The 57671-nt window shown below is 71.0% G+C and carries 48 protein-coding genes and 2 pseudogenes (2 of these 50 only partly in view); 20 read left to right on the top strand and 30 right to left on the bottom strand.

Translation table 11 applies throughout. From position 1 onward, the window contains the following. On the bottom strand, positions 1 to 149 hold the 5' portion of the coding sequence (locus VT50_RS08325; RefSeq protein WP_046088865.1) for a response regulator transcription factor. The gene continues 550 nt to the left of window position 1, outside the view; only the first 149 of its 699 coding nucleotides appear in the window; its start codon is at positions 147 to 149; the stop codon falls past the left edge of the window. Between the two features lie 199 nt (positions 150 to 348). Between VT50_RS08325 and VT50_RS08320 the strand changes: the two genes are divergently transcribed. The 5 genes from VT50_RS08320 (at position 349) to VT50_RS08300 (ending at position 4999) form a co-directional block, all read left to right on the top strand. Continuing rightward, complete coding sequence (locus VT50_RS08320; RefSeq protein WP_420822174.1) at positions 349 to 1770, top strand: aldehyde dehydrogenase family protein; 1422 nt, start codon at positions 349 to 351, stop codon at positions 1768 to 1770. 73 nt (positions 1771 to 1843) lie between these two features. Continuing rightward, entirely contained in the window at positions 1844 to 2944 is a 1101-nt protein-coding gene (locus VT50_RS08315) for a phenylacetate--CoA ligase family protein (protein WP_046088864.1), read from the top strand. A 171-nt stretch (positions 2945 to 3115) separates the two neighbouring features. Then, entirely contained in the window at positions 3116 to 3529 is a 414-nt protein-coding gene (locus VT50_RS08310) for a hypothetical protein (RefSeq protein ID WP_046088863.1), read from the top strand. 88 nt (positions 3530 to 3617) lie between these two features. Beyond that, positions 3618 to 4283, top strand: a complete 666-nt coding sequence (locus VT50_RS08305) for a DUF3105 domain-containing protein (protein WP_046088862.1) — start codon at positions 3618 to 3620, stop codon at positions 4281 to 4283. After that, on the top strand, positions 4280 to 4999 hold the full coding sequence (locus VT50_RS08300; RefSeq protein ID WP_046088861.1) for a DUF305 domain-containing protein: 720 nt from the start codon (positions 4280 to 4282) through the stop codon (positions 4997 to 4999). Before VT50_RS08305 ends, VT50_RS08300 begins: the two co-directional genes overlap by 4 nt. Before the next feature lie 110 nt (positions 5000 to 5109). On the opposite strand, the gene VT50_RS08295 is transcribed toward VT50_RS08300, so the two are convergent. The 9 genes from VT50_RS08295 to VT50_RS08255 form a co-directional block, all read right to left on the bottom strand. Continuing rightward, positions 5110 to 5658, bottom strand: coding sequence for a TetR-like C-terminal domain-containing protein (locus VT50_RS08295; RefSeq protein WP_240529085.1), 549 nt, complete (start codon positions 5656 to 5658; stop codon positions 5110 to 5112). A 352-nt stretch (positions 5659 to 6010) separates the two neighbouring features. Next, positions 6011 to 6592, bottom strand: coding sequence for a methyltransferase domain-containing protein (locus VT50_RS08290; protein ID WP_206269369.1), 582 nt, complete (start codon positions 6590 to 6592; stop codon positions 6011 to 6013). A gap of 82 nt (positions 6593 to 6674) precedes the next feature. Further along, on the bottom strand, positions 6675 to 8108 hold the full coding sequence (locus tag VT50_RS08285) for a hypothetical protein (protein WP_046088859.1): 1434 nt from the start codon (positions 8106 to 8108) through the stop codon (positions 6675 to 6677). A gap of 145 nt (positions 8109 to 8253) precedes the next feature. Continuing rightward, positions 8254 to 9552: a cytochrome P450 gene (locus tag VT50_RS08280; RefSeq protein WP_107424753.1), complete on the bottom strand. Its 1299-nt coding sequence runs from the start codon at positions 9550 to 9552 to the stop codon at positions 8254 to 8256. Beyond that, positions 9549 to 10193 carry a GTP-binding protein gene (locus tag VT50_RS08275; protein WP_420822173.1) on the bottom strand — a complete coding sequence of 215 codons (645 nt, stop codon included), beginning with the start codon at positions 10191 to 10193 and terminating at the stop codon, positions 9549 to 9551. The genes VT50_RS08280 and VT50_RS08275 overlap by 4 nt, the downstream gene beginning before the upstream one ends. Beyond that, complete coding sequence (locus tag VT50_RS08270) at positions 10174 to 10533, bottom strand: DUF742 domain-containing protein (protein WP_046088857.1); 360 nt, start codon at positions 10531 to 10533, stop codon at positions 10174 to 10176. The genes VT50_RS08275 and VT50_RS08270 overlap by 20 nt, the downstream gene beginning before the upstream one ends. Beyond that, positions 10530 to 10958 carry a roadblock/LC7 domain-containing protein gene (locus tag VT50_RS08265; RefSeq protein ID WP_046088856.1) on the bottom strand — a complete coding sequence of 143 codons (429 nt, stop codon included), beginning with the start codon at positions 10956 to 10958 and terminating at the stop codon, positions 10530 to 10532. Before VT50_RS08265 ends, VT50_RS08270 begins: the two co-directional genes overlap by 4 nt. Positions 10959 to 10972: 14 nt before the next feature. Further along, positions 10973 to 12559 carry an ATP-binding protein gene (locus tag VT50_RS08260; protein WP_046088855.1) on the bottom strand — a complete coding sequence of 529 codons (1587 nt, stop codon included), beginning with the start codon at positions 12557 to 12559 and terminating at the stop codon, positions 10973 to 10975. Positions 12560 to 12886: 327 nt separating this feature from the next. After that, on the bottom strand, positions 12887 to 15643 hold the full coding sequence (locus VT50_RS08255) for a SpoIIE family protein phosphatase (protein WP_075200478.1): 2757 nt from the start codon (positions 15641 to 15643) through the stop codon (positions 12887 to 12889). 232 nt (positions 15644 to 15875) lie between these two features. Here VT50_RS08255 and VT50_RS08250 point away from each other — a divergent pair. Both VT50_RS08250 and VT50_RS08245 read left to right on the top strand, forming a co-directional pair. After that, a pseudogene (locus tag VT50_RS08250) lies at positions 15876 to 16292 on the top strand (DUF7144 family membrane protein); the annotation flags it as partial. A gap of 325 nt (positions 16293 to 16617) precedes the next feature. Beyond that, complete coding sequence (locus VT50_RS08245; RefSeq protein ID WP_046088853.1) at positions 16618 to 18156, top strand: ATP-dependent DNA ligase; 1539 nt, start codon at positions 16618 to 16620, stop codon at positions 18154 to 18156. 87 nt (positions 18157 to 18243) lie between these two features. Here VT50_RS08245 and VT50_RS08240 read toward each other — a convergent pair whose 3' ends face one another. Beyond that, positions 18244 to 19485, bottom strand: a complete 1242-nt coding sequence (locus tag VT50_RS08240) for an alginate lyase family protein (protein ID WP_046088852.1) — start codon at positions 19483 to 19485, stop codon at positions 18244 to 18246. Between the two features lie 175 nt (positions 19486 to 19660). Here VT50_RS08240 and VT50_RS08235 point away from each other — a divergent pair, with 175 nt between their 5' ends. Continuing rightward, the gene (locus tag VT50_RS08235) at positions 19661 to 20746 is read left to right on the top strand and encodes an endonuclease/exonuclease/phosphatase family protein (protein WP_240529084.1); all 1086 of its coding nucleotides are present in this window, start codon (positions 19661 to 19663) and stop codon (positions 20744 to 20746) included. Between the two features lie 75 nt (positions 20747 to 20821). On the opposite strand, the gene VT50_RS08230 is transcribed toward VT50_RS08235, so the two are convergent. After that, positions 20822 to 21916 (bottom strand): LysR family transcriptional regulator, encoded by a 1095-nt coding sequence (locus VT50_RS08230; protein ID WP_240529083.1) that lies wholly within the window; start codon positions 21914 to 21916, stop codon positions 20822 to 20824. A gap of 112 nt (positions 21917 to 22028) precedes the next feature. On the opposite strand from VT50_RS08230, the gene ligD reads away from it, so the two are divergent. Continuing rightward, complete coding sequence (gene ligD / locus VT50_RS08225; protein WP_046088851.1) at positions 22029 to 22985, top strand: non-homologous end-joining DNA ligase; 957 nt, start codon at positions 22029 to 22031, stop codon at positions 22983 to 22985. A gap of 19 nt (positions 22986 to 23004) precedes the next feature. Here ligD and VT50_RS08220 read toward each other — a convergent pair whose 3' ends face one another. Beyond that, positions 23005 to 25098 (bottom strand): PhoX family protein, encoded by a 2094-nt coding sequence (locus tag VT50_RS08220; RefSeq protein WP_046088850.1) that lies wholly within the window; start codon positions 25096 to 25098, stop codon positions 23005 to 23007. A 271-nt stretch (positions 25099 to 25369) separates the two neighbouring features. Here VT50_RS08220 and VT50_RS08215 point away from each other — a divergent pair, with 271 nt between their 5' ends. The 3 genes from VT50_RS08215 to VT50_RS08205 all read left to right on the top strand — a co-directional run bounded on the left by VT50_RS08215 (position 25370) and on the right by VT50_RS08205 (position 29572). Next, complete coding sequence (locus VT50_RS08215) at positions 25370 to 27112, top strand: VWA domain-containing protein (protein WP_046088849.1); 1743 nt, start codon at positions 25370 to 25372, stop codon at positions 27110 to 27112. 157 nt (positions 27113 to 27269) lie between these two features. After that, positions 27270 to 29018, top strand: a complete 1749-nt coding sequence (gene metG, locus VT50_RS08210; protein WP_046088848.1) for a methionine--tRNA ligase — start codon at positions 27270 to 27272, stop codon at positions 29016 to 29018. 158 nt (positions 29019 to 29176) lie between these two features. Continuing rightward, positions 29177 to 29572: a hypothetical protein gene (locus VT50_RS08205; protein WP_046088847.1), complete on the top strand. Its 396-nt coding sequence runs from the start codon at positions 29177 to 29179 to the stop codon at positions 29570 to 29572. Between the two features lie 241 nt (positions 29573 to 29813). Here VT50_RS08205 and VT50_RS08200 read toward each other — a convergent pair whose 3' ends face one another. From VT50_RS08200 to VT50_RS08180, 5 genes are all read right to left on the bottom strand, one after another. After that, positions 29814 to 30125, bottom strand: coding sequence for a MazG-like family protein (locus VT50_RS08200; RefSeq protein WP_046088846.1), 312 nt, complete (start codon positions 30123 to 30125; stop codon positions 29814 to 29816). Between the two features lie 15 nt (positions 30126 to 30140). After that, entirely contained in the window at positions 30141 to 30962 is an 822-nt protein-coding gene (locus tag VT50_RS08195) for an exonuclease/endonuclease/phosphatase family protein (protein ID WP_240529082.1), read from the bottom strand. Between the two features lie 10 nt (positions 30963 to 30972). Next, entirely contained in the window at positions 30973 to 31572 is a 600-nt protein-coding gene (gene tmk, locus VT50_RS08190; RefSeq protein ID WP_046088845.1) for a dTMP kinase, read from the bottom strand. Continuing rightward, positions 31569 to 32678 (bottom strand): radical SAM/SPASM domain-containing protein, encoded by a 1110-nt coding sequence (locus VT50_RS08185; protein ID WP_046088844.1) that lies wholly within the window; start codon positions 32676 to 32678, stop codon positions 31569 to 31571. Before VT50_RS08185 ends, tmk begins: the two co-directional genes overlap by 4 nt. 253 nt (positions 32679 to 32931) lie before the next feature. Continuing rightward, positions 32932 to 33336, bottom strand: coding sequence for an ATP-binding protein (locus VT50_RS08180; RefSeq protein ID WP_046088843.1), 405 nt, complete (start codon positions 33334 to 33336; stop codon positions 32932 to 32934). 173 nt (positions 33337 to 33509) lie between these two features. Between VT50_RS08180 and VT50_RS08175 the strand changes: the two genes are divergently transcribed. Continuing rightward, entirely contained in the window at positions 33510 to 34763 is a 1254-nt protein-coding gene (locus VT50_RS08175) for an NsdA family TPR-like regulatory protein (protein ID WP_240529081.1), read from the top strand. Further along, the gene (locus tag VT50_RS08170) at positions 34754 to 35260 is read left to right on the top strand and encodes a GNAT family N-acetyltransferase (protein ID WP_046088841.1); all 507 of its coding nucleotides are present in this window, start codon (positions 34754 to 34756) and stop codon (positions 35258 to 35260) included. The genes VT50_RS08175 and VT50_RS08170 overlap by 10 nt, the downstream gene beginning before the upstream one ends. A 183-nt stretch (positions 35261 to 35443) precedes the next feature. On the opposite strand, the pseudogene VT50_RS08165 reads toward VT50_RS08170, so the two are convergent. The 4 genes and pseudogenes from VT50_RS08165 to VT50_RS08150 all read right to left on the bottom strand — a co-directional run. Continuing rightward, positions 35444 to 35842: pseudogene (locus tag VT50_RS08165) on the bottom strand (peptidase associated/transthyretin-like domain-containing protein); the annotation flags it as partial. 98 nt (positions 35843 to 35940) lie between these two features. Continuing rightward, positions 35941 to 37740 carry an aspartate--tRNA ligase gene (gene aspS, locus VT50_RS08160; RefSeq protein ID WP_046088840.1) on the bottom strand — a complete coding sequence of 600 codons (1800 nt, stop codon included), beginning with the start codon at positions 37738 to 37740 and terminating at the stop codon, positions 35941 to 35943. Between the two features lie 198 nt (positions 37741 to 37938). Continuing rightward, a complete protein-coding gene (locus VT50_RS08155; RefSeq protein ID WP_046088839.1) occupies positions 37939 to 38910 on the bottom strand; it encodes a pirin family protein in 972 nt (323 codons plus the stop codon). 120 nt (positions 38911 to 39030) lie between these two features. Next, positions 39031 to 39525: an SseB family protein gene (locus VT50_RS08150; RefSeq protein WP_046088838.1), complete on the bottom strand. Its 495-nt coding sequence runs from the start codon at positions 39523 to 39525 to the stop codon at positions 39031 to 39033. A gap of 138 nt (positions 39526 to 39663) precedes the next feature. Here VT50_RS08150 and VT50_RS08145 point away from each other — a divergent pair, with 138 nt between their 5' ends. Then, positions 39664 to 41490 (top strand): acyl-CoA dehydrogenase, encoded by a 1827-nt coding sequence (locus VT50_RS08145; RefSeq protein WP_046088837.1) that lies wholly within the window; start codon positions 39664 to 39666, stop codon positions 41488 to 41490. Positions 41491 to 41652: 162 nt separating this feature from the next. Here VT50_RS08145 and VT50_RS08140 read toward each other — a convergent pair whose 3' ends face one another. Together VT50_RS08140 and VT50_RS08135 are read right to left on the bottom strand one after the other, a co-directional pair. Next, entirely contained in the window at positions 41653 to 42021 is a 369-nt protein-coding gene (locus VT50_RS08140; RefSeq protein WP_046088836.1) for a hypothetical protein, read from the bottom strand. Between the two features lie 17 nt (positions 42022 to 42038). Continuing rightward, positions 42039 to 42794, bottom strand: coding sequence for a TNT domain-containing protein (locus VT50_RS08135; RefSeq protein WP_046088835.1), 756 nt, complete (start codon positions 42792 to 42794; stop codon positions 42039 to 42041). 182 nt (positions 42795 to 42976) lie between these two features. Between VT50_RS08135 and VT50_RS08130 the strand changes: the two genes are divergently transcribed. The 4 genes from VT50_RS08130 to VT50_RS08115 all read left to right on the top strand — a co-directional run bounded on the left by VT50_RS08130 (position 42977) and on the right by VT50_RS08115 (position 49200). Further along, complete coding sequence (locus tag VT50_RS08130) at positions 42977 to 44269, top strand: M18 family aminopeptidase (RefSeq protein WP_046088834.1); 1293 nt, start codon at positions 42977 to 42979, stop codon at positions 44267 to 44269. A gap of 1 nt (position 44270) precedes the next feature. Then, on the top strand, positions 44271 to 46346 hold the full coding sequence (locus tag VT50_RS08125) for an AfsR/SARP family transcriptional regulator (protein WP_046088833.1): 2076 nt from the start codon (positions 44271 to 44273) through the stop codon (positions 46344 to 46346). Positions 46347 to 47467: 1121 nt separating this feature from the next. After that, on the top strand, positions 47468 to 48172 hold the full coding sequence (locus VT50_RS08120) for a DUF4232 domain-containing protein (protein WP_046088832.1): 705 nt from the start codon (positions 47468 to 47470) through the stop codon (positions 48170 to 48172). Positions 48173 to 48492: 320 nt separating this feature from the next. Continuing rightward, complete coding sequence (locus tag VT50_RS08115) at positions 48493 to 49200, top strand: DUF4232 domain-containing protein (protein ID WP_046088831.1); 708 nt, start codon at positions 48493 to 48495, stop codon at positions 49198 to 49200. Positions 49201 to 49294: 94 nt separating this feature from the next. Here the strand turns inward: VT50_RS08115 and VT50_RS08110 are convergent, their stop codons facing one another. Beyond that, positions 49295 to 51118, bottom strand: a complete 1824-nt coding sequence (locus tag VT50_RS08110) for an NHL domain-containing thioredoxin family protein (protein WP_046088830.1) — start codon at positions 51116 to 51118, stop codon at positions 49295 to 49297. Positions 51119 to 51362: 244 nt separating this feature from the next. Here VT50_RS08110 and VT50_RS08105 point away from each other — a divergent pair, with 244 nt between their 5' ends. Next, on the top strand, positions 51363 to 52187 hold the full coding sequence (locus VT50_RS08105) for a maleylpyruvate isomerase family mycothiol-dependent enzyme (RefSeq protein WP_046088829.1): 825 nt from the start codon (positions 51363 to 51365) through the stop codon (positions 52185 to 52187). Positions 52188 to 52274: 87 nt separating this feature from the next. On the opposite strand, the gene VT50_RS08100 is transcribed toward VT50_RS08105, so the two are convergent. The 5 genes from VT50_RS08100 to pdhA form a co-directional block, all read right to left on the bottom strand. Continuing rightward, complete coding sequence (locus tag VT50_RS08100) at positions 52275 to 53570, bottom strand: MFS transporter (protein ID WP_046088828.1); 1296 nt, start codon at positions 53568 to 53570, stop codon at positions 52275 to 52277. Then, complete coding sequence (locus VT50_RS08095) at positions 53567 to 54226, bottom strand: GntR family transcriptional regulator (RefSeq protein WP_046088876.1); 660 nt, start codon at positions 54224 to 54226, stop codon at positions 53567 to 53569. Before VT50_RS08095 ends, VT50_RS08100 begins: the two co-directional genes overlap by 4 nt. 82 nt (positions 54227 to 54308) lie before the next feature. Beyond that, entirely contained in the window at positions 54309 to 55742 is a 1434-nt protein-coding gene (locus tag VT50_RS08090; RefSeq protein WP_107424752.1) for a dihydrolipoamide acetyltransferase family protein, read from the bottom strand. A gap of 22 nt (positions 55743 to 55764) precedes the next feature. Further along, positions 55765 to 56745 carry an alpha-ketoacid dehydrogenase subunit beta gene (locus VT50_RS08085; RefSeq protein WP_046088826.1) on the bottom strand — a complete coding sequence of 327 codons (981 nt, stop codon included), beginning with the start codon at positions 56743 to 56745 and terminating at the stop codon, positions 55765 to 55767. A 1-nt stretch (position 56746) separates the two neighbouring features. After that, a protein-coding gene (pdhA, locus tag VT50_RS08080; RefSeq protein ID WP_046088825.1) for a pyruvate dehydrogenase (acetyl-transferring) E1 component subunit alpha crosses the window boundary here: on the bottom strand, positions 56747 to 57671 show its 3' portion. It continues 242 nt past the right edge of the window; the window shows 925 of its 1167 coding nt (coding positions 243-1167); its start codon lies beyond the right edge, outside the window; the stop codon is at positions 56747 to 56749.

Here is a 57671-nt window from a genome sequence, read left to right as displayed (position 1 = left end):
GCCCCGTCGCGCATCGCGGCCAGCGCGGCGTGGCCGCCGTCCGCGAGGGTCACCGCGAACCCGTTGAGCCGCAGCCCGCGCTCCAGGGACCGCCGGATGGCCGCGTCGTCATCCGTCACCAGGACGCGACCGCTGTCCGTGGCTGCCATGTCCGCATCACCTCCGGCCCGGCATGGTACGTGCCCCGGCGTCCGTGCGCGGACCGCATCAAGGGACGCGCGCACGGGGGCATGGCCTTTGGGCCAATTGACTCCGTCCCGTCGGCGCCGTGGGATTGGTCTGGTTCACCCTTTTTCCCGCCGCGCCCGCCGAGGAGCCGGTGTGTCCCGCACCCGCGAAGGAGTCAGCGTGTCCCAGCCCGCCAACGCCCCGGACAGCCTGGCCGTCCCGGATGCCCCGGATGCCCCGGACGCGCTGGACGCGCTGGGGCCCAAGGGGCCCTACCGCTCCCGCCACCGCCTCACCGTCCACGATGTCACCGGCGCGCCGATGGCCGAACTCTCCCTGGTCCCCCGGCTGTTCGTTACCCGGGCGCTGGCCGCGCTGCGCGCCGCCGACACCCCGCCGCTGGAGGAGCGGCTGGCCGCGCTGAAGCGGGCGGGGGAGCTGTTCGCCACCGGCACCGTGGCCGGGATGTCCGCCGAGGCGTACGAGGGCGCGGTGTGCCGGATGTCGGGCACCCCGCTCGCCAATGTGCGGATCGCCGTGGAGGCGATACGGCTCAGCGCCACCGAGGCGTACCGCAGCGTCCAGGCGGCCCGCCCGGTGGGGGCGGTGGGCGATTGGCGCGATCCGTACGCCCGGAGCGGCACCGCGGTGTGGATCCGGCGCGGCGATGTCTTCGCGGTGCACGCCGCGGGCAACCACCCCGCCGTGCACGCCCTGTGGCTGGAGGCGCTGGCGCTGGGCTACCGGGTGGCGGTACGCCCCTCCCGCCGTGAACCACTCACCCCGTACCGGCTGGTCAGCGCCCTGCGCGAGGCGGGTTTCGGGACGGATCAGGTGGTGCTGCTGCCCACCGACCACGACGCGGCCGGGGAGATCCTGCACGGTGCGGACCTCTCCATGGTCTACGGCGGGCAGGAGGTCATCGACCGCTACGCCGCCGATCCGGCCGTACTGCCCAACGGGCCCGGCCGCTCCAAGATCCTGATCACCGCCGACCGGGAGTGGCGCGACCACCTCGATGTGATGGTCGACTCCATCGCCCGCCACGGCGGCACCGCGTGTGTCAACGCCACCGCCGTCCTCGTCGAGGGCGATCCGGCGCCGGTCGCCGAGGCGCTGGCGGAACGGCTCGCCGCCCTCCCCAGCCTGCCGCCGCAGGACGAGAAGGCGGTGCTGCCGGTCCATCCGCTCGAGGTCGCGCGCGGCTTCGAACGCCTGCTGCTCGGCAAGGCCGCGGGCGCCCGGGCGTGGCTGGGCGGCGACGGCGTGGTGGACGACCTCGGCGACGGCAGCGCGGCCCTGCGCCCCGCCGTCCTCCAGCTCGACGATCCGCTGGACCCGCGGCTGGGCGTGGAGCTGTCGTTCCCCTGCGTCTGGGTGGCCCCCTGGACGCGGGAGGCGGGGGTCGCCGCGCTCCGGGACAGCCTGGTGGTCACGGCGGTCACCGGGGACGAGGCGCTGCTGGACGGGCTGCTCGCCGAGCCGTCCATCAAGAACCTCTACATCGGCGGCCATCCCACCCACTGGATCGCCCCGGGCATCCCGCACGACGCGTATCTCGGCGAGTTCCTGATGCGCACGAAGGCCGTCATCCGCGGCTGACCGACCCCATGAGCTTCCACCGCTGGGTCCCACCGCCGCTGAGTCCACCGCCGCCATCCGCGAGGAGCATCCCGTGCCGACAGCGTCCCTTTCGGTGCTCGACATCCCCTTCGACGAGCGCCCCGACCCCGATGAGTACATCCGCGCCGCCATGGAGTGGCACTTCGGCCCGGACACCGGCTCCCCGTTCTGGCTGCGGAAGGCGGAGACGCTGCACTTCGATCCGCGGCGGGACGTCAGGGGCGTCGCCGATCTCGCGCTCTTCCCCCATGTCACCGGCGAGTTGCGCGAGGTGCCGGTGCGCGATCTGATCCCCCAGGGGTACGGGGCCGACGCCCGGATCGTCGGGGTCTTCGAAAGCGGCGGCACCACCGGCGCGCCCAAGCGGATCGTGTGTCTGCGCGACTGGCTGGACCGCCTCGCCCACGGGCTGAGCGCCGACCTCGACGGGCTCGGCATCCCGCGCGGGGCGGACTGGCTCGCCATCGCCCCCAGCGGCCCCCATATGGTCGGCGAGATGGTCGCGGCCACGGCGGCCCGGCACGGTGGGCTGATGTTCCGCGTCGACATGGATCCGCGGTGGGTCAAGAAGCTGATCTCCGCCGGGAAGGCCGAGGAGACCGACGCCTATGTGAACCACCTGGTGGAGCAGGCGGCGCACGTCCTGCGCACCCAGGACATCGGGGTGCTGATGACCACCCCGCCGCTGCTGGAGCGGCTGGCCCGGCACGATGACCTCATCGAGCTGATCGGGGAGAAGGTCAGGGGCATCATGTGGGGCGGCGCCCATATGGACGCCGACACCCGCGATCTGCTGCGCACCGAGGTCTTCCCCGGCTGTGAGCTGTACGGCACCTACGGCAACACCATGATCCTCGGCGGTGCCACCGAGCGGCTGGGGCTCGGCCCGGACGAGCCGTGTGTCTTCGATCCGCGTACGCCGTTCGTCACCTTCTCGGTGGTGGACCCGGTGAGCGGGGCGCCGGTGGCGTACGGCGAGCGCGGCCGGGTGGTGATGAACCACGTCAGCAAGTCCGCTCTGCTGCCGAACAACCTGGAGCGCGATCTGGCGATCCGCGTCCCGGCGCCGGAGGGCGCGGTCGGGGATTCGGTGGCCGATGTGGGGCCGGTGGCGATGTTCGACGACGAGGTCGTGATCGAGGGCGTCTACTGACCGGCGTTTGCCGCGTTCCGCCACCAGGCGTTTGCCGCGTTCCGCCTTGGACCCATTCAGCCGCGGCAGTCACAGTGGTTACGATCTGGCGCGATGGGCAGTGGGCAGCGCGGCGGAGAGGCCCGCAAACGGAGGGGCCACATACAGAGGGGCCAGATACGGAGGGACCCGGTGCGCGGCACCGTGCCCTCCGTCCTCTGCCGTGCCGTGCTGCTGCTCGCCGCGGCGCTGTGGGTGGCGCCCTCGTGCGTCCATCCCGCCGCCGGGCCCGGCGCCCTGTCGACGAGGTGCCCGCACCGCCCGGCGGAGACCGCGTCTGCCCAGCCCCCGCACGAGGAGCCGGTCACGTATCCGGCTCCGGGGCACCGGCCGTTCGACACCACCGGCTCCGGCAGCGGAAGCGACGACTGTGTCGCGGGCCCCCGGAGAGTGGTCCAGGCCCTGGTGCCCACGCCCGTACCCCCGCCCTCCCTCGGCGAGGTTCCGCCGCCGGGCGGCTCCCGGAGCCCGGACCCCGCCCGGGCGCCGCCGGACCGTCCCGTCCGCGGCCTCGGCCTCCATCAACTCCAAGTACTTCGGACCTAGGCCGACGCCGGTCACCGCGATGCACCGCTCCACCCATCCAGTGTGCGAACGAGCGCGAACTGCGCCAATTGCGAGGTTGAGGACAGCCATGGGTTCCAAGGGATCGAAGACGAAGGGCGCGGCCGACCGCCGCGCGAAGATAGAGGAGTTGCGCCGCGCCGAGAAGGCGCGCGAGCGCCGGTACCGGATCATCACCATCACCTCGGTCACGGTGATCGTCGCCGGGCTGGCCGTCGGGGGCTACTTCCTCGTCGACGCGGGCGACAAGAAGGAGAAGAAGGAGGCCAAGGTCACCTCGTCGGTGGTGAAGACCGGTGAGTTCAAGGGCATGAGGACCTGGAAGAACCTGGGCCGGACGCATGTCCAGGGCACGGTGAAGTACGCGATGTCGCCGCCGGTCGGCGGCGACCACAACCAGGTCTGGCAGAACTGCAACGGCGATGTCTACACCAAGCCGCTGACCAAGGAGAACGCGGTGCACTCGCTGGAGCACGGCGCGGTGTGGGTGACGTACACCGACAAGGCGTCGAAGGAGGACATCGCCGCCCTCTCGGCGCGGGTCAAGAAGACCCCGTACTCGTTGATGAGCCCCTACCAGGACCAGGACTCGCCGATCGTCCTCAACGCCTGGGGCAATCAGCTCGACGTCGAGAAGGCGTCCGACCCGCGGGTGGCGGCGTTCTTCAAGAAGTTCGTCCAGGGCAAGCAGACGCCCGAGCCCGGCGCCTACTGCACCAACGGGAAGTCTTCGTGAGCGAAGGGACCGCCGTCGGCCGCGCCGCCCGCCAGCCGCTGGTGGCGGGGATCGCCGCCGCCCTCGCCCTGCTGACGCTGGTGGCGGTGGCGGTGGTGTGGCTGACGAGCGACCGCTCGGAGGGCTCGACGGACCCGGGGACGCCGGAGGACACCTCCGCCGAGGCCGGTTTCGCCCGCGATATGTCCGTCCACCATCAGCAGGCGGTGGAGATGTCGTTCATCGTGCGCGACCGCACCGGTGACGACGAGGTGCGGCGGCTGGCGTTCGACATCGCCAGCACCCAGGCCACCCAGGCCGGGATGTTGCAGGGCTGGCTGGACATGTGGGGGCTGGGCAAGACGTCCGAGGACCCGCCGATGACGTGGATGAAGCACGCGTCGTCGGACGGCATGGAGGGCATGGAGGGCATGGACCACGGCTCGATGAAGGGCATGGGGTCCACGTACAAGCCGCACGACGGCTCGCTGATGCCGGGCATGGCCACCAACAGCCAGCTCGACGCGTTGCGCAAGGCCAAGGGCAAGACGGCCGAGGTGCTCTACCTCAAGCTGATGACCGCCCATCACAAGGGCGGCGTCGGGATGGCGAAGGGGGCGGTCGAGCTGGTCAAGGACCCGACCGAGAAGCATCTCGCGCGGACGATGGTCCAGGGCCAGCAGTCGGAGATCCAGCTGATGGCCGACATGCTCAAGGCGCGCGGCGCGTCCTCCTGAACCCGGGCCGATGGCGCCCCTCGCCCCCGGAACCCGCGGGGCCTACGGAACCCGACGGGAACCCGACGGGCTCTACGGGCTCTACGGGTCCTACGGGCCGAGGGGCGCCATCACCCCGCCTCCCGCACGAACACCCCGGCCCTGGCCGCCTGATACGTGGTCTCGACGGTGGTCTGCACCAGCCGCTCATCGATCGCCCCGCGCAGGATGAGCACCCGGTAGTACAGGGGCGCCCCCAGCGTGGCGATGACCTCCCAGGCGTCGGTAGCCTCGGGGATGTCCCCGCGCTCGACCGCGTTCCGCACGATCAGGGTCACCTCCTCGGTCCGCCGTACGAACGCGGTGCGCAGGATGTCCTCGACCCGGGGGTCGTGCGCGGCCGCCGCGATCAGGCCCTGCATGAGGTTGCGGTTGCGCATCGTGTTGTTGAAGTCCGCGATGGCCTGGGTGAGTTCGCTCAGGTCCCGCCGGAAGTCCCCGGTGTCCGGAGTGGGCAGCGTCGAACTGCGCTCGGCCAGCAGATCGACGACCACCCCCTCCACGGTGCGCCAGCGCCGCCGGATGGTCGACACATGCACCCCCGACCGCCGCGCGAGCCGGTCGAGGGTGAGCGCGGCGAACGAGTCGCGGTCGAGCTCCTCGTACGCGGCCGCCAACACGGCGGCCCGAGTCCGGGCCGTACGCCCCCCGGGGCGAGCCGACCCATGCGGTGGTCGCTCTGTCATGACGCGCCGACTCTACGGCCCCTCCACCCTCGTGAGCACCAGATCTTCACGACATCCGGGACGCGGAACGCCCGGTAACCCATTGCACGGCGTACACGCCCCTCGCTAGTGTGACACCCGTTACTTAATGCGCGCGACAGCGCATTAGGAAAAACGGGGCGCAGAGTTTGCCGGACCTTCCTCACGAGGGGAAGGAAGGTCCAGCACGCTCCTCTTCTCTCTCCCCGGCCTTCAGCCCCTGGCCGATCACACTCGGCTAATCATTGCCCCCGCCGGTCGAGGGAGCTCAGCCGTAGGAGGCCGACCACTTGCCGCGCGTGAAGTGACACACGCCGTCGGGCGTGATGTGCACGCGGCTGCCGTAGATCGGTAGGCCGCCCTCGGCGTTCAACCGGTGCCGGATGCGTTCGAGCACCGTCCACAGGCGCCGCGGACCGCCCTGGTGGACGGTGGGCGGGTCGATCCACATCGCAGAAGCGCACGCCCACGAGCCGTCGGGGCGCACGAGCCATGCCGTGCGCTGCTCGCCGCGCTCCTCGTAGTGGGCCTCGACGCCGGGCACGGCGAGCTCGAGCATGGCGCGCACGTCCCACGCCTCCGCGACATCGAGCACCGGATAGCGGCCCTCGATCACCTGCTCGCCCTCGCGGTCCCGTACGGCCGCGAACGGCTCCTCCGTCCCCGGCGGGTAGTCGGCACCGGTGCGGGTGCCCATGAGCCCGGCCCGGCCCCACTCGACGACCCCGCTCGCGCCGCCGTCCGCGTCCTTGTCGGCCGTGACGATCACGTTCATACGGGCGAGCGTGGTCACCAGGCGCCCACCGGGGCGCAGCGCGGCTATCACGCCTGCGAGGTTGGGCAGCGCCACCATGGACACTATGCGGTCGACGCCGCCCCGCCTATCCGCGCGTCCTCCAAGCACCGCGAGGCGCATCCTCGGGTTGGGGGAATCAGGAGGGGCCGGTGGGCTCCAGGTCCGTCAGCCGCTTCCTCCAACGGGCGGCGTTCTCCTCCTGTCCATGCACGGACTCGCAGGTGGCCTGGGCACGACACGCGTACGCCGCCAACTCGGGGAGGTACTCGCATGCCACGTCGACGATGGCTTCGATGCCGTCGTCCCACGCTGGATTGACGATCTTGTCGACCAGCGCGGTCCCCATCTCCATGGCCAGCTCCGCCGGGCGGGCCGAGCCGCTGGCCAAGGCGTACCGGAAAGGTCCGCTGTCGTGCCCCTCATCGGCCAGATCCGCCAGAAGGCGGGCCGTGCCGGTGTTCCCGGCGCGGGCGTGCACGAAGGCCAGGTCCATCGCGAACTGGCCCATCCATGTTCGCGCCAGGTCCCCCGCGAGGCTTCCTCCCGAGATCTCATCGGCCCGGTCGAAGTCCCCTTCCAAGAGGGCCAGCGCGAAGGTGGCCACCTGGGCCGAACCGTCGTCGTAGATCTTGCGCAGCTCCGCCGCTGCCCGTGACAGGTCACCCGCTCGTGCCGAGCGGTATCCGTATTCGGCTGGGCTCTCCATTCCCGCCCGTTGGCGTGCTTCGGCGATGGCTGAAGCACCGCCGAGGAAAATGTCACCTATGGAGAAGTCGCCTCGGAAGACCGCCTCCGCGTAGGCCGCTCGGGCTTCCTCCTCGCGTCCTTCGGCGTGCAGTCGAAAGGCCAACTCCAGAGGAACGTTCGAATCTTGATCTTGTTCCGTGTACTTGTCCTGGCCGGTCAGTAGGACGTCCAGTTCCAGACGGGCCTTCACTTTGGCGTAGGGATCGCCGTGTTCGAGTTCGATGGCGTGCCGGAACGCGGCTGCGGCGCCGTCGGGGTCGTCGTCCCACAGCAGCCAGCCGAGACGTACCGAGGCTTCGGCTTCGGAGATCGGGCCCCATGCGCCGGTGCCCCAGCACTGGCCGGTTCGGAGGGTCTGTGTCCAGCGCGGGTCGGTGGGCCAGATGTCGTACTCCGCCTGGACGAGACGTTCTTCCAACGGGCGGTGTTCCCCAGGACGGTAGCCGCCGTTGAACGTCCCCGCGTAGTACAGGTGATCAAGGGTGTCGTAGGCGTTGCGGTAGTACACGGCCAGGGCGTCGTCAACAGGGTGATGGCGCAGAGCCACCGGTTCGACGCGCTCGATGAAGCGGTGGGCGTTGGCGTGGACGAATGCGGCGTCCAGCGCTTGCGCCTCACTGACCTCCCCGGCCAACGGCCCCCGGGGTCGGCCGGCCTCGCCGTCCGCCGCTTCCCGCAGCACCTGCAGGAAGAACCCGGAGTCGTACGGCAACAGCCTGGTCTGGTCCCACCATGGCTCATGATGAACGAGCAGCACCCGCAATCGCACCGGCCCGCCTGAGGCCGCCGCGTGCACGACGTGAATCCGGTACATGTTGTCCATGCCAACACCCTGGCAGCCGACTACGACAACGGGCGAAGCCCATTGCCTCACCCGCCACGATGCCGAACGGACCGCAGGCGGCGTTGAACCCGGCGCGGCCGTCCCGGCCCCCCCGGTGGCACGGCGCCCACCGGGGAACGAAGGGTCAGTGCAGGTGGGCCGGGGTGAATTTGACGGGGAGGGCGGAGACGCCGCGCATCATCAAGGTGACGCGCCATTCGAGGGCGTCCTCGGGTACGGAGAGGGTGACGTCCGGGAGGCGGTCGAGGAGGACCTCGACGGCGGCGGTGGCGATGACCTCGGCGATCTCGCGGGCGGCCGGGGGGCAGCCGTGTTTGCCGTGGCTGAAGGCCATATGGGCCTGGTTGCCACCGGCGCCGGACTGGAAGTCCGGGCGGACGTCGGGGTCGGCGTTGGCCGCGGCGAGGCCCAGCATCAGGCAGTCGCCCTTTCTGATGCGGCGTCCGCCGAGCATGGTGTCCTCGGCGGCCCAGCGGCCGATCCAGAACGGGACCGGGGTGTCCTCCCACAGCACCTCGTTGAGCGCCTGGCCGACGCTGCGGCGGCCGCCGGAGAAGGTGATGGCGAACCGCTCGTCCGTCAGCATCAGCCGGAGGGCGTTGCCGATCAGGTCGCTGGTGGGCTGCTGGACGGCGTAGATGGAGCCGAGCAGATCGTTGATGATCTCGTCGTCGGTGAGCCCGGCGGGGTGGGACACCAGATGGGCGGCGACGTTGGTCTGGTCGGGGTTCTCCCGGACCCGCTTGATCAGCGCCTCCATCCGGGTCTGCATCCTCTGCAGGGCGATGGGGGCGTCATTCCCGGTGAGGCGGAGCGAATCGTCCTGGAGGGCGGCGGATTCGGTGTCGTCCAGGCCGTAGAGCCGGGTCACCACCCGCAGCGGGATCTGGCTGGCGTACTCGGCCACCAGATCGGCCCGGCCGCTGCCCGCGAAGGTGTCGATCAGCTGGTCGGCGACGCGCTCGCACTGTGCGCGCAGCTCGAACTGGTCCACCGACGCCAGGCCGTCGCAGACCGCCTCGGACCGCCGCTGGTGGTCGGCGCCCTCACTGAACAGCATGGTCGGGCGGTAGCCGACGAAGGTCGTCAACTCCCAGTCGGGCGGCACCAGATGCCAGGAGTGCCAGCGGCGGGAGTCACGGGCGAACAGATTGGGGTCGGTGGTGACCCGGACCACCTCGCGGTAGCCCAGCACCGTCCAGACGGGGATCGTGCCGTCCAGCAGGACGGGCACGACCGGGCCGTGGTCCCGGCGCAACTCGCGGTAGAGCTCCATCGGTTCGTCCCGGAACCGCTGGTAGTCCAGCGACACCGACCCGGGCGGCACCACCCCTTCGGACGGCGCGGGGGCCGACGGGAAGACCGGCTGGGGCGCGGCCCCGGGCAGGGCGTCCGGCGGGGGCATGGGGTCAGGGGTGGTCACGCGGTGGTCTCCCCGGCGGCGCCGTTGGTGGACAGGGAGTAGAGGTAGCGGGCGAGCGCGACCAGTACGGCCTTGCTGGAGTCGCGCTTGCGGGCGTCGCATTCGATCATCGGGACCTCGGGCGGGAGGTCAAGGGCCTCCCGCACCTCCTCCAGCGTGTGCTGCGGCTCGGTGAAGTTGTTGCGGGCCACGATGAACGGGGTGCCATGGTGCTCCAGCCGGTCCAGCGCGTACCAGGAGTCGGCGAGCCGGTTGGTGTCCACCAGGACGACCGCGCCCAGGGTCCCGGAGAACAGCCGGTCCCACAGGAACCAGAACCGCTCCTGGCCCGGCGCGCCGAACAGATAGAGCACCATCTGTTCGTCCAGGCTGATCCGGCCGAAGTCGAAGGCCACCGTGGTGGTGGTCTTGTGGCGCACGAACGAGGCGTCGTCGATGCCGATGCCCGCCTGCGTCATCGTCTCCTCGGTGCTGAGCGGGCGGATCTCGCTGACGGTCTGCACCATCGTCGTCTTGCCGACGCCGAACCCGCCGACGATCACGATCTTCAGACCGTTGCTCGCGCTCTCCCGCAGCGGGGCGTGCCCGGCGCCGCCGGGGAGCGGGGTGCTGACGGTGGTCTCAGAGATTCTGGAGTGCAACGAGCACCTTCTTCAGGGTTTCGGGCCCGGGCAGACTGCCGCCGGAGCGGGCCGCATGCGGATGGCGCGCGGTGATCCGGCCGGTGTCCAGCAGATCGCACAGCAGGATCTTGACCACGCTGACGGGCAGTTCCAGATACGAGGAGATCTCCACGACCGACAGGGGGCGGCGGCACATCCGCAGAATCTTGACGTGCTCGGACTGCATCCCCGGGGTGGGATCGCTTTCGCTGACGATCAGCGTGACCATGTCGAACCGGCTCTCGTCGGCCCGGCTGCGGCCGCCGGTGACGGTGTACAGCCGGTCAGGACCCTCCTTGTCCAGTGGCCCTCGGATCATGCCTTCGCCCCGCCGCCGCTGCTGCCCGCTTCCACTCGTGGAGCGGCCCGCAGATGGTCGCCGATCTGCTCGACCAGCTCGTTCATGTTGTGGCCGATGATGCCGACATCGGCGTCATCGAGGGCCACCACGGCGAGGTGGGCGCCTTCGCCGGCCTCGACGATGAACAGAATTCCCCCGTGGAACTCCGTCATCGACTGTCGTACGCCGCCGCTTCCGTCGCCGAACTCGATGGACGCGCCGTGGGCGAGGCTCTGGATGCCCGACGCGATGGCCGCCAGCTGATCGGCCTGGTCCACGGACAACCCGGAGGAGAGGCACAGTTTGAGGCCGTCCCGTGACAGCACCAGGGCGTGCCGCGAGCCCGGGGTCTTCTCCAGCAGGTTCTCCAACAGCCAGTCCAAGCTGCGGTCGGTGGTGTTCATCGGCGTTCCTTCTGTCACGGCTTGTCGTTCTCGGCAGGCTCGGCGGACTCGGCGGACTCGGTGTGATCTGCGGATACCGAAGGCTCGGTGTCACACGGGGCACCGGCGGCAGAAGCACCGCGGGCTGCCTGGCGGAAGGCGCCGAAGCGGGCTCCGGCCTCCTCGGGTCGTGGACGGCTGGTCTTGGACTTGGGTTCCGCCTCGGCCGCCTGGGCGGCGGCGCGGGTGGCGGCGGCCAGCGTCTCGCCGCGGCGCCGCTTGGGCAGCCCGTTGACCCGTGAGGGCTGTGCGGAGGGCTCCGCCGAGGGGGCCGTGGACGGGGCGGTCTCCGTCGACGCGGGCGTGGCCGTGGACGTGGACGTGGGCGGGGAGTCGGCCGGGGCGGGCGCGACCGTGGCGGTGGACGCGCTCGTGGCGGTGGACGCGGCGGGCGTCTGCCGGGGGTACCCGGTGCGGACGCTGCCCGGCGAGTCGAGGACGACGGCGTCCTGGTTGACGTGGGTGACCAGCTGCTGCGGGATCAGGACCACGACGCCGGTGCCGCCCCGCGCGGACGGCCGGAAGGAGACGGTGAGCCCGTGCTTACGGGCCAGACAGCCGACGACCGCGAGGCCGAGCCGGGTGCCGGACAGGCTCATCAGGTCCAGGCTCTCGGAGGAGACCGCCTGCTGGGCGCGGTCCAGGGCGGCCGGGCCCATCACCAGGCCGCCGTCCTCGACGGTCACCACGACGCCCGCGTGCGTCTCCTCGACGTACACGTGCACCTCCTCGGTGGGAGGCGAGAAGCTGGCGGCGTTGTCCATCAGCTCGGCGAGGGCGTGCATGACGCCCTCGGCCGCGTAACCGGCCACCGCGGCGTTGCTGGTCGAGTGGACCCGCACCCGCTGGAAGGCGCTGATCCGGCCGATCGCACCGCGCAGTACGGACTCCATGACGATCGGCCTGGTCCAGCGGCGCCCGGAGCGGGCACCGGTCAGCACCGCGATGCTGTCCGCGATACGGCCCGCCTGGGCAGTGGTGTGGTCCAGCTTCAGCAGATCGCCGAGGACCGTCTCGTCGTGGCGGTTCTCCATCTCCCTGAGGTCGGCCAGCATGCTGGTGGCCAGCGCCTGGACGCGGCCCGCGGCGTTGGCGCACGCGGCCATCGCGGAGGCGCGCATCCGCTCACCGTCGCCGATCTCGCGCAGCAGGGTCCGGAGCAGATACTGATGGCCGCGGCTGGTGGGCCGCTCCATGCGGGTGATCACGGTTTCCGCCGAGCCGCCCTCGCGCAATTGCCGCACCGCGGACGGAATCGTTTCCTCGGCGAGCCGGGTGGCCTCGATCTCCTGCGCGGCGGCCGCGGTCTCCAGCGAGGTGACCCGCTCCTGGAGACGGCCGATGGTCCGCGAACGGCTGGCGGCGACGGCGAGCGCCACCCCGATCGCCACGGCGGCGGCGGCGCAGAAGACGGCGACGAAGGCGCGCTGGGCGGATGGCACCGCGGTGGTCACCCACAGTCCCGCTCCGGCGGCGACGACGGCTGCCAGCAGGGGGACGGTCAGGGCCCCGCGCGTCACCGAAGGCCCTTTGTACGGATGGCTGGATATGTGTGCTGACATCTATCAGGTCCTCATGGGCGCGTTGAGGGTTTTTGACTGGACCACGCGGACATCAAGCCGTGGGCGCCACATGTTAGTAGAGTCACGTCAGTTTGACCGGGCCCTCCCCGCACACAGATCATGACGGCCCGTCAAATCGAGGCGCTGTGCAGCGTCATGTTCCGGACGCATATGACGTCGCCCCCTTTACGCCACCTTTTGCGCGCGACTTTTACGCCCGCCTTTTACGCCACCTTTTGCTCCGCCTTATGCCCCGGCTCTTGCGCCGCCTCTTGCCCGCTCTCTTGCCCCTACCCTCTTGCGCCACCGCCGTCGGCCCCGGCGACGCTACGGAATCGCCAGCTCCGCCCAGATGACCTTGCCGTCCGCGGTGTAGCGGGTGCCCCAGCGATCGGCGAACTGGGCGACCAGGAACAGCCCCCGGCCGCCCTCGTCCGTCGTCGCCGCGTACCGCAGATGTGGGGAGGTGCTGCTGGTGTCGGAGACCTCGCAGATCAGCGCGCGGTCACGGAGGACCTGCACCCGGATCGGGCCGGTGGCGTGCCGGATGGCGTTGGTGATCAGCTCGCTGAGCACCAGCTCGGCGGTGAACGCGGCCTCGTCCAGCCCCCACTCCGCCAGCTTCCGCATGACCTCGGCACGCACCCCGGACACCGCGGCGGGGTCGGACGGCACCTCCCAGGAGGCCACCCGGTCGGCGCCCACGACCTGGGTCCGGGCGACGATCAGGGCGATGTCATCGCTCGGATTGCTGGGCAGCAGCGCGTCCAGCACCTCGGTGCAGATCTGGTCGGGGGTCCGGCCGGGGTGGGACAGGGCTCGGCGCAGCATCTCCAGACCGGTGTCGATCTCCCGGCGGCGGTCCTCGATGAGCCCGTCCGTATAGAGGACGAGATGGCTGCCCTGGGCCAGCTCCACCTCGGCGGTCTCGAACGGCAGCCCGCCGAGGCCCAGCAACGGCCCCGCGGGCAGGTCAAGGAACTCCACCGAACCGTCCGGACGCACCAGCGCGGGCGGCGGATGACCGGCCCGCGCCATCGTGCAACGCCGCGTCACCGGATCGTAGATCGCGTACAGACACGTCGCCCCCGTGATGCCCTCACTGCCACCGCCGCCACTGCTGCCGTCGCCGTCCGGCCCGCCCGGACCCTCGTCCTGGTCGATCCGCGCGATCAGATCGTCAAGGTGGGAAAGGATCTCATCCGGCGGGAGATCGAGCGTGGAGAAGTTGTGCACCGCCGTCCGCAACCGCCCCATCGTGGCCGCCGCATGCAGACCATGCCCCACCACATCCCCCACCACCAACGCCACCCGCGCCCCCGGCAACGGAATGACATCGAACCAGTCACCCCCCACCCCCGACTCCGCAGGGAGATAGCGGAAGGCCACGTCCAGGGCGCTCTGGCTGGGCAGGGCGCGCGGCAGCAGGCTGTGCTGGAGGGTCACCGCCATGGTGTGCTCACGGGTGTAGCGGCGGGCGTTGTCGATGCAGACCGCGGCGTGCGAGGCGAGCTCCTCGGCCAGGGACACCTCTTCCTGCTCGAAGGGCTCGCGCTGCTTCATCCGCCAGAAGTTGACCACGCCCAGCAACACGCCCCGGGCCCGCAGCGGCACGGTGACCAGCGACCGGACGCCGTATTCGAGGATCTGGGCGGTCTGCTCGGCGTCCTGGGCCTGCCAGCCCGCGGCCTCGGAGAGGTCGGCCTCCACGACCGGCTCGCCCCCGCTCAGGCCGAACGCCTGGGGCGAGGACGGAACGAACGAGAACACCTTGCCGACCGGATAGAAGGGGTGGTTGGGCCGGATGCCGTGCGCCGCCTCCCGGCGCATCTCGACACCGCCCATCGCCAGCGGCTCCTCGCCGCGCGCCACGGGCTCCGCCAGGTCGACCGTGACGAAGTCGGCGAAGCGGTCCACCGCCACCTGTGCCAGCTCCTCCGCGGTCCTGGCGACATCGAGCGTGGTGCCGATCTCCACGCTGGCGTCGTAGAGCAGCTTGAGCCGCTTCTGGGCCACTTCGGCACGGCCGGAGAGGGCGCGCAGCTCGGTGGAGTCGCGCAGGGTGGCGACGCTGCCCGGCGGGCCGCCGTCGCGGTCGGTCAGCCGGTTGTTGATGGCCAGCAGCCGGTCCCCGGCCACCAGCACCTCGTCGGTGACATCGCGCCCGGCCGCCAGGACGTCGGCCACATGGGGTTCCAGGCCCAGGTCGTCGACCAGCCGCCCCTCCGGCCGCGGCGGCAGGTCCAGCAGCCGGGACGCCTCGTCGTTGGCCAGCACCAGCCGCCCGTCGCCGCCCACGATCAGCACGCCCTCGCGCACCGAGTGCAGCACCGCGTCATGGTGCTCGTACATCCGCGTCATCTCGACCGGGTCCAGGCCACGGGTCTGACGCCGCAATCGCTTGCTCACCAGCGCGGTGCCGCCGGTGGCGAGGACGAGCGAGGCGGAGACGGCGCCGACGAGGAGCGGCAGCTGGCGGTTGGCGAGCCCGCTCACCTTCTGGATGGTGATCCCCGCCCCCACCAGGCCGATGACCTTGTGATGGCGGTCGAAGACCGGGACGACCGCCTGCATGGCCTGGCCGAGGGTCCCGGGGCCGCTCTCGGTGATGGGGTGACCCCGCAGCGGCGGGCCGATGGTGCCGATGAAGTGCTTGCCGATCCGGTCGGGCTTGGGGTGGGTGAGCCGGATGCCCTCCCGGGTCACCACCACGACGAAGTCGAGCCCGGAGCTCTTCCGGGCGGCCTCGGCCTTCGGCTGGAGCACCTTGGTGGGATCGGGGCTGTGCAGCGCCTGGACGATCCCGGGGGAGTTGGCGAAGGACTCGGCGACCGCGACGGACCGGCCGCGGGCCTCCTCGATGGCGTCGTGCCGCACCTGGAGCACCAGGGCGATGGTGGCCGCCGCGCCGAGCAGCAGCACGATCACCAGCTGGAGGATGAAGACCTGCCCGGCGACGCTGCGGACGTTCAGCCACGATCGAAAGCGCCGGCCCGCCACCTCCGGGCGCTCCCGCCGCCGACTCCGTGGGCGCCGACCGGGGAACATGCGGGCAGCCCACGATCGACCCATAAACCGGGCCATACCCATACATCTACACCGGGAATTCTTGGAAGGCGAATCTCCACTTCCGGCGGCAAGGCGTCATCACCTTCCGCACATGGGGGGCGACCTTCCGTTCCGATGGCGAACGGCCCGCGGTGGGCGAAGTGCCGAAGGCGGGCGTCTATGCAAATCTGAGAAAAGGGTAATTCACCCTTATTGCCGCGAATCGGTGTCGTGGCGGCGCCGATCGCGCCGGACGAAGGAGCCCGACATGGCCAGTCACGCCGGTGGAGTTCAGACAGGGGCCGCTCCCGGCCATATGCACCGGGCGGTGAGCGGATGGCTTGTCTTCGCGGGGGTCATGATGATCTTCGGGGGGCTGATGAACCTGCTCCAGGGCATCTCGGCCATCCGCACCGACCGGGTCTTCCTGGTGACGCAGAGCTATATCTTCCAGTTCGACCTCGCCGGATGGGGCTGGGTCCACCTGGCCCTCGGGATCGCCGTGCTGATCGCCGGGTTCGCGGTGTTCACCGGTGCGATGTGGGCCCGGGTCGTGGGCGTGGTGCTGGCGGGTCTCGCGCTCATCGCCAACTTCCTGTGGCTGCCGTACTACCCGCTCTGGGCCACGGTGCTGCTCATCATCGACGCCCTGGTGATCTGGGCGCTGTGCGCCGGACCGAGCCGCGGCGGCGCGGGCCGTGCCGAGAGCGGCGCGGGGCGCGCGGACGGCGGCATGGGACGTACGGACACCGACACGGGCCGCGCGGAGAGCACCGCGGGACGTACGGACAGCGGAACGGGACGTACGGACAGCGGTACCGGGCGTCCGGACACCGGCACGGGACGTACGGACACCGACACCGGACGCACGGACACCGACACCGGCACCGGCACCGGCACCGGACGCACGGATATGGGCGGGCCCGATACGGGACGCACCGCCTGAGGGGCGCGATGCCTGGATTCCCGGCACGGCGGTTTCCCGGCAGGGCGCGGGGCAGGCTGGAGCCATGCTGCTGGCCGATGTCGCGCTGACCTCCCGCCAGGTCGCGGCCACCGCCGCCCGCTCGGAGAAGATCGCCGCTCTGGCCCGGCTGTTCCGCCGCACGGAACCGGCCGAGGCGGCCGTGGTGATCACCTACCTCGCGGGCAAGCTGCCCCAGCGCCGCACCGGAGTGGGCTGGTCCACCCTGCGCCACCGGCGGGAGCCCGCCGCCGAGCCGACGCTCGCGGTGCTCGATGTGGACGAGGCCCTGAGCCGGGTCGCGGCGGTCTCCGGCACCGGTGCGACGGCGGCCCGCAAGCGGCTGGTGGGCGAGCTGCTGTCCGCCGCGACCAAGGACGAGCAGGGCTTTCTGCTCGGCCTGATCGGCGGGGAGCTGCGGCAGGGGGCGCTGGAGGGGCTGGCCGCGGAGGGGCTGGCCGAGGCGGTCGGCGCACCGGCCGCCGAGGTGCGGCGGGCGGTGATGCTGGGCGGTTCGCTGGGCGCGGTGGCCGAGGCGCTGCTGGCGCGCGGCCCGGAGGCGCTGGCGGACTTCCGGCTCGAGGTGGGGCGGCCGGTGCTGCCGATGCTCGCGCAGAGCGCCAAGGACCTCGACGAGGCCATGGACCGGCTGGGGCCGTGCGCGGTCGAGGAGAAGCTGGACGGGATCCGGGTGCAGGTGCACCGGGACGGCGAGGAGGTACGGATCTACACCCGCACCCTCGACGAGATCACCGAGCGGCTGCCGGAGGTGGTCACGGCGGCGCGGGAGCTTGCGGTGGACCGGGCGATCCTCGACGGCGAGGTGATCCTGCTGGACGCGGAGGGGCGGCCCCGGCCGTTCCAGGAGACCTCCGGCCGGGTCGGCTCCCGGCTCGATGTGGCCGGGGCGTCGGCCGCGCTGCCGCTGTCCCCCGTCTTCTTCGACCTGCTCGTGGTGGACGACCGCGATCTGCTCGACCTCCCGACCCGCGAGCGCCATGCCGAACTGGCCCGGATCGCCCCGGGGCCCCGGCGGGTGCGGCGGCTGGTGGCCGATGACCCGGCGGATCCGGAGACCCGGCGGGCGGCCGGTGAGTTCGCCGCGGACGTGCTGGCCCGGGGGCATGAGGGGGTGCTGGTCAAGGGTCTTGAGGCGCCGTACGGAGCGGGCCGTCGCGGGGCGTCCTGGCTGAAGGTCAAGCCGGTGCACACGCTGGACCTGGTGGTGCTGGCGGCGGAGTGGGGGCACGGCCGCCGCACCGGCAAGCTGTCCAACCTCCATCTGGGCGCCCGGGCGCCGGACGGTACGTACGTGATGCTGGGCAAGACGTTCAAGGGGCTGACCGACGCGATGCTGGAGTGGCAGACGGAGGCGCTGCTGGGGATCGCGGTCAGCGACGACGGCTGGGTGGTGCGGGTGCGGCCGGAGCTGGTGGTGGAGGTGGCCTTCGACGGGCTGCAGCGCTCGTCCCGCTATCCGGCGGGCGTCACCCTGCGGTTCGCGCGGGTGCTGCGCTACCGGGAGGACAAACCGGCGGACCAGTCGGACACGGTCGAGACCGTACTGGCGCTGCGCGGCGGCTGAACGAGGGCCCTCGGGACCCCACGCCCCGAGGGCCCTCAGGACCCCGGGCCGCGGGGCGGTCCGGGGTCGGTCCGGGTTCAGCCGGGGTCAGGACGGGTTGTCCCCGTGGGTCAGGGTCTCCCAGCCGAGGAAGAGGCTGTTGGTGCCCGCCGGGCGCTGCCGCTCGGTGAGCTTCTGGGTGTTGGTCATGGCGATGCCGAGCCGGTTGTGCAGCGCGTTGTAGCCGACCTCGGTGATCGGGCCGAGGCCGCGCTTGACGCTGCCGCCGCACAGCCAGGACGGCGGGGCCTCGCCCAGTTCGTACTTCGACTGGAAGCCCAGCGCCTGCCGCAGCCGCTCGCCCACCTCGGGGTAGAGGTCCTGGCCCTGGATGCGGCTGGTCTCGGCGACGTGCGCGATGGAGGCGATGCCGTATCCGGTGTGGGTGAAGTCGCGGCAGGTCTCCTGGGTGAGCCCGGTGACGAAGGTGGACTGGCCCTGCCAGTAGTTGATGATCTTGTCGCGGGTGTCGAGGCCGCTGCCGGGCGCGGTCTTGGGCAGCGAGCCGTCGGACTCCAGGTAGACGTACGCGGGGACGCGGCCGCGGAACTTCGCGATCGCCTTGTCGTAGCTGGTCCGGTCGTCCAGGAAGACGGAGATGCCGGAGGCGGCCTCCACCATCACCAGCTCCCAGTTGCCGTTGGAGTTCGAGCCGCCGATGACCTTCGGGAGGTAGACGGTGCGCAGCATGGTCTTGAAGCGGTCGATCGAGGCGGCGGACCAGCCGTCGTAGGTGTAGCGGATGATCTCGGCCGCCCGGGGCCAGGAGGACCCGGCCCAGCCGGTCTGGAGCGGGGCGTTGCTGTTGGTGTGGTCCTTGATGGTGGCCGACCAGGCGTCCATGATCTGGATGGCCTTCTCGGCGTAGCGGCTGTCGCGGGTGACGTACCAGGCCAGCGAGAGGGAGTAGGCGGCGAGCGCGTCCTCGCGCTCATCGGTGCAGCCGATGTTGGGGTCGGAGTACGGACCGCATTCGACGACCGCGCGGGGCTTGGGGGTGCGCGACAGCGAGGCGTACGGGCTCGCCAGCATCGCGTCGTACGCGCCCTTCCAGGGCTGGGCGCCCGCGTTCACCTTGGAGCGGACGAAGTCGAGCTGGGCGCGGCTGACGAGGACGCCGGGGTGGGTGAAGGCGGCCTTCGGCGTGGCCTTGGGCGCTGCCGCGGTGGCGGCCTTGGGCGGCGCGGTCGACCGCTGGGCCTGCCCGGCCGTGGCCGGGCCGCTGAGGATGCCCGCGAACAGCGCGGCCAGCGCTGTGGCGAGGGCGAGGTACAGGGCTCTGGTGCGCATGGGGGCGGCTCTCCTGACGTCGAGTTCGCGGGTTTTCTTCTGTGTTCCTATGTGTGAACAACGGATGCCGATATGAACTCCTGTGGTGCTCCGGAAGTTAGCTCATGAACACGTCAAGGTCTAGACCTTCCGTACATAGGAGAATGTGCGCCCCGCCCCGATCGAGAGGCCCAGCGTGGAGACGACAGTCGCGGAGGACCAAGCCGCAGGCCCCGGCCGCCCACCGGCACCGCGCGGCGCCCGGGGCACCCTCGCCCGGCCGCTGCGCGCCGCCGCCCGGCTGCTGCGGCTCCCCGGCGGACGGGGCCGCCGATGGGCGGCCTGGTGCGCGGTGCCGCTCCTGGCCGTGGTCAGCGCGGTGGTGCTGTGCCGGGCCGCGGACACCGACGGCATCACCCCCCTACCGCAGCTGCTGGCATTCCTGCCCTGGCTGCTGGTCCCGGCGGCGCTCGGGCTCCTGCTGAGCACGGCCGCGCGCTGGCCGCTGGGGTGCGGCTGGGCGCTGGCGGCAGCGGCGGCCACCGGGTGGTTCATCCAGCCGTACGACGGCGGCACCCCGCCCGAGCCGCACGGGCCGGTCCTGGCCCGGCTGCGGGTGATGACCGCGAACCTCGAGTTCGGCCAGGCCAGGGAGGGGCTGCTGAGCGCGCTGCGCCGGGAGCGGCCGGACCTGGTCGCGGTGCAGGAGTGCGATGCGCGGTGCGCGGCGGCGCTGGACTCGGCCGCCGTCCGCGGCGCCTACCCGTACCGGAACGTCACCCTCGGCGACAGCGCCGCGGCGGGCTCGGCGATCCTCAGCCGCCATCCGCTGACCCGGGCCGACGGGGTGCGCGGAACGCTGCGGATGCCGGGGGCGGTCGTCCGGGTCGCGGGACAGCGGCTGCGGATGCAGGTCGCCCATCCCATGCCGCCGGTGCCGGGGCGGCTGGACCTCTGGCGCACCGAGCTGGGGCGGCTGCGGGCCTACGCGGACGGGCGGGGCGAGGCACCCACCCTGATCGCGGGCGACTTCAACGCCACCCAGGACCACGCCGCCTTCCGGGCCGTCCTGGACACCGGGCTGCGGGACAGCGCACGGGCCGCGGGGGTGTCCCGCACGCCCAGCTGGCCGAGTGCCACCGCCCCGGCCCTGGGGGCGCAGATCGACCACGTACTGGCCAGCCGGGGCTTGCGGCCGCGCACGGCCCGCTTCCTCGATCTGCCGCACACCGACCACCGGGCGCTGCTGGTGGAGCTTGACCTGTACGGGCCACAGGGCTGAGGGCCGGCCGGGGCCTCGGGCGCCGCCCGAGGGCTCACGGGCCCAGGGCTCACGGGCCGAAGCGCTGGCCGGTGCTCAGCTCTCGCTCGGGTTGTAGGTGTTGGCCAACTCGAACGGATCGGGCTCCAGACCCGCCGTGGGCCAGCGCTGCTCCCGCTGCCAGCGCGCGTTCTCCTGCGCGAGCGCGTCCCAGAGCAGATTGAGCGGATGGGCCGGGTCATACGACGCGCGCTCCCCGCTCCGGGTGAACGCGCCCAGCAGCACCTCCAGCCGGGGACCGGTGTCATTGACCAGCTCGACGGCGCGCAGCCCGCGCCCGTACACCAACCGAGGATCGCCCGCCGCGTCCGCCACCCCCTTGGTGACCAGCATGCAGCCGCGCAGCAGTCCGGAACGCAGCAGCTCGAAGCCGTAGTTGACGGTGTCGATCTCGGCGGCGATGCGCAGCTTGCTGCGGTAGTCGCCGCCGAACCAGGTGTGCAGCACCCCGGCCATCAGCCCGCTCGCCGAGACCACCAGCGGCAGGGTGCGCAGCGCGCTGGTCGGCGCGGTGTGGCCGGGCAGCTCGGCCTCGGAGAGATTGGTCAGCAGCGAGACCCCGCTGCGCCGCCACTCCATCACATCGAAGGCGGCGAGCTCATCGTCGCCTTCGGGCCTGGTCACCACGGAGCCGCACACCAGGTCCACATCCTTGGTGCGCAGCTTGGCCAGCACGTCCCGGGTACGCACATGGCCGACCTTCAGCTCGATACCGCGCTGCCGGAAGTCCTCGGCGACCCGCTCCCCGGCACCCGCCAGATAGCTGAGGGTAAAACGGGTGGTGCCCACCATCAGCGTTTTTCCCAGGCGGCGCCGCGACTCGTGGATGCCGTCCAGCCAGTCGCCGAGAGTTCCGCGCGCCAATTCGACCAGGGCTTCTCCGGTGCCGGTGAACAGCACGTCCTTGCCCCGCCCCTGCTTGAGGATGAGCGGTTCGCCGCAAAGCTCGCGAAAGTTCCGGTTCATGGTGTCGATCTGCTTTTGCACACTGGACTGTTCGCGGCCCAGAATCCGTGCCGCGCCGAGCGCCGTACCGGCCTCATGGACCATGATCAGAGTGCGCAGCTGATCCATCGTGGTGTCCATCAGCGCGAGCGGGCTCTGTGCCCAGCGGCCGCGCCGATCCTTCATCGGCGGGCCGAGTGAACCTGGTCTCACCATGTTTTCCCCCGATTTTTCCACTTCTCCCGTTTGCCTGACTCCAGAGTTTAGTCAGCGATCCATCTGGTTACCCGGGTCCGATATGAGCGAGAAGCGGACCGATGCGCGGAACGTCAGGACCGGGAGCCACACCGTACGGGTCAGCCGCCCGGAAAAGAAACTCTTTCCCGACGACGGGATCACAAAGTGGAACCTCGTCGAGTACTACCGCTCGGTCTCCCGGCGCATCGTTCCGCAGCTGCGCGGCCGCCCTTTGATGATGGAGCGCCATCCGGACGGAATCGGCGGCCAGCCGCTGATGCAGAAGAACGCACCCGACTACTTTCCGGACTGGGTGCACCGCGCCGTGCTCCCCAAGGAGGGCGGTGAGGTGACCCATGTGGTCTGCGACGACACCGCGACCCTCCTCTACCTCGCCGACCAGGCGTGCGTCACCCCGCACCGCTGGCTCTCCCGGGCCGACCGGCCCGACCACCCCGACCGGCTGGTCTTCGACCTCGATCCGCCCTCGTCGGGGGAGTCCGGCCCGTCGGGGGAGTCCGGCTTCGAGGAGGTGCGCTGGACGGCCCGCCTCTGCTGCGGACTGCTCGGCGAGCTCGGGCTGCCGGGACTGCTGATGACCACCGGCTCCCGCGGACTGCACGTCATCGTCCCGCTGGACCGCCGCGCCGACTTCGACACCGTGCGGTCCTTCGCCCACGAGGCCGCCGGTCTGCTGGCCGCCCGCCACCCCGACCGGCTCACCACCGAGCCGCGCAAGGCCAACCGGCGCGGGCGGCTCTACCTGGACACCCAGCGCAACGCCTACGCCCAGACCGCCGTCAGCCCGTACGGGGTGCGCGCCCGGCCGGGAGCCCCCGTGGCCACGCCCATCGACGCGCGGGAGCTGGACGACCCGGAGCTGAGGGCCGACCGCTGGACGCTGCGGACGGTCGGCGAACGGCTCGCGGACGACCCCTGGGCCCGTACGGACACCAGGGGCCGTTCGCTGCGCGGGCCCCGCGAGCGGCTGAAGCGGCTCGCGAAGGCCGAGGGCTGAGGCCGACTGCCGGAGCGGGTCAGGCGCCGATGTCGCCGCCGTCGCGGCGCCAGACGCTGATCACGGACGGCCGGGTCAGCTTGCCCGGGCCGTCGGGCCAGGTGGAGGCGGGCTTCTCCACGCTCGCGCCGTCGAGTTCGCCCGGGTGTTGCACGGCCACCAGCACCCGCCGGTCCTGCACGATCGGACCGCAGGTCTCGGCGCCGTTCGGCACGGTCAGGAACTGCTTGACCTCACCGCGGCGGCTGCCCGCCGTGGCCACGCCGAACAGCCCGTCGTGGTTCCCGAGCGCGTTGCCGTCCGTGGAGATCCACAGATTGCCGTACGCGTCGAAGGTGATGTTGTCCGGGCAGGAGATCGGGCTGACCTGGTCCTTGGGGAAGCCGCCGAAGTAGGTGCTCGGGTCCTCGGGGTCGCCGCAGACCAGGAACAGCCGCCAGGTGAAGCGGGTGGAGCCCGCGTTGTTCCAGCGCTCGGTCAGCTCCAGGATCTGGCCGTGCTTGTTGCCGTTGCGCGGGTTGGCCTCGTCGGCGGCGGCCTTGCCCTCCTTGCCGCGGTCGGTGTTGTTGGTCAGCGCGATGTAGACCCGGCCGGTGCGCGGGCTGGGCTCGACGTCCTCGGGGCGGTCCATCTTCGTCGCGCCCGCCTTGTCGGCGGCGATGCGCGTGAAGACGTACACCTCCTCGGCGGTCATGCCGTCCACGAAGGAGCGGTCGCCGCAGGCCAGCGGGATCCACTCACCGACGCCGTCGAACTCGCCGTCCTCGGGCAGCTCTCCGGAGCCGTCGATCTCGGCGGACGGGCTGTCACCGGTGAACTTGGCGGCGTAGAGCGTGCCCTCGTCCAGCAGCGAGCGGTTGTGCTCGCGGGCGACGCGGCTGTTGCCCTTCATCATCCGCTTGGCGGAGACGAACTTGTAGAAGTAGTCGAACTTCTCGTCGTCGCCCATGTAGAGGACCGGACGGCCGTCCGTGGTCAGCCGGGGCTCGGCGGCCTCGTGCTTGAAGCGGCCCAGCGCGGTCAGCTTGCGCGGGGTGGAATCGGGGTCGAACGGGTCGATCTCGATCACCCAGCCGAAGCGGTTGGTCTCGTTCGGCTCCTTGGTGACGTCGAAACGGTCGTCGAACCGCTCCCACTTGCGCTCGGAGGCGGCGCCGGTGATGCCGTAGCGCTTGAGGCGGGCCGCGGTGGCCGGGTCGGTGACCGCATCGCCGCCTGCGAAGTACTGGTTGAAGTTCTCCTCGCCGGAGAGCACCGTGCCCCACGGCGTGATGCCACCGCCGCAGTTGTTCAGCGTGCCGAGGATCCGCCTGCCGGTCGGGTCGGCGGAGGTGCGCCGCAGCTCGCTGCCCGCCGCAGGGCCGGTGACCTCGAACGGCGTGGTCGCGGTGATACGGCGGTTGAGGTGGTGGCGGGGCAGCGCGCTGAGTCGCCCGAGAGCGCGCTCCTCGGCCGTCACGACCACGGAGAGACCGTGCGCGGCCCAGCCGATCTCGGCCTGCTCGCGGGTGGGGTTCTCCGGGTCGTAACCCGAGAACATCAGCACCTCGTCGGTGTACTCATGGTTGACCACGAGCAGCTGGTGGCCGCGCTCGCCCGGGACGTCCAGGACCGCCATGTAGTCGTTGTTGTAACCGAACTGGCCCGCCTGGGCCCTGGCGCTCTGCCGGTCCGGGTCGAACGCGGGCGCGCCGCGCAGGATCGGGTCGCCCCAGCGGATCACCACGTTCTGGTCGTGGCCGTCGGCGGTGACCACGGTGTCCTCCGTGTTGGGGGCCACCGGTGCGAAGCGGAGGCCGCGGGCGGCCTTGCCCTTGGCGGCTGCCTTGTGCCGCGCCGTGGCCTTGTGCTCCGCAGTGGCGCCGCCCGTCGCGGCGGACGCCTGCGGGGCACGCGCCACCGCCACGGCGCCGGTCGCGGCCGCCACGGTCACCACGGCACCGGCCCGCAGCAGGGCACGGCGCGAGGCGGCACCGGCGATGACATCACCCACATAGGCGTTGTCGCTGGTGTTCGGCGTCTCGTGCAGGCAGGCGTCCCCACAGCGGTACCGGCATGTCAGCGCCGAACGCCCGCCCGGGTGTGAGCTGATGAGCGGTAGGAGGTTGCGCACGTCTTCCCCTCCGTAAGGGTGTTCGCGTAGGTGCTTCGCCGGGGCCCGCATGGGCAGTACGCCGACGCGGTCCGGACCGACATGACGTCGGGATCCTTTGGCGGCGAAGCTATGGGCGTAGAACCGCAAGACGGCGACGAACGCCTGAACCAGAGGTGAACGAAGCGCGAGCGGAATCGGCGGAAGAGGGCCGCCGAACGGCCCGCTAGCCTTTCCGCACCACGGACATGCACCGCCATGCACCGCACTCGACACGTGAGGGGTATCTCCCATGGGCATACGGGACCTACTGCGCAAAGTCTTCGGCCGCTCCCGAACCACGGGGGTGGACGATGCTGCCGCTGCGCCGGAGGCGACGGTTGCCCCGGAGCCCCAGCGCGAGTCCGCGGAGCGCGAGTCGGCGGAGCCGACAGTGGACCAGAAGGCCGAGCCGGACACCGAGCCCGAGCCCACGCCGGAGGCTGCGCCTGAGCCTGGGCCGAAGGCTGAGCCGACCGATGACGCGGACGTCAAGGCTCCGGCCGAGGCCCCGGCCCCGGACTCCCGGGGCGATGAATCCGGGCCCGACCCGGCCCTGTCCGCCCCGCTGAAGTCCCTCGACGAGATCCTGGAGTCCCCGTCGCACGAGGACACGTCAACGCCCGGCGAAGAGACTCCGGTTGAGGCGGCTGCCGAGGCCGACGAGAAGGAAGCACCCGCCGCCAAGCCGAAGGCCACGGCCGCGCCTGCCGCCGACGCCGAGCCCACGCCTGCGGCCAGCGACGACACCACGGCGGCCACGGCCGATGGCGAAGCGACGGCCGAGGCGGAGCCCAAGGCGAGCGCAGGGCCCGCGACCGCGCCCGAGGCGGCCTCCGCCGCCGAGGCCCCGGCGGCGGAGGCGACGAGCGACGAGGCCGGCGACGAGGCCGCCCCCGCGGCCAAGACCGACGACAAGCCCGCCGAGGCGGAGGCCGAGCCCGCAGCCACGAGCGCCGCTGAGCCCGAGGCCGACGCCACGTCCCAGGTCAAGGGTGCGGAGGACCCCAAGCCGGAGCCCACTGCGACGCCCGAGTCCACGGCCAAGACCGAGCCCGAAGCCGAGGCGGCGGCAGAGGCCCCCGAGCCCGAGGCTGAGGCAGCCACAGAGGCTGACGCCGAGCCCGAGGCCGACGACGAGGGCGCCGGGGCGGGGGCCGAGCCCGCGTCCGCGAGCGAGTCGGAGCCCGAGCCCGAGGCCGAGCCCGTCGTGGCCGCACCTGCCGCCGCCACCGCGGCCAAGGTGGAAGCAGCCACCGCGGCCGGGGCCCACGCGGGCACGGCTGCCATCTCCCTCGCCGACCTCACCTCGCGGGCGCCTGGGCTCGTCGGGGCGTATGGCGCGGCCGGGGAGGTCGTTCAGGAGAGCGGGCTGGGCGGGCGGCGGGCCGTTGTCTACCTCGTACTGGACCGGTCCGGGTCGATGCGGGGGTACTTCAAGGACGGCACCGTCCAGCACCTCGCCGAGCAGGCGCTCGCCCTGTCCGCGCAGTTCGACACCAGCGGCACCGTGCCCGTCGTGTTCTTCTCCACCGACATCGACGGCACCGCCGACCTCGAGCTGGACCGGCACACCGGCCGGATCGAGGAGCTGCACGGCTCGCTCGGGCACATGGGGCGGACGAACTACCACACCGCCGTCAACGCCGTCATCGAGCACTACGAGGCGTCCGGCACCACCGACCCCGCGTTCGTGATCTTCCAGACGGACGGTGCGCCCACCGCCAAGACCGCCGCGGAGAAGGCGCTGTGCGAGGCGGCGGGGCTGCCGCTGTTCTGGCAGTTCCTCGCGTTCGGGGATCCGGAGGCGAAGGGGTTCGACTTCCTGCGGAAGCTGGACACCTCGCCCGCCCTCGCCGTTCCGGGGAAGCGGGCGGTCGACAACACCGGCTTCTTCCACGCCGGGCTCGACCCCCGTACGGTCGCCGACGCCGAGCTGTACCGGGAGCTGCTGAAGAAGTTCCCGGGCTGGCTGGCCGCCCGCGAGCAGGGCTGACCAGCGACCCCAGCCGACCGGGCGCCGCACCGGCGCCACCCCGGGGGCCATCCGCAGCGGAAAACGCCGCGCGGGTGGCCCCCCTCGCTCGGATACGATATGGGCGGCTCGACAGAGCGAAAAGTCACCCACCGTATCGACTCGGGAGCAGCCTGCAATGGCTCGACACCTCATCACCAGCGCCCTTCCCTACATCAACGGGATCAAGCACCTGGGCAACATGGTGGGGTCCATGCTCCCGGCCGATGTCTACGCCCGCTATCTGCGCCAGCGCGGCCATGACGTCCTCTACATCTGCGCGACCGATGAGCACGGCACCCCGGCCGAGCTGGCCGCCAAGGAGGCCGGGCTGCCGGTCGACGAGTTCTGCGCCCAGCAGCATGACGCGCAGAAGGCGATCTACGACGGCTTCGGCCTCGCCTTCGACTACTTCGGCCGCAGCTCCTCCCCGCAGAACGTGCAGATCACCCAGACGATCGCGCGTGAGCTCAAGGCGAACGGCTTCATCGAGGAGCGCTCGATCCGCCAGGTGTACTCCAACGCCGACGGCCGCTTCCTCCCCGACCGCTACATCGAGGGCACCTGCCCGCACTGCGGCTACGACCGGGCCCGCGGCGACCAGTGCGAGAACTGCACCCGGGTGCTCGACCCGACCGATCTGATCGACGCCCGCTCCGCGATCAGCGGCAGCAGCGATCTGGAGGTCCGGGAGACCAAGCACCTCTTCCTGCTCCAGTCCAAGCTGGCGGAGGAGGTCGCCGCCTGGGTCGACGAGCACGGCAAGGACTGGCCGACGCTGGCCTCCTCGATCGCCCGCAAGTGGCTGAACGAGGGGCTCCAGGACCGGGCGATCACCCGTGACCTGGACTGGGGCGTACCGGTGCCCGCCGACACCTGGCCGGACCTGGCGGCCGAGGGCAAGGTCTTCTACGTCTGGTTCGACGCCCCGATCGAGTACATCGGAGCCACCAAGGAGTGGGCGGACGCCGCGCGAGACACGGACGCGGAGCACCGCGACTGGAAGTCGTGGTGGTACGACGTGGACCAGACGGTGCGCTACACGGAGTTCATGGCCAAGGACAACGTCCCGTTCCACACGGTGATGTTCCCGGCCACCCTCCTGGGCACCCGGGACGCCTGGAAGAAGGTCGACTACGTCAAGGCGTTCAACTGGCTGACGTACTACGGCGGGAAGTTCTCCACCTCCGCCAAGCGCGGGGTGTTCACCGACGCCGCGCTCGAGGTGCTGCCCGCCGACTACTGGCGCTACTTCCTGATGGCGAACGCCCCGGAGTCCGACGACACCTCCTTCACCTGGGAGCACTTCACCGCCACCGTCAACAAGGACCTGGCCGACACCCTCGGCAACTTCGTCAACCGCGTGCTGTCCTTCTCCCGCAAGCGGTTCGGCGACGAGGTCCCGGCCGGGAAGGCCGCCGGGGAGGCGGAGGAGCGCCTGGGCGAGGAGATCGCGCGGCTGCTGACGGAGTACGAGGAGCACATGGACGCGCTCCAGTTCCGCAAGGCCGCGGCGGCGCTGCGGGCCCTGTGGAGCGCGGGCAACTCCTACCTGGAGGAGAAGGCCCCCTGGCTGGAGATCAAGACCGACCAAGAGGCCGCGGCCCTCACCCTCCGTACGGCGATGAACCTGATCCACCTCTACGCGATCGTCTCCGAGCCGTTCATCCCGGCCTCGGCGCGGGCCATGCGGTCGGCGTTCGCGCTGGGCGGGGACACCGCCACCTGGGCTGGCCAGGAGGAGGCGAGGGCGCTGGCGTCGGTCCCGGCGGGGACGGCCTTCACCGTCCCCCCGGTGCTCTTCGGGAAGATCACCGAGGAGGACCTGGAGTCCTTCCGGCAGCGCTTCGGCGGCGACGAGGAGCGGAGCGGGAACGGCGCCGCGTAGCCGGGGTGTCCGGCGGACGGTGACGCCTGCGGCGGACCACTCCCCTCCCCGCCGGGAACGGCGCCCCCTCGCATACGTGTTGATCGCGCGGCAACCGTTCGTTTAGTCCCCTCGATGACCCTGTGGAGTCCATAGCCACCGGGAAATCGAGGAACACAGTGCCGGACGCGCGTGTCACGGTGACGGTCCACGGCCCCGACCCGCTCAGCCGGGCCGGGGTCGTGCGTCATCTGCAGCATCAGCCCAGCGTCAAGCTGGTCGACCGGCCGTGCCCGCTCGGCGACGAACCCGGCGGCGCCGTCGCCGTCATGCTCGCCGAGCGCCTGGACGACCGCGCCGGGGCGGAGCTGCGCCAACTGGTGCGGGGCGGTCGGCAGCGGGTGGTGCTGATCGCGGGCGAGCTCCGGGAGACGGAGCTGATGGCGGTGATGGAGTACGGCGTCCAAGCCGTCCTGTGGCAGCACCGGACCACACCGAAGCGGCTGCTGCGCGCGGTGCACCGGGCCGCCCGCGCGGACCGGTCCACCCCGTGCGGCGTGGACCGGAGGCTATGAGGCGGCTGACCGGTCTGTTCCCGCACTGACGCTCAGCGCATCATGTCGTACGCGGAACCGGAACCGCTACCGAAGTCTCACCTGCGACGACGCTCTGACCTTTGTGGCGAACCGGCCCGCCCTGTCCCGTCCCAGCCCGGACCTCCCCACCAGCCGCACGCGATCCGCCAGTTGGTGCACCGGGTGCGCACCCGGCTCTGGACGGGCGAGGAGCCCGACCCCTGATGGCGTCGGGCTTCTCTCAACTCAACGAGCGGTCAGCGATCTGCCGCAGCCGCTCGTCGAAGACGCCGGCGGCGTCCGGCGTGAACGAGGCGAGCGCGACCATGCTCGTAAGGATCACGTCGCACAGCTCCTTGCGGACGTCGTCCTCGGTATGGCTCGCGCCCTTCCTCGGGTTCGAGCCGAGCATCCCGTGCATCGCCTCGGCGACCTCCCCGGCCTCCTCGGTGATCTTGAGTACGCGCATGATCCGCGTCACGTCCGGCGCAAGAGGGCTCTCCGCATCCAGCCACTCACGCAACCGCTCGACGGTCTTCCAGGTCTCATCCATCACAGTCCTCCGGGGTCAGAACAGCGCCGGTACCCGCTCGGCGGCCTCAGTGGGATCGGTTACCGGCAGCGTCCTCGCAGGGCGCAGAGCGAGCGAAACGGTGAGCGCGGAGTGGTCGGTGAGCCGGTCCGTACCCGTACGCGGTTCGTGGACGTAGGAGCAGGCCCGCAGCTCGGCCGCCAGGCTGGCCGAGGCGTGCACGTGGTCGTAGCGGTAGCCGTCGCCGGTCCGGCCCACCCACGAGTATTCGGCGGTGTCCGGGTGCAGCGCGCGGAACGCGTCGCGGTACCCGGTCTCTCCCAACCATTTGTAGAACCCGTACTCGAACGGCTGGAAGAACCGGTACGCGGGCCTGTGCTCAGGCTCGAGCACATTGAAGTCGCCGAGCACCAGCCCCAACCCGGCGTCACCGCGTGGCAGGCCCGTACGGCAGCGTTCGAGGAACGTCCGCTTCCGCGTGGTCTTCGCTTCCGACGCGTCCCGAGAGGGCACGTACAGGCCGGTGATGTCGAGCGGGCCTCCATCGGTCGCGACGGTCACCGACACCGCGCGGTGCGGCAGGTATCCGACGGAGGCCGGCCCCTGCTGGGTCGGTAGGCGGCTCACGATCATCGCGCCGCGCTCGCCGCGTTCCGGCCGGGGAAAGATGACCGCGTATCCGGCGTCACCGAACTGGGAGGCCAGGAAGGAGCAGCCAGCGTTGTCGACCGTCTCGGTCAGCACAAGCACCTGCTCGGGCCGCGCCGCGAGGTACACGAGCTGGCGTTCGGCGCGTTCTCTGGATGGGTTGTTCAGGTTGAACGTCAGCACGTCGAGCGTGCTCGCCTGGCTGGTCATGAGCTGCACCTCATCCACGGTTCCTGATCTCCGCGACGATGTCGCGAGCGATCTTCTCCGGCCCTTCGGTGGTCGCGTCGAACTGGACGACGTGCACGCCGGCGGCCATGAGGAACCTAGCCGCTTCGCGGAACGCCGCGCATTCCCGCTGGCTGCTGCCGGGCTCCCGCTCGTAGCGGCTGTGCGCGCCTCGCTCGGTCAAACGCTTCTCGATCACGTCGGCGTGAGCGTTGATGATGACGGCCAGGTCGGGCATGTCGGCGTGCCTGTTGAGTTCCCAGACCAGGTCACGGCCGACGCCGTCCATCACCTGTAGCACCAGCGAGGAGGCGACGTAGCGGTCACACACGACGACGTCGCCGCACGCCACCGCAGGTCGGATCTCACCTTCAAGGTGCTGATACCGGTCGGCTGCGATCAGGCAGGCCATCGCCATGCCGCGGTAGTCGTCGGTGCCCTGCCGTGCGAGCCGCCCCGGTGCGGTGTCGCTGGGCTCCCTTGTGGCGTGTACCGCCACGCCGGCGGCGCGCAGCTCGGCGACGACGGCAGCCGTCACGGTGGACTTGCCGACGCCGCCCGGCCCGTCGATCGTCACGAACATCCCGGTCATGACACACCCACCACGGGAAGCGCACGGGGCTGGTGCGGCATGACAGGACACTGCTCGCTGTCGACGGCACCGATGCGCTGACCGGCGGCGACGACGGCTGCGGGGCAGCCCTTCCCGCAGCGGCTCGACATGGCGCATCCGCCGCACGTGTCGTTCCCGCCGAGGTCCCACCGGTCGCCGAACCGGCCGTAGGCGTCGAGTCGCGCGGCCACGTCGTCGTGCTCCCACACGTTCCCAACGAGGAAGTCGGTGTCCGGGTGCTGGCTGACCTTCGTGCGAGCGGCGAACGCCAGGTAGGGGCAGACTGCGACCTCACCCTTGGTGAAGACGTAGATGATCGTCCCCGCCTCACACCCGGAGAGAGGCTTGCCGTCATTCGGAAACCGAATGTGAACCATGTCCACGCCATCGTCGACGAACGGCATCGTCAGATCGCGAATGTGCCGCATGTGATCGTCCGGGCGACGCAGCTTCCGCGACGAGTTCGCGCCTCTGCCCATTTCGCCGAGTGGGTTCATCAGTACGTACTTCGCACCCTGGTCCCGGGCGAACGCACACAGCTCCCGGTACTCCTCGTCCTGTGCAAGGTTGTTCGGCGTGCACAGCAATCCCTGGAGAATGCCCGCCTTCGCGAACCGCTTCACCGTCTCCACGGTCTCGTCGAAGCCTTCGGGTCGGCCCCGGAACTTCCCGTGCGAGTCGGCAGAGAACCCGTCCAGGCTGACGTTCATGTGAGCGTCGAGCGCAGCGAGTTCACGGATCTGCTCGTCGGTGACCATCGTCGCATTGGTACACAGGCCGACGCCCATGCCAGCCGCACGGAAGTCGGCCGTGATCTGGAGCAGGTCGGCATGCATGAACGGCTCCCCGCCGGTGAGCGTCACCCGGTTCACCCGGGCCTCGGCGAGCTGTGGGATCAGCCGTTTCCGGACTCCGTCGAGGAGCATGTAGTCGCCGCGTTTCGTCGCGGACACGAAGCAGTGGGCGCACTTTTCGTTGCACGGCTCGCACACCTGGATCAGAGCCTTGCGGTGGGGATGGTCAACGGTGGTGCGGAAGTAACAGGACGCGGCCTGTTCGCCAGTGATGATCGGTCGTGCGGTCATGCCTGCCTCCGTGGAACTCGGGTGGAAACCGGCTGCCGGCCGGCCGACGTCACGCAGCACGACCGGGGGCCGGGGATCAGCGGGCGGGAGCCTGTTCCCGCACTTGGATGTATCGGGCCCAGGGCCGTCTCGCCCCTCACCGAGCCTTCCCGGCCCGGCAGAGGGGGCTTTTGCGACGTCGCGATGGCGTAGCCGACGGCGGCCATCACGGCGAACACCGCCAGGACGTAGAGCACCTGGGCACGGCGGGGCGTCACGGACTGACTTCCAACTCGGCCCACACGCGTTTCCCCCAACGCAGCGGATCGACGCCCCACTTCTCGGACATCGCGGCGACTATCGCCAGGCCCCGGCCGTTCACGTCGTCCGCCCCCGCGTCGCACAGGGTGGGCAGCTTGCGGGACCGGTCGGTGACCGCGATCCGCACGCGCTTGAGGCCGACCCTCGACACCTTCACCCGGATCATTTCCAGCCGCGCATGCTTGACCGTGTTCGAGACCAGCTCGGTCACCACCAGCCGGGCCGCGTCCTCGACGTCTTCCAGGCCCCACACCCGCAGCGACGACGACACCAGTCCCCGCGCCGCGCTTGCCGATTCCCGCTCCCGGCGCATCGTCTCGCTGCACGCGGGGACGCCCGTTGCTGATGGCTCGGTCATCGTGCTCACGCCGCTCCTCACCTTCGGGTTCGGGGGTGACTCCAGGCGACACCCAGTGAACGACCGGCACGACAGCGGCGACAGGTGGAACCATGTGGAACTACAGGGCATGACCCCGGTGATTTTTACTTTCACGCTGTCGTGACCTGATCGCGGAGCGCTACCTTCATCCTGTGTACGCAAACGCCAAGCTGGAAGCGCGGATCGAACAACTCGGCTTCTCCCAAGCCGGTTTGGCCAGGGAAATTAACCTTGCGGTCGAACGATTGACCGGCTCTCATGGCTCGGTCACTGACACAGACGTTCGCCGCTGGTTGCGCTACGAGACCAAGTGGCCGCAAGACCGCATCCGGCTGTGCATCGAAGAGGTGCTCGACGCCTCGTCCGAGGACTTAGGGTTCATCCCCCGACGCAGGAAGAGTCGTGCACCATCGGAGGACGGGCCCGTGCAGCGTCGCGCATTCGTTAATGCAGTAGGCGGAGCAGGCTTGGGCCTCGCTACTCCGCGGGGAAGGCAGAGACGGCTAGGTGTCAGTGACGTCGATAGGTTTCACCAGGACTACGTACAGATCCTCCAGGAAGACCGGGTTGTGGGAGGCACGAGGCGGGTGGAGAACCTGGCCATCGAGCTTGCTACGCGGGTCCAGTCCGCGCTCACCACCGGGGCGGTCTCCAATCGTGTACGGGACATGCTGCATCGTCTTGCTGCCGACGCGATGGCGGCTGCGGCGTTTGCCGCCCTCGACGCAAGCTCCCCGAAGCGGGCTCGCGCGCACCTGGACAAGGCCATGACCCTGGCCGGCCTGTCGCGGGATAGCCAGACGAGGTACCGCGTGTGGGATCACCTGATGCTCGCGTCGAGCATGCGAGAGAACCATGCTGAGGCTGCTGCTGCTGCCGATGTGATGAAGCGTTCGACAGCAGCACGGTGTGATCCTCTTTTTGCCTCTCTCGGGCACATGCGCAATGCCAACGCGCTGGCCCGACTGGATCAGCACACAGACGCCCTACGCGCTCTCGAACTGGCAGAGAAGCACTTCGGCCGCATCGCTCAGCCTGTGCGCTCAGACTGGATCAGCTTCTATGGGGTCGCCGAGTTCGACGCCTTGTCCTCGTACGTATGGACGGCGGTCGGGGAGCACGGCCGGGCGGAGTTCTGTCTGCACCGAACGCTGTCGGCCATTCCCGAGGGCATGGTCCGCGACAGAGCGCTGTTCACCGCGCACCTATCTCTGGCACAGGTCAGGCAGGGTGAGCTTGAATTGGGCTGCGCCACCGCAAGGAAGGCATCAGCCCTGCTGCTTCCCGGCTCTGGGTCACGAAGGACTGCCAAGACCTTGGCCAGGGGGCGCGAACTGCTCATCGCCTCCGGATCGAAGACGCCTGAGGTAACGGGGTGGACTGAGGAGTCTCGACAATGGATTTGAGGCGGTACGGTCACGTCGACGCTCAAGACGTGCGTTCGATGCTGCTGGACATCCACGACGAGGTGTATGCGGGCGACCCCGACCCGTTCCACTCTCGTGAGCGTTTCACGTACTTCCTGGACCTGTGGTCCTCACGGAAGAACTGGAGGTGCGTATCCGGCTGGGAGGACGGCGGCCCGGTCGGCTACGCCTACGGCTCAGTCCTCGCGCCCGGTGGCTGGTGGCAAGGCAGCACCCGGCCCAGTGATCTACGAGGCCCCGTGTTCGCGCTGTCTGAACTCATGGTGCTACCCAAGTGGCGCGGGACTGGCAGAGCCAAGATAATCCATGACGCACTGATAGCTCCCGTGGATGCGAGGGCGGTGTCTCTTCAGGCGGAGATCGCACATAAGAAGGTCGTGCGGCTCTACGAGAGCTGGGGGTACCGAAAGGTGGACGAGTCCACGTCACACGACGACTCGCCCCACTACGCGGTGATGCTCAGGGACCTCCGGTAGCTGCCAGCGAAACGGCCGCCCGCGATGTCACTGAGCGGCCGTACGGTGTTGACTGTGACCTCCCCGGGCGTACTGACGGCTGATGTCGGCCCTCCTAGGCCGGTGGTGCCCGGAACCGGACTTGAATCGAAGCCGGAACCGGAACCCCCGGAGAGCCCCCCACGAGCTTCCCGGGAGCCACCGTCACATGCCGGTGCCGTCGTTCGTCGCGTTGGGGTCGACCCCGAGGGTCAGCGAGCCGGCGACGCCCTTCTCGATCTTTCCCTTGCGGTACTTCAGGTGCAGCAGACCGCCCTGTGCCCCGTTGCCGGGGTAGATCCCGTCCTCGTCGAGGGTGGTGCGCTCGGTGGTGCTGGTGTTGTACGGGGCTAGTCTCACCGAGTCGAGCACCGCCGCCTCGGCGAAGAAGAGCTGACCGGTGTGGCAGGCGTGGCCGCCCTCGTAGCCGGAGTCGGTCATCTTGCCGCCCACGTGCACCTTGGTGTGGATGTGCACGCACCGACCCTGGTACCAGCCGGGGAAGACCGTGGTGAACTCGACGAAGCCGTGCCGGTCGGTCAGCTGGGTACCGCGCAGATACCGAGGCGGTGGTGGCGACGGCCGCTCCCAGGCCCGCCGCCGCGACCGCCGCGCCGCCCGTCACCATGACCCGCCGCCCCGTGGGTCCCGTCCGGCCCCGCCTACTCGGCGGGCTTCTCGGCGGGCTTCTCGGCCTGCTTCACCTGCGGCGGCTTGCGCAGCGACAGATGGAGCTCGCGCAGCCGCGCCTCGTCCACCTCGCTGGGCGCACCCATCAGCAGGTCCTGTGCGTTGCCGTTGAGCGGGAAGGCGATGGTCTCGCGGATGTTGGGCTCATCGGCCAGCAGCATCACGATGCGGTCGACGCCGGGGGCGATACCGCCGTGCGGCGGGGCGCCGAAGTGGAACGCGCGCAGCATGCCGCCGAATTCGTGCTCGACCTCGTCCCGGGAGTAGCCCGCGATCTCGAACGCCTTGTACATGACGTCCGGCTCGTGGTTCCGGATGGCGCCGGAGGACAGCTCCACACCGTTGCAGACGATGTCGTACTGCCACGCCAGGATGTCCAGCGGGTCCTTGGTCTCCAGCGCCTCCAGGCCGCCCTGCGGCATGGAGAAGGGGTTGTGGGAGAACTCGACCTGTCCGGTGTCCTCGTTCCGCTCGAACATCGGGAAGTCCACGATCCAGCAGAAGCGGAAGACGTTCTCCTCGAAGTGCCCGGCCCGCTTGGCGGCCTCGACCCGCACCGCGCCCATGATCTTGGAGACCTCGTCGAAGTCGCCCGCGCCGAAGAAGACCGACGTGCCGGGCTTGCCCTCGACCTCGGCGATCAGCTTCTCGACGTCCTGGTCGGTGAGGAACTTCGCGATCGGGCCGGTCAGCTTGGAGTCCTCCCCGATCCGGACCCAGGCCAGCCCCTTGGCGCCCTGCAGAGCGGCGAACTCACCGAGCTGGTCGAAGAACTTCCGGGGCTGCTCGGCGGTGTCCGGCACGGCCAGCGCGCGTACGTGCTTGTCGGCGAACGCCTTGAAGCCGGAGCCCTCGAAGATGTGGCTGACGTCCCGCAGCTCCAGCTGGGCCCGCAGGTCCGGCTTGTCGGAGCCGTACTTCAGCATGGCCTCGCGGAACGGGATCCGCGGGAAGGGCGAGGTGACGTGGCGACCGCCGCCGAACTCCTCGAAGAGCTCGGTCATGACCTTCTCGATGACGCCGAAGACGTCCTCCTGCTCGACGAAGCTCATCTCGACGTCGAGCTGGTAGAACTCGCCGGGCGAGCGGTCGGCGCGGGCGTCCTCGTCGCGGAAGCAGGGCGCGATCTGGAAGTAGCGGTCAAAGCCCGCGATCATCAACAGCTGCTTGAACTGCTGCGGCGCCTGCGGCAGCGCGTAGAACTTGCCCGCGTGCAGCCGGGAGGGGACCAGGAAGTCCCGGGCGCCCTCCGGCGAGGTGGCGGACAGGATCGGGGTCGCCAGCTCGTTGAACCCCTGGGCGGTCATCTTCTGCCGGATGGCGGAGATGACGGCGGAGCGCAGCATGATGTTGCGGTGCATCCGCTCGCGGCGCAGGTCCAGGAAGCGGTACTCCAGCCGCCGCTCCTCGCCGACCCCGTCCTCGGGGAAGACGGTGAAGGGCAGCGGATCGGCGGCGCCGAGCACCTCGACGTCGCCGACCTCGACCTCGACCTCGCCGGTCGGCAGCTCGGGGTTGACGTTGTCCGCGCCGCGCTCGATGACCCGGCCGTCCACGCGGACGACGGTCTCCTTGCTGATGGAGCTCAGCGCCTCGTTGGCGGGGGTGTCGGGGCGCACCACCAGCTGGACCAGGCCGTAGTGGTCGCGGAGATCGATGAAGAGGATGCCGCCCAGGTTCCGTCGATTGTGGAGCCATCCGGAGAGCCGGACGTCGGTGCCGACGTCAGCGGCGCGGAGCTGACCACACGTGTGGGACCGGTACCGATGCATCATTCATCCAAGTCGTGTCGATCGGGAGGCGTACGTACCCTCGGGAAGCTTCCGGCCAAGCCTACCGGCGCCGCGACCCTCCCCGGTAAGCGGTTTACAAACCCCGACAAAGGTGTGCGATCCGCACCGGGGACCTCCTGACCGTCGCCGCCGGTCGGCTCCGGCCCGGGCGAGGCCCGGGCGAGGCCCGGGCGAGCCTTACAGTCCGCCCTCGGACATCCCGTGCACGGCCGGGATCGTGCCGAGCCGTCCCTTCTGGAAGTCCTCGAACGCCTGCTGGAGCTCCTTGCGGGTGTTCATGACGAACGGGCCGTAGTGGGCCATCGGCTCGCGGATGGGCTGTCCGCCCAGGAGGACGACGTCGAGCTCCGGGGTGCGGGAGTCCTGCTTCTCGTCCGCGCGGACGATCAGCGAGCCGCCGCTACCGAAGACCGCCGTCTGGCCCAGCTGAATGGGGCGGCGCTCGGCGCCGACGGCGCCGCGGCCCGCGAGGACGTACGCGAGGCCGTTGAAGTCCTCCCGCCACGGCAGGACGATCTCCGCACCCGGCGCCAGCGTGGCGTGGATCATCGTGATCGGCGTGTGGGTGGCCCCGGGGCCCTGGTGGCCGTCCAGCTCACCGGCGATGACCCGCAGCAGCGAGCCGCCGTCCGGGGTCGTGAGCAGCTGCACATTGCCGCCGCGGATGTCCTGGTAGCGCGGCGCCATCATCTTGTCCCTGGCCGGGAGGTTCACCCACAGCTGCAGACCGTGGAAGAGGCCGCCCGAGGTGACCAGCGACTCCGGCGGCGCCTCTATGTGGAGCAGCCCCGAGCCGGCCGTCATCCACTGGGTGTCGCCGTTGGTGATGGTGCCGCCCCCACCGTGGGAATCCTGGTGGTCGAAGATCCCGTCGATGATGTACGTGACGGTCTCGAAGCCGCGGTGGGGGTGCCAGGGGGTGCCCTTGGGCTCGCCCGGCGCGTACTCCACCTCGCCCATCTGGTCCATCATGATGAACGGGTCGAGGTGCTGGTAGTCGATGCCGGCGAAGGCCCGGCGCACCGGGAAGCCCTCGCCCTCGAAACCGCTGGGGGCGGTCGTGACGGCGAGCACGGGGCGGGGTCGTGCCTCGGCGGGTGCCGCGACGCGCGGCAGGGTCAGCGGGTTCTCTACGGTCACTGCGGGCATGACGGCCTCCTCGGTCGTTCACCATTCAACTTAATTGAAGGGTGAACGACTCGCAAGAGGGCCTTTATTTCCACCCGAGCGCCCCTTGAGGCGACCGGCTATATCCGGACGTATGCCGATCTAGCCGTACATGCGGCGCATGGCGAAGTCGACCATCTGCTCCACCGCCTTCGCGTCGAAGACGATCCGGTGCTCGCCCTCCATATCGAGGACGAAGCCATAGCCGGTGGGCAGCAGGTCGATCACCTCGGCGCCGGTGATCACGAAGTACTTGGACTCCTTGCCCGCGTACCTCCGCAGCTCCTTGAGCGTGGTGAACATGGGGATCACCGGCTGCTGGGTGTTGTGCAGCGCCAGGAAGCCGGGGTTGTCACCGCGCGGGCAGTAGACCTTCGACCCGGCGAAGATCTGCTGGAAGTCCTCGGCCGCCATCGATCCGGTGGTGAAGGCCCGCACCGCGTCGGCGAGCGACGGCGGGGAGGGCTCCGGGTAGAGCGGCTGCTGGCCGTACCCCGCACCCGCCGCGTGATGTGACGCATGCGGCTGCTGTTGCGGCGGAGGTGGCGGAGCGGCGTAGCCCTGCCCTGCGCTCGCGTTCTGGTCGTAGCCGTACATGCGCAGAAGCGTACTGAGTCACAGTTACCCGGTAGAGGGTTGCCCTTTATTACCCACGGGTAGCATCATGGCATCAGCTGATCTGATACGCGTCAACGCAGAGGTCCTGGCCTCCCGATCCCTTACGGAGCCGTCGCCATGGGGCACTACAAGTCGAATCTCCGCGACATCGAGTTCAACCTCTTCGAGGTGCTCGGGCGCGACACGGTGTACGGCACCGGCCCGTTCGCGGAGATGGACGTCGACACCGCCAAGAGCGTGCTCGCCGAGATATCCCGGCTCTCCGAGCAGGAACTGGCCGAAAGCTACGCCGACTCCGACCGGAACCCGCCCGTCTACGACCCCAAGACCCACACGGCACCGCTCCCCGAGTCGTTCAAGAAGAGCTACCGGGCCTATATGGACGCCGAGTGGTGGCGGCTGGGCGTCCCGGAGTCGCTCGGCGGCACCGCCTGCCCCCGCTCGCTGCTGTGGGGCTCGGCCGAGACCATCCTCGGCTCCAACGCCCCGATCTGGATGTACGCCTCGGGGCCGTCCTTCGCGGGGGTGCTCCACGACGAGGGCACCGAGGAGCAGCTGAAGATCGCCCGGCTGATGGTGGACGAGCAGTGGGGCTCCACCATGGTGCTGACCGAGCCGGACGCCGGTTCCGACGTCGGCGCGGGCCGCACCAAGGCGGTCCGGCAGGAGGACGGCAGCTGGCACATCGAGGGTGTGAAGCGGTTCATCACCTCCGGTGAGCACGACCTCTCGGACAACATCATCCACTTCGTGCTGGCCCGCCCCGAGGGCGCCGGGCCCGGCACCAAGGGTCTTTCGCTGTTCATCGTCCCCAAGTACGACTTCGACTGGGAGACCGGTGAGCTCGGGACGCGCAATGGCGTGTACGCCACCAACGTCGAGCACAAGATGGGGCTGCGGGTCTCCAACACCTGCGAGCTGACCTTCGGCGCCGACCACCCGGCCAAGGGCTGGCTGCTGGGCGAGAAGCACGACGGCATCCGCCAGATGTTCAAGATCATCGAGTTCGCCCGGATGATGGTCGGCACCAAGGCCATGGCCACCCTCTCCACCGGCTACCTCAACGCGCTGGAGTACGCCAAGGAGCGGGTGCAGGGCCCGGACCTGGCGGCCTTCACCGACAAGACCGCACCGCGGGTGACCATCACCCACCACCCGGATGTGCGCCGCTCGCTGATGACGCAGAAGGCGTACGCGGAGGGCCTGCGCGCGCTGGTGCTCTACACCGCCTCGGTCCAGGACGAGGTCCTGGTCAAGGAGGCCGCGGGCGAGGACACCTCCGCCGTGAACCGCCTGAACGACCTGCTGCTGCCCATCGTCAAGGGCTACGGCTCGGAGAAGGCGTACGAGCAGCTGGCGCAGTCCCTGCAGACCATCGGCGGCTCCGGCTACCTCCAGGAGTACCCGCTGGAGCAGTACATCCGGGACGCCAAGATCGACACCCTCTACGAGGGCACCACCGCCATCCAGGGCCAGGACTACTTCTTCCGCAAGATCGTCCGGGACCAGGGCCAGTCGCTGACCACCGTCTCGGAAGAGATCAAGAAGTTCCTGGCCGAGGCCGCGGGGGGCGAGGACCTGGAGCCCGCCCGCGACCAGCTCGCCCAGGCCGCGGTGGACCTGGAGGCGATCGTCGGCGCGATGCTCACCGACCTGGCCGCCACCGAGCAGGACGTCAGCTCGATCTACAAGGTCGGGCTCAACTCCACCCGGCTGCTGCTGGCCTCCGGTGACGTGATCATCGGCTATCTGCTGCTCAAGGGCGCGGCCGTGGCCGCCGAGAAGCTGGGCACGGCCTCCAGCAGGGACAAGTCCTTCTACGAGGGCAAGATCGCTGTGGCGAAGTTCTTCGCCCATGAGGTGCTGCCGGGCGTCTCGGTGCAGCGCTCGCTGGCCGAGTCGATCGACAAGGGGCTGATGGACCTGGACGAAGCCGCTTTCTAGGGCGTGTTGGGAAAGTAGCGCCGTCCGGCCCGGCGGAGGGAAAGGTCCGCCGGACGCCGCGCGAGGGCTTCCCTCATAGCGTCCAGGGGGCCGGCCGTCCCATCCTCCGGCGGGGCGGCCGGCCCCCTGGACTGTGCGCGCTCACATAGCGACCGTTCATCGTCACCGCTCGTCGTCCTCGGACCGCCGCTCCCGCAGCGCCCGTTCGACCTCCTCGCGGGCCCACCGCCTGAGCTCATCGCCCTGGGCGAGGAGCTCGTCGACCGACTCGCCCCCGCCCTCCGGCGGGCGCGGGCGGGCCCTCAGCTTCTCCAGCAGATCCCGGCACGCCTCGTCCTCGGTGGCGAACCGGCTGGTGTCCCGGTCCAGGGACCGCTCCCGCAGGCCGGTCTCCCAGCCGCCGTCCGGAGCGGGCCGCAGGTAGTAGTACGCGTCCGGCTGCACCGGGATGTCCTGCACGCCCGGGATGTCGTACAGCGCGTCCGGCACCTGCTCGTCGCGGAGGGTCCGGACGAGTTCCGTTCTGTCCACCGGTCCAGGATCCGCCCTCAGTTGAGCGGACGGAGATTACCGGCCGCGACGAGTTGGGGAATCGAAGGCCCGGTCAGATACTGCAGCCCGTAACCGGGTTGGCCGAACCATGACCGGATGGGACCGGCCTCGACCAGGAAGGGTTCGGTGACCTCGTAGAGGTGATAGCCGTTCGGATACGCCGGGTCGAGGGTGTTGAGGTTGCTCGGCGGCAGCGCGCGCTCCGCGTAGGGGGTGCCCGCCGGGGCGAGGAAGTGGCCGAAACCGCTCCCGAACAAGTCGACCTTCTGACCGGCCTTCAGCTGGACCGTGCTGTGCAGGGGCGACCCGTTGAGCAGGACCCAGCCGTCGGGGTGCGGGTACCACCAGCCGTTCGTCCGCTCGTTCCAGTAACAGTCGAGGAACGAGGAGGCGGTGCGGAAGTCGTCGAGCCGTTCATAGCCTTCGAGCATCCGCCCGATCTCGCCGTAGCGGGGGAGCTGAGCGGGTCCGAGCCGCCAGTCGCCCTGGTAGTAGCGGTCGAGCGGAGGATTCGGTGCGGTGTTGGTCCCCCCGGTGCGGTTCGTGGTGGGACAGGGAGGGTGGCCCTTGCCCTCGCTGTCCCCGCCGCCTCCCGGCCGCGGGCCGGGTGAGGGCGCCGCCGCGGGCTCCGGGGAGGCCACGGGGGCCAGCCCCGCGGTGAAGTCCGTGACGGGCCTGGCCATGGCCGGTCCGCCGGCGCACAGCAGCAGCAGCGACCCCAGGACGACAAGCAGGTGTCGAAGAACGCGCATCCGGTATCCCCTCGAGTTACGACTCAGTGCGACGTTGCTCGGTCACGGGGAATATCGACCGATTCGCCCGACTTCTCGCCTTAGCTGACGTGCTTTCATCAGATTGGATCAACGTGAGCCCACGGATGGCCGCCACTGCCGCACCAGGGCGGGCCGACCCCCGGCGAATCTATGCTGAGCACATGAGCGCACAACCCGGCATCGACCGCGGCCACACCGATGACCTGATGTCCTTCCTCCGCGCCAGCCCATCGCCGTACCACGCCGTGGCGAGCGCCGCGGAGCGGCTGGAGAAGGCCGGGTTCCGCCGGGTCGAGGAGACCGCGCCCTGGGACGGGGCGGCGGGTGGACGGTTCGTGCTGCGCGGTGGCGCGATCATCGCCTGGTACGTGCCCGAGGGGGCGGAGGCCGCCACTCCGTACCGGATTGTGGGCGCTCACACCGACTCTCCCAATTTGCGGGTGAAGCCCATTCCCGACACCGGTGCGCACGGCTGGCGGCAGATCGCGGTCGAGATCTACGGCGGGGCGCTGCTCAACACCTGGCTCGACCGCGACCTCGGGCTCTCCGGCCGGATCACCCTCAGGGACGGCTCCCACCACCTCGTCACCGTCGACCGGCCGCTGATGCGGGTGCCCCAGCTGGCCGTGCACCTCGACAGATCGGTCAACACCGACGGCCTGAAGCTCGACAAACAGCGCCATATGACGCCCGTCTGGGGGCTCGGCGGGGTCGAGGAGGGCGACCTGGTCCGCTTCGTCGCCGAGGAGACCGGGGTCGCCGCCGAGGAGATCGCCGGGTGGGACCTGATGGCCCACAGCGTCGAGCCGCCCGCCCACCTGGGCCGGGACCGCGAGCTGATCGCCGGGCCCCGGATGGACAACCTCGTCTCCGTGCACGCCGGTACGGCCGCGCTCATCGCCGCCGCCACGCAGCAGGAGCTGCCGTACATCCCCGTGCTGGCCGCCTTCGACCACGAGGAGAACGGCAGCCAGTCCGACACCGGCGCCGACGGACCACTGCTCGGCACGGTGCTGGAGCGCTCGGTCTTCGCCCGCGGCGGGGCGTACGAGGAGCGGGCGCGCGCCCTCGCGGGCACCGTCTGCCTGTCCTCCGACACCGGCCACGCCGTCCACCCCAACTACGCCGAGCGCCATGAGCCGGGCCACCACCCGCGGCCCAACGGCGGCCCGATCCTCAAGGTGAACGTCAACCAGAGATACGCCACCGACGGCGCCGGGAGAGCCGTCTTCGCCGCCGCCTGCGAGCGCGCGGGCGTCCCCTGGCAGAGCTTCGTCTCCCACAACTCCATGCCGTGCGGCACCACGATCGGCCCGATCACCGCCGCCCGGCACGGAATCGCCACCGTCGACATCGGCATCGCGATCCTGTCCATGCACTCGGCCCGTGAGCTGTGCGGAGCACAGGACCCGCGGCTGCTGGCCATGGCACTGCACGCCTTTCTGGGGGCTTGAGTTGGACTTCTCTCTGCTGGGCCCGGTGACCGTCACCGCGGGTCCGCAAGCAGCGCCCGTCGAGCTTCCGCTGGGGCCCGCCAAACGGCGCAGCGTGCTGGCGATGCTGCTGCTGCGGCCCAACGCGACCGTGTCCGTGGAGCAGTTGATATCCAGCCTGTGGGAGGACGAGCCGCCCGAGCACGCCCGGACCGTCATCCAGGGCCATGTCTCCCGGCTCCGCGCGGCCCTGGCCGAGGGCGGCGCCGAGGACCACGGCGTCGAGCTGGCCACCCACAGCTCCGCCTATCTGCTGCGCATCCCGGAATCCCTGATCGACACCCAGCGCTTCGACGAGCTGACCGCCCGGGCCAGCCCGGAGTCCGCCCCCGGCGAGGCCGTCCAGCTGCTCCGGCAGGCGCTCGGCCTGTGGCGCGGCCCGGCGCTCACCGGGACCGTGGCCAGCCCGCCGTTCGCGGCGGCCGCGCACGCCCTGGAGGAGCGGCGGCTGAGCGCCGTGGAGGCCCTGGCGCGGGCCCATGAGGGCCTGGGCGAGCATGAGCAGGCGGTGCGCGCACTGCACCCCGCCGCCGTCGCCAATCCGCTGCGCGAGGGGCTGATCGCCGCCCTGATGCTGGCGCTGTACCGCTCCGGGCGGCAGTCCGACGCGATCGCCTGGTTCCACCGCACCCGACAGCTGCTCGACGACGACCTGGGGGTCGACCCGGGCCAGCGGCTGAGCGCCGCGTACCAGGAGATCCTGCGGGCGGCCCCCACGTCGGACGGGCCGCGGGGCGGTGCCGAGGCCGCCGGGCAGCAGCAGGGTGCGGGGGGACAGCCGGGCGCCGGGGGCCAGCTGGGCGTGGCGGGGCAGCCGGGCGTCGCCGGGCAGCCCGGCACACCGTCGGCCGCGGCCACTCCGCAGCATCCGCTGTCCGCGGGCGCCCCGGCCCCCGCGCCCGCGCCCGTGCCCGAGCTGCTCCCCCGGCCCCCGGCGGGCTTCCACGGCCGGGGCGCGGAGCTGGCCGAGCTGACCCGGCTGACCCTGGGCACCGCCGAACCGGCCCGGGGCGGCGCCGCGGGCGATCCCGGCGGCTACCCCCAGGCGGGCGGTATCGCGCTGCTCACCGGGCCCGCCGGAGTCGGCAAGACCGGTCTGGCGGTCCACTGGGGCCACGCCCACGCCGCCGCCTTCCCCGACGGACGGCTCTTCGCGGATCTGCGCGGCTTCAGCGGCGGCGAGGCGGTGGCGCCCGCCGCGGTGCTGCGCGAGTTCCTGCTGGGCCTCGGCACCCCGGCCGAGCAGATACCCGGCTCGCCCGAGGCCGCGGCCGCGCTGTACCGCTCGCTGGCCGCCCGCCGCCGACTGCTGGTGGTGCTGGACAACGCGGGCAGCTCCGCCCAGGTACGCCCGCTGCTGCCCGGCGGCCCCCACTGCGCCACGCTGGTCACCAGCCGCAGCAGGCTGGACGGGCTGATCGCCACCGACGCCGCCCGCCCGGTACGGCTGCACGCCCTCGGCCCCGAGGACGGGGTCGGCCTGCTGGGCGCGCTGCTGGGGCCCGCGCGGGTCGCCGAGGACCCGGAGGCCGCGCGGGAGCTGGTGGACCTGTGCGACGGGCTGCCGCTGGCGCTGCGCGCCGCCTCCGCCCAGCTGATGGCCCGGCCCCGCTGGCGGCTGGCCCGGCTGGCCACCGCGCTGCGCGACGAGCGCCGCCGGCTCGCGCTGCTGTCGGCGGAGGACACCGGAGTGGCCGCCGCGCTGCGCAACTCCGTGGCCCGGCTCTCGGCGGACGACGCACAGCTGCTGCGGGCCCTGGGCGCCGGTTTCGCGCGGGAGGTCAACACCGCCGAGGCGGCCGCGCTGTCGGGCGCGGACCCGGAGCTGATCCAGGACTCCCTTGAGCGGCTGGCGGAGATGCACCTGCTGGACGAGGAGGCCACCAACCGCTACGTGATGAGCGAACTGGTGAAGCTCTTCGCCCAGGGCGACGGCAGCGACCGCAACTCCCCGGACAAGGCATCCGGCGAATCCGCGGGCGGCCCCACCGACACAGCGCCTGGCGGAAGCCCGGGCGAACCGTCACAAGGCGGCTGAGCGAGAAGCGGGACGCTGGCGACAGCGACTCCCCAGGCGCATCCGGCGAAGCCGTGGGTGCGCCCACCGGCGGAGCCACTGGCGAACGCCCTGGCGAGCCGTCACAACGCGGCTCAGCAGCAGCCAACAGTGGGCGTTGGCGGCGGCCACCGCGACTCCCCGGACTAGGCATCCGGCAGAGCTGCCGGAGAGGGGCGGTCTGGCGACGCCCCCGGCGGAGCGCCTGGCGAGCCGTTACCGGCTGAGCAGCGGCGGACAGCGTGCGTTAGCGGCAGCGATCGCGACTCCCCGCACGAGACACCCCGCGAAGCTGCCCGGTGCGCCCACCGGCGGAGCCACTGGCGACAGCCCCCGCGCACCGTCACAACGCGGCTCAACAGCAGCCAACAGTGGGCGTTAGCAGCAGACACCGCAACTCCCGGGCGAAACGCCCCCCCGGGGCCCCGGTGGGCCCATCGACGGGCGGTTGACGGGCTGTCGCAACGAGGCTGAGCAGGAGTGAACAGCCGGGCGTTAGCGGCAGCGATCGCGACTCCCCGCACGAGACACCCCACGAAGCTGCCCGGTGCGCCCACCGGCGGAGCCACTGGCGACAGCCCCCGCGCACCGTCACAACGCGGCTCAACAGCAGCCAACAGTGGGCGTTAGCAGCAGACACCGCAACTCCCGGGCGAAACGCCCCCCCGGGGCCCCGGTGGGCCCATCGACGGGCGGTTGACGGGCTGTCGCAACGAGGCTGAGCAGAAGTGAACAGCCGGGCGTTAGCGGCAGCGATCGCGACTCCCCGCACGAGACACCCCACGAAGCTGCCCGGTGCGCCCACCGGCGGAGCCACTGGCGACAGCCCCCGCGCACCGTCACAACGCGGCTCAACAGCAGCCAACAGTGGGCGTTAGCAGCAGACACCGCAACTCCCGGGCGAAACGCCCCCCCGGGGGCCCCGGTGGGCCCATCGACGGGCGGTTGACGGTCTGTCGCAACGAGGCTGAGCAGAAGTGAACAGCCGGGCGTTAGCGGGGCGTTAGTGGGCGGCAGCCGTTCGGCAGCCGAACGGCAGCGGCGCCGGACAGGCTTGAGCCGTACCGGAAAACGCCCGAACGCTCGCTGAGGGGAGACCCGCCATGCCGTTCACCACCGCTCGCCCCGCTCACCGCGCCACCACGCTGCGCTCGGTCGCGGCCGGACTGACGGTCATCGCCGCGGGCATCACCCTCGCGGCGTGCGGCACCGCCGACGCGTCGGGCGTACGGACGGCAGGCGCGGCGGAGAGCGTCGCCCCGGCCGTCCCCACCGCCCACGAGGACGGCGTCCAGGACGGTGTCCAGGACGGCGCTCAGCGGGTCGCGGGGGATACGGCGGCGGGCGGGGCCGACGCCGGGGCCCAGGGCGGTCTGCGGGCCGACAGCGCCGTCGAGGAGGAGGCCGGGGTCTGCCGTCTCGACACGATGTCGGTGGGCGTCACCTCCGTACCCCGTCCGGCCGACCACCTCCTGCTGGAGATCACCAACCAGTCCGGCACCACCTGCCGTCTCACCGGCTTCCCCACGGTGCGGTTCGACGACGCGGGCCAGGCCGTGCCGGGGGCCGCGGACACCCGGCCCCAGACGGCCGTCACGCTGGCCCCCGGCGAGAGCGGCTACGCGGGACTGACCACCTCCGCGGCGGACGACCCCGCCGACGGCCGTAAGGCCACCGGGCTGGCCGTCTCCCTCCACGGCGGGGACGGCCGCCGCTCCGTCGACCTCCCCGGCGACTCGGTGGAGGTCGGCCGCGGGGCGGAGGTCGGCTACTGGCAGAGCGACGCCTCCGACGCCCTGCTCTGGTGACCGCCCCACCCGGTGCCCCCGGTGACCGCCCCATCCAGCGATCGCCCCAGACCTTCCGCTCCGCTGACCGCTCGACTCCGAGCCACCCAGCCGGGCAGATAGCCGCCTCCCCCCGGCCGTCTGCCCCGGACGGCCCCCGCTGCGGCGGGGGCCGTCCCTCCGCTTCCTGGACCGGAAGCCTCGTCCACCCGTCGCGAGGCAGGTCAGGCGGGTCAACGATGCGTCAGCGGGGCGTCAGTCAAACCACAGTTGGGCCAGGCGAGGTCGTACCCCGAACCGCCCGATTCAACTGAGGGACCGCTGTGCCAATGAGCACCCGCATGAGCACCCGCTCCACCACCCGCCGCAGCCTCGCCCTGCGGGCCACCGCCGGCCTGACCGTCCTCGTCGCCGGCTTCGCCGTCACCGCCTGCAGCGACAAGGGCGACTCCGGCAGCAAGACGGACGGCAAGGCCGACACCTCGGCCTCCGCCCCCGCCGAGCAGAATTCCGACAGCAAGTCCGACGGCGAGAAGGACGCGACCGAAGGCGGCGCCGACGCGGGTGCCAAGACCGGCGACTGTTCGCAGGACTCCGGCAAGTCCTCCGCCGGCAGCGGAACGACGGACAAGTCCCGGGCGGTGGGCACCGAGAAGGCCAAGCCCTGTGATGTCGACATCCTGGATGTGGGCGTCAAGCCCGGCAACAAGTCCGATCGCCTGCTGCTCAAGGTCACCCAGCGGGCCGGGTTGGTCTGCACGCTCCAGGGCTACCCGTCCCTGAGGTTCGACACCGAGCAGGAGTCCGTCTCGTTCGAGGAGACCGAACCGCAGACCGTGGTCACCCTCAAGCCCGGTCAGTTCGCCTACGCGGCCATCATTGGCGTCGGCGATGAATCCGACAAGCCAGGCAAGGCGGCCACTAAGGTCACGGTGTCCTACCACCACGGCGAGGGCAGCAAGACGGTCAACCTCCCCCACGCGAAGTACGTCCACCACACCAAGGTCACCTACTGGCAGAGCAGCGCCTCCGACGCCCAGAAGTGGTGAGCCGCACAGAGAACGGGTAGCCGCTTCCGCCGCGGCCACCCGGCCCGCAGAACGGCTCCTCGGCGAAGGCGAATTCAAGGGGCGTTCCCGCTTCTCAGCCGGACGTGTCGTCCATCCCGGCGAGCACCAGCGGCAGCCGGTCCGCGCCGCCCTCGGTGATCCGCACCGGGACGCCCCAGTCCTGCTGGTGCACATGGCACGCGGGGTACTCGTTCGCGGGGTCGTCGTCACAGGAGGCGGCCATCGCCGAGACGTGCAGCACGCCCTCGGTCATGCCCTCCGTAAGGACGAGCTCACGGCTCAGGTCCGTCCCCGCGCCGTCGCCACCGGCCAGCAGCTCCGGCGGGGTGGAGCTGACCAGCAGCCGGGTGGAGGGACCGTAGCGGGTGTCCAGCTTCTGCCCCTCGGGCGCCTGGAAGACCACGTCAAGACGGAGCTTCCCCGGGGCGATGCCGGTCGCGGCGCGCTGGGTGCGGTGGGCCACCGCCTCGACCCTTACGGCCTCCTCCGGCAGCCGCAGCCGGGTCAGCCGGTGCCGCGCGGACTCCACCACGACGATGTCCCCGTCGGCCAGGACCGCGCCGGAGGGTTCGCGCAGATCGGTGGCGAGCGTGGTGACCTCGTCGGTGGCCGGGTCGTAGCGGCGCAGCGCGTGGTTGTAGGTGTCCGAGATCGCCACCGAGCCGTCGGGCAGCGCGGTGACGCCCAGCGGATGCTGGAGCAGCGCCTGTTCGGCGGCGCCGTCCCGGTGGCCGAAGTCGAAGAGTCCGGTGCCGACGGCCGTACGGACCGTGAAGTCCTCACCGTCGCGCTGGAGGTAGCGCACCGCGGAGGTCTCGGAGTCCGCGATCCACAGCCGGTCCCCGGTCGTGGCGAGCCCGGAGGGCTGGGCGAACCAGGCTTCCCCGGCGGGCCCGTCGACCAGGCCCTCATTGGTGGTCCCGGCGGCGGCCCGTACGGTCCCGGCCTCCGGGTCGTACGTCCACAGCTGGTGGACGCCCGCCATGGCGATCCACAGCCGGCCGGCGAACCAGGCCACGTCCCAGGGGGAGGACAGGTCGACCTCGCGGGCGGGCCCCTCGGTGGGCGACCCCTGCCACCACTGGCGGCCCGTCCCGGCGAGCGTGGTGACCTCGCCGGTGGCCGGGTCGTAGCGGCGCAGCGCGTGGTTCACGGTGTCGGCGACGGCCACGGTGCCGTCGGGGAGCGGGGCGAGCCCCTGGGGCTCGCTGAACCGGGCCCGCTCGCCCGTGCCATCGGTAAGGCCGCGCTCGCCCGCGCCGATCCTCCGTACCACGGTCTCGCCGTCCGCCGCGAGCTCCACCAGCTGATGGCGGGTGGTGTCCGAGACGAGGAAGGTGCCGCCGGGCAGCAGCAGCGCCTTACCGGGGAAGCGCAGCTCGGTGGGGACGGGCTCGGGGGGCACAAAGGGGCCGTCGCCGCGCCGCAGGGTGCCCTTGGCGGCGTGCTCGGCCTCCAGCTGCGCCACAAAAGTCTCCAGGGCGTGGGCGTGGCCCTCGCCCGCGTGCTGGGCGACCACATAGCCCTCGGGGTCGATGACGACGAGGGTGGGCCAGGCACGGACCGCGTACTGCTTCCAGGTGGCCAGCTCGGGGTCGTCGAGGACCGGGTGGTGCACCTCGTACCGCTCGACCGCGTCCACCACCGCCTGGTGCTCGGCCTCGTGGACGAACTTCGGCGAGTGCACGCCGACGATCACCACGGTGTCGCGGTGCTTCTCCTCCAGCTCGCGCAGCTCGTCCAGGACATGCAGGCAGTTCACACAGCAGAACGTCCAGAAGTCGAGGATGACGATGCGTCCCCGCAGCTCGGTGAGGGTGAGGTCGGTACCGCCTGTGTTGAGCCAGCCGCCCCGGCCGATCAGCTCGGGGGCGCGGACGCGTGCACGTGAAGCCATATCCCCATGAAACAGCAGCCCCGGCCACACCATTCCCCCGGCCCCCGGAGGCTTTCGACCCGTGCGTACGGGTACGTCCGGAGATAGGGCCGGGTCGGGCGCGCACTGCCATCGCGGGCAGGCCGCGAGCCGCCGATCCGGGCCTACGATCAGACCGGAAAGCACTGCCCGTGCGCTCGTGGGCAGCGTAACTTGAACGCACACACCAGCACCCAGCCCGCGCACCAACCGCCCGAGGGGTCCCGTGACCGTCCATCCCAGCCTTCAGACCTCCATCGATGCCTGGACCCACTCCATCGACGCGATAACGGAGTTGGTCAACCCGCTAGCGGAGAGCGAGTGGAACCGCCCCACCGAGTGCCCGGGATGGTCGGTGCGGGACGTCGTCTCGCATGTGATCGGCCTCGAATGCGAGATGCTCGGCGATCCCCGCCCCATCCACACCCTGCCGCGCGACCTCTACCACGTCACCAACGAGCTGTCACGGTACATGGAGGTCCAGGTCGATGTGCGGCGCTGCCACACCGCGCCCGAGATGACCTCCGAGCTGGAGTACACCGTCATCCGGCGGGGCCGCCAGCTGCGGAACGAGAAGCGCGAGCCGGACGCCATGGTGCGCTGGCCAGGCGGCACCGAGGTGGCGCTGGGGGAGGCCCTGAGCCGGCGGGCCTTCGACCTCTGGGTGCACGAACAGGATCTGCGCCGGGCCCTGAACAAGCCGGGCAACCTGGACTCGCCGGGCGCCACGATCACCCGTGACCAGCTGCTGTCGGGGCTGCCGAAGGTGGTCGCCAAGGACGCGGGCGCGGCGCCCCAGTCGGCCGTGGTCTTCGATGTGCACGGCCCCGTCGAGTTCATGCGGACGGTCCGGGTCGACGCGGACGGCCGGGGCACCATCGACGGCAGCGTCTCGCTGGGGCCGACGGTGACCCTCACCCTGGACTGGGAGAGCTATGTCCGGCTGGCCTGTGGGCGGGTGCGGCCGGAGGCGGTCGCGGAGCGGCTGAAGACCGAGGGCGACCAGCGGCTGGCGGACGCGATCCTCCAGAACTTCGCGGTCACGCCGTAGCGCCCCGGGGCCGGGGGGCCATGGCGCCGCCCCGGGGGCCGGAGGAGGGACACGGCCCGTCGCCCCGGGGGCCGGAGGGACACGGCGTCACGCCGGTACGTGCACCGCCTCGACGCGGCTCGCGACCACGCGCTCGCGCTCCAGTCGGTGCGCCCGTCCGCGCAGCCGCAGGATCTGGGCGACGCCGAGCGCCTGCAGCACGAACACCGAGGCGAACGCGATCCGGAAGTTCTGCCCCGTCAGGTCCAGCAGGACGCCGACGGCCAGCAGCGTGGTCATCGAGGCCGTGAAGCCGCCCATGTTGACGATCCCCGAGGCGGTGCCGATCCGCCCGGGCGGATTGGCGGGCCGGGCGAAGTCGAAGCCGATCATCGACGCGGGCCCGCAGGCGCCGAGCACCACGCACAGGACGATCAGCAGCCACATGGGCGCGTGGGCGGACGGCCAGAGCAGCACGGAGCCCCACAGCAGCGCGGTGGCGCCGACCGTACCGAGGGCCAGCGGGGCCCGGGCGGCGTGGTGCCGGGCGATGACCTGGCCGTAGACCAGGCCGACCGCCATGTTGGACAGCACCACCAGGGTGAGCAGCTGGCCCGCGGTCGCCCGGGACAGGCCCTCGGCCTCGACCAGGAACGGCATCCCCCACAGCAGCAGGAACACCATCGCCGGGAACTGGGTGGTGAAGTGCACCCACATGCCCAGCCGGGTGCCGGGCTCGCGCCAGGCGTCCGCGATCTGCCGGCGGACGTAGTCGGCGCCCCGGTGGGAGGCGGGGGCGGGCTCGAAGCCCTTCGGGTGGTCCTTGAGGAAGAGCAGCACCAGCACGAAGACGGCCACCCCGCCGAGCGCGCTGCCCGCGAAGGTCGTGGTCCACCCGGCACTGTGCAGCGCCCGGGCGATCACCAGCGTGGAGACCAGGTTGCCCGCCATCCCGAACAGCGCGGCGACCTGGGCGATCATCGGTCCCCTGCGGGCCGGGAACCAGCGCGAGCCGAGCCGCAGCACGCTGATGAAGGTCATCGCGTCACCGCAGCCGAGCAGCGCCCGGGAGACCAGCGCCATCGCGTACGAGTGGGAGAGCGCGAAGCCGAACTGCCCCAGCGTGAAGAACACCACGCCGAGCATGAGCACCTTACGGGTGCCGAGACGGTCGACCATGAGCCCGACCGGTATCTGCATCCCGGCGTAGACCAGCACCTGGAGGATGGAGAAGGTCGACAGCGCCGAGGCGTTGATGTGGAAGCGCTCGGCGGCGTCGATACCGGCGACACCGAGGCTGGTGCGATAGGTGATGGCGACGAAGTAGACGGCGACGCCCAGGCCCCACACGGCGACGGCACGACGTCCGCCGGGTGGATCACCGGGCAACTGGGCCGAGGTCATCGCACCTCACCCCGGGCGAGGTTGTTCACCCAGCTGATGTGGCGCTGGACCAGCCCGGACGCGAAACCGGCGTCCCCGGCGCGCAGGGCCCGGAGGATATCCGTGTGCTCGGTGATGTTCTTGGCGATGCGGTCGGGCTCGGCGTGCATGGTGGCCACGCCCATCCGCAGCTGGCGGTCCCTCAGCTGGTCGTACAGCTGCGCCAGGATGGCGTTTCCCGCCGCCCGGACGATCGACGCGTGGAAGCAGCGGTCGGCGGCGGCGAACGCGACCAGGTCCCCGGCCGCGGCGTGGGCCCGCTGCTCCTCCAGCAGCTCCTCGAGCCGGGTCAGCAGCCGCCCTCCGGCCGGGACGACCTTGGCGACCGCGTGCTGCTCCACCAGCAGCCGGGTCTCGACCACGTCCGCGATCTCCTGGGAGGAGACGGGCAGCACCAGGGCGCCCTTCTTCGGATAGAGCTTGAGCAGCCCCTCGGCCTCCAGCCGCAGCAGCGCCTCCCGGACGGGGGTGCGGGAGACCCCGACGGCGTCCGCGAGTTCGCCCTCGCTCAGCAAAGTGCCGCCCTCGTAGCGGCGGTCGAGGACGGCTTGTTTGACGTGGTGGTAGACGCGTTCGGCGGCAGGGGGCGGCTTGGTGGCCGTATCGGCGGGACTCATGATGCGCACATCATAGATACAAGATGCATGCGCACTCATCCCCCGTCCGCGATGCGGACGGGGGATGGTGGCTACGGCCGCATCAGGCCCAGGTGATGAGGCGCTTGGGGCGCTCCAGGACGGCCGCGACATCCGCGAGCACCCTGGAGCCCAGCTCGCCGTCGACCAGCCGGTGGTCGAAGGAGAGCGCCAGCGTGGTCACCTGGCGCGGCTTGACCTCGCCCTTGTGGACCCACGGCTGGAGCTTGACGGCGCCGAAGGCGAGGATCGCGGACTCCCCGGGGTTGATGATCGGGGTGCCCGCGTCGATGCCGAAGACGCCGACATTGGTGATGGTGATCGTGCCGCCGGACATCGCCGCCGGGGTGGTCTTGCCCTCACGGGCGGTGGTGACCAGCTCGCCGAGGGCGGACGCCAGTTGGGGCAGGGTCTTGGCGTCGGCGTCCTTGATGTTGGGGACGATCAGCCCGCGCGGTGTCGCCGCCGCGATGCCCAGATTGACGTAGTCCTTGTAGACGATCTCCTGGTTGTCCTCGTCCCAGGTGGCGTTGACGTCCGGGTTGCGCCGGATGGCCACCAGCAGGGCCTTGGCGACCAGCAGCAGCGGATTGACCCGCAGCCCCGACAGCTCCGGGTCCTGCTTGAGGTCGGCCACGAGCTTCATCGTGCGGGTCACGTCGACCGTCACGAACTCGGTCACGTGCGGGGCGGTGAAGGCGCTGTGGACCATCGCCTGCGCGGTGGCCTTCCGTACGCCCTTCACGGGCACCCGGCGCTCCCGGCCCCCGACGGCCGTGACGCCCTCGGACGGGGCCGTTACGGGCGTCTCCCGGGCCGCCTGGACGGCCTCGGCGGCGGCGTGGACGTCCTCACGGGTGATGATCCCGTCCGCCCCGCTGGGGGTGACCGTCTCCAGGTCGATGCCCAGGTCCTTGGCGAGCTTGCGGACCGGGGGCTTGGCCAGCGGCCGGGCGGTCCGCCCGCTGCCGTTCAGCTCGGGCGAGGGTGCGGGCGCGGCCTCGGGGCGCGCGGGCGCGGGCTCCTGGGGCGCGGGCGCCCCGGCGGAGGCCGCGGGCTCGGACCGGCCCGGCTGCGGCTTGCGCGGACGGCGCTTGGTGGAGGCGGGCGCCGCCCCGTAGCCGACCAGATTGGCCTGGCGGCCCTCCTTCTCCTCGGGCTCGGCCACGGCGGCTGCGGCTTCCCCGGCGGCGGCCTTCCCCGCGGCCGGAGCGGCCTGCGGCGCCGCCTCCCCCGCCCCGGGGTTGGTGTCCACCGAGATGATCGTCGTGCCCACGTCCACGGTGGTGCCCTCGTCGAAGCGCAGCTCGTGCACCACGCCGTCGAAGGGGATGGGCAGCTCGACGGCGGCCTTGGCGGTCTCGACCTCGCACACCACCTGGCCGTCGGTCACGGTGTCGCCCGGCGCCACGAACCACTTGAGGATCTCGGCCTCGGTCAGCCCCTCGCCCACATCGGGCATCTTGAACTCACGGAAGCGCTGTTCGACTGCGGTCATCGTCACGATCTCCTCAAGCCCTTCAGTACGCCAACGCGCGGTCTACGGCGTCGAGCACCCGGTCCAGCCCCGGAAGGTACTCGTCCTCGAGCCGTGACGGCGGGTACGGCGAGTGGAAGCCGCCGACCCGCAGCACCGGGGCCTGGAGGTGATAGAAACACCTCTCGGTGATGCGCGCGGCGATCTCCGACCCGGTGCCCAGGAACACCGGTGCCTCGTGGACGACGACCAGCCGCCCCGTCCGCTCCACGGAACGCTGGATCGCGTCGAAGTCGATCGGCGACATCGACCGCAGATCCAGGACCTCGATCGACTTGCCCTCCTCGGCGGCGGCCGAGGCGGCGTCCAGGGCGACCTTCACCATCGGGCCGTAGGCCGCGAGCGTCAGGTCCGCCCCCGGCCGCACCACCCGGGCGGTGTGCAGCGGGCCGGGGATCGCGGCGGTGTCGACCTCGGACTTGTCGTGGTAGCGGCGCTTGGGCTCGAAGTAGATCACCGGGTCATCGCTGTCGATGGCCTGCTGCAGCATCCAGTAGGCGTCGGAGGCGTTGGCGGGCGAGACCACCTTCAGACCGGCCACGTGCGCGAACAGCGCCTCCGGCGACTCACTGTGGTGCTCCACCGCGCCGATGCCGCCGCCGTACGGAATGCGGACGACGACCGGCAGCTTGACCTTGCCGAGCGAGCGTGCGTGCATCTTGGCGAGCTGGGTGACGATCTGGTCGTAGGCGGGGAAGACGAAACCGTCGAACTGGATCTCCACCACCGGGCGGTAGCCGCGCAGCGCGAGCCCGATCGCGGTGCCCACGATGCCGGACTCGGCGAGCGGGGTATCGATGACCCGGTCCTCGCCGAAGTCCTTCTGCAGCCCGTCGGTGACGCGGAAGACGCCCCCCAGCTTGCCGACGTCCTCGCCCATGATCAGGACCTTGGGGTCGGCCTCGAGGGCCGTGCGCAGGGACGCGTTGATCGCCTTGGAGAGCGACATCTTCTCGGCGGCCATGTCAGATGCCTTCCTCAGCGGTGACGAACGAAGCCTGGTACTCGGCGAACCGCGCCCGCTCCTCGTCGACGAGCGCGTGCCCGTCGGCGTAGATGTGCTCGAACATCGCCATGTCCTCGGGGTCGGGCATCGCCCTCACGGCGTCCCGTACCCGCTTGGCCAGCGCGTCGCTCTCCCGCTCGAGCTCGGCGAAGTACGCGTCGTCGGCCAGGCCCTCGCGGGTCAGCAGGGTGCGCAGCCGCAGGATCGGGTCCTTGGTCTCCCACAGCTCCTGCTCCTCGGGCGAGCGGTAGCGCGTGGGGTCGTCGGAGGTGGTGTGGGCGCCCATCCGGTAGGTGAACGCCTCGATGAGCATCGGGCCCTGCCCGGTGCGCGCCCGCTCCAGCGCGGCCTTGGTGACGGCCAGACAGGCGAGCACGTCATTGCCGTCCACCCGCACCCCGGGGAAGCCGAAGCCCTGGGCGCGCTGGTAGAGCGGCACCCGGGTCTGCTTCTCCGTGGGCTCGGAGATGGCCCACTGGTTGTTCTGGCAGAAGAAGACGACCGGGGCGTTGTAGACCGCGGAGAAGGTGAACGACTCGGCGACATCGCCCTGGCTGGAGGCGCCGTCGCCGAAGTACGCCAGGACCGCGGCGTCCGCGCCGTCCTTGGCCACGCCCATCGCGTAGCCGGTCGCGTGCAGCGTCTGCGAGCCGATCACGATGGTGTACAGGTGGAAGTTGTTGCTGTTCGGGTCCCAGCCGCCGTGGTTCACCCCACGGAACATCCCCAGCAGATTGGTCGGGTCGACACCCCGGCACCACGCCACTCCGTGCTCGCGGTAGGTGGGGAAGACGTAGTCGGCGTCGTTCAGCGCCCGGCCGGAGCCGATCTGCGCCGCCTCCTGGCCGAGCAGCGAGGCCCACAGGCCCAGTTCGCCCTGGCGC

Origin of the sequence: Streptomyces antioxidans (assembly GCF_000968685.2) — a bacterium.
Lineage (GTDB): Bacteria > Actinomycetota > Actinomycetes > Streptomycetales > Streptomycetaceae > Streptomyces > Streptomyces antioxidans.
Note: the sequence above shows the minus strand (reverse complement) of the source record. Positions and strands in the feature narration are given on the sequence as shown.

Coding starts and splice junctions, on each gene's coding strand:
- VT50_RS08305 (WP_046088862.1), top strand. CDS start 3,618: ATGGGTTCCAAGGGATCGAAGACGAAGGGCGCGGCCGACCGCCGCGCG.
- VT50_RS08285 (WP_046088859.1), bottom strand. CDS start 8,108: ATGGACAACATGTACCGGATTCACGTCGTGCACGCGGCGGCCTCAGGC.
- VT50_RS08270 (WP_046088857.1), bottom strand. CDS start 10,533: ATGATCCGAGGGCCACTGGACAAGGAGGGTCCTGACCGGCTGTACACC.
- VT50_RS08265 (WP_046088856.1), bottom strand. CDS start 10,958: ATGAACACCACCGACCGCAGCTTGGACTGGCTGTTGGAGAACCTGCTG.
- VT50_RS08260 (WP_046088855.1), bottom strand. CDS start 12,559: ATGTCAGCACACATATCCAGCCATCCGTACAAAGGGCCTTCGGTGACG.
- VT50_RS08255 (WP_075200478.1), bottom strand. CDS start 15,643: ATGGCCCGGTTTATGGGTCGATCGTGGGCTGCCCGCATGTTCCCCGGT.
- VT50_RS08245 (WP_046088853.1), top strand. CDS start 16,618: ATGCTGCTGGCCGATGTCGCGCTGACCTCCCGCCAGGTCGCGGCCACC.
- VT50_RS08240 (WP_046088852.1), bottom strand. CDS start 19,485: ATGCGCACCAGAGCCCTGTACCTCGCCCTCGCCACAGCGCTGGCCGCG.
- VT50_RS08230 (WP_240529083.1), bottom strand. CDS start 21,916: ATGAAGGATCGGCGCGGCCGCTGGGCACAGAGCCCGCTCGCGCTGATG.
- ligD (WP_046088851.1), top strand. CDS start 22,029: ATGAGCGAGAAGCGGACCGATGCGCGGAACGTCAGGACCGGGAGCCAC.
- VT50_RS08215 (WP_046088849.1), top strand. CDS start 25,370: ATGGGCATACGGGACCTACTGCGCAAAGTCTTCGGCCGCTCCCGAACC.
- metG (WP_046088848.1), top strand. CDS start 27,270: ATGGCTCGACACCTCATCACCAGCGCCCTTCCCTACATCAACGGGATC.
- VT50_RS08200 (WP_046088846.1), bottom strand. CDS start 30,125: ATGGATGAGACCTGGAAGACCGTCGAGCGGTTGCGTGAGTGGCTGGAT.
- VT50_RS08195 (WP_240529082.1), bottom strand. CDS start 30,962: ATGACCAGCCAGGCGAGCACGCTCGACGTGCTGACGTTCAACCTGAAC.
- tmk (WP_046088845.1), bottom strand. CDS start 31,572: ATGACCGGGATGTTCGTGACGATCGACGGGCCGGGCGGCGTCGGCAAG.
- VT50_RS08185 (WP_046088844.1), bottom strand. CDS start 32,678: ATGACCGCACGACCGATCATCACTGGCGAACAGGCCGCGTCCTGTTAC.
- VT50_RS08180 (WP_046088843.1), bottom strand. CDS start 33,336: ATGACCGAGCCATCAGCAACGGGCGTCCCCGCGTGCAGCGAGACGATG.
- VT50_RS08170 (WP_046088841.1), top strand. CDS start 34,754: ATGGATTTGAGGCGGTACGGTCACGTCGACGCTCAAGACGTGCGTTCG.
- aspS (WP_046088840.1), bottom strand. CDS start 37,740: ATGCATCGGTACCGGTCCCACACGTGTGGTCAGCTCCGCGCCGCTGAC.
- VT50_RS08155 (WP_046088839.1), bottom strand. CDS start 38,910: ATGCCCGCAGTGACCGTAGAGAACCCGCTGACCCTGCCGCGCGTCGCG.
- VT50_RS08150 (WP_046088838.1), bottom strand. CDS start 39,525: ATGTACGGCTACGACCAGAACGCGAGCGCAGGGCAGGGCTACGCCGCT.
- VT50_RS08145 (WP_046088837.1), top strand. CDS start 39,664: ATGGGGCACTACAAGTCGAATCTCCGCGACATCGAGTTCAACCTCTTC.
- VT50_RS08135 (WP_046088835.1), bottom strand. CDS start 42,794: ATGCGCGTTCTTCGACACCTGCTTGTCGTCCTGGGGTCGCTGCTGCTG.
- VT50_RS08130 (WP_046088834.1), top strand. CDS start 42,977: ATGAGCGCACAACCCGGCATCGACCGCGGCCACACCGATGACCTGATG.
- VT50_RS08120 (WP_046088832.1), top strand. CDS start 47,468: ATGCCGTTCACCACCGCTCGCCCCGCTCACCGCGCCACCACGCTGCGC.
- VT50_RS08115 (WP_046088831.1), top strand. CDS start 48,493: ATGAGCACCCGCTCCACCACCCGCCGCAGCCTCGCCCTGCGGGCCACC.
- VT50_RS08110 (WP_046088830.1), bottom strand. CDS start 51,118: ATGGCTTCACGTGCACGCGTCCGCGCCCCCGAGCTGATCGGCCGGGGC.
- VT50_RS08100 (WP_046088828.1), bottom strand. CDS start 53,570: ATGACCTCGGCCCAGTTGCCCGGTGATCCACCCGGCGGACGTCGTGCC.
- VT50_RS08095 (WP_046088876.1), bottom strand. CDS start 54,226: ATGAGTCCCGCCGATACGGCCACCAAGCCGCCCCCTGCCGCCGAACGC.
- VT50_RS08090 (WP_107424752.1), bottom strand. CDS start 55,742: ATGACCGCAGTCGAACAGCGCTTCCGTGAGTTCAAGATGCCCGATGTG.
- VT50_RS08085 (WP_046088826.1), bottom strand. CDS start 56,745: ATGGCCGCCGAGAAGATGTCGCTCTCCAAGGCGATCAACGCGTCCCTG.